At 68.8% G+C, this 44,724-nt stretch carries 36 protein-coding genes; 16 read left to right on the top strand and 20 right to left on the bottom strand.

Annotated elements, in window-relative coordinates:
• From ATO4_RS24150 to ATO4_RS24130, 5 genes are all read right to left on the bottom strand, one after another.
• Positions 1-817 (bottom strand): ABC transporter ATP-binding protein (locus tag ATO4_RS24150; protein WP_083594336.1); only part of this gene is annotated, 817 nt, incomplete at its 3' end.
• On the bottom strand, positions 811-1,101 hold the full coding sequence (locus tag ATO4_RS24145) for a GIY-YIG nuclease family protein (protein WP_083594335.1): 291 nt from the start codon (positions 1,099-1,101) through the stop codon (positions 811-813). The genes ATO4_RS24145 and ATO4_RS24150, both read right to left, overlap by 7 nt.
• Positions 1,102-1,723: 622 nt before the next feature.
• Positions 1,724-2,647, bottom strand: a complete 924-nt coding sequence (locus tag ATO4_RS24140; RefSeq protein WP_083594334.1) for an ABC transporter permease subunit — start codon at positions 2,645-2,647, stop codon at positions 1,724-1,726.
• Complete coding sequence (locus tag ATO4_RS24135; protein ID WP_083594333.1) at positions 2,644-3,567, bottom strand: ABC transporter permease subunit; 924 nt, start codon at positions 3,565-3,567, stop codon at positions 2,644-2,646. Before ATO4_RS24135 ends, ATO4_RS24140 begins: the two co-directional genes overlap by 4 nt.
• Before the next feature lie 187 nt (positions 3,568-3,754).
• Positions 3,755-5,344, bottom strand: coding sequence for a peptide ABC transporter substrate-binding protein (locus ATO4_RS24130; protein WP_083594332.1), 1,590 nt, complete (start codon positions 5,342-5,344; stop codon positions 3,755-3,757).
• Between the two features lie 464 nt (positions 5,345-5,808).
• Between ATO4_RS24130 and ATO4_RS24125 the strand changes: the two genes are divergently transcribed.
• A complete protein-coding gene (locus tag ATO4_RS24125) occupies positions 5,809-7,686 on the top strand; it encodes an ABC transporter ATP-binding protein (protein ID WP_083594331.1) in 1,878 nt (625 codons plus the stop codon).
• A complete protein-coding gene (locus ATO4_RS24120) occupies positions 7,683-9,593 on the top strand; it encodes an ABC transporter ATP-binding protein (protein WP_083594330.1) in 1,911 nt (636 codons plus the stop codon). Before ATO4_RS24125 ends, ATO4_RS24120 begins: the two co-directional genes overlap by 4 nt.
• Before the next feature lie 75 nt (positions 9,594-9,668).
• On the opposite strand, the gene ATO4_RS24115 is transcribed toward ATO4_RS24120, so the two are convergent.
• Positions 9,669-10,094, bottom strand: coding sequence for a cytochrome c (locus tag ATO4_RS24115; protein ID WP_348626479.1), 426 nt, complete (start codon positions 10,092-10,094; stop codon positions 9,669-9,671).
• 440 nt (positions 10,095-10,534) lie between these two features.
• Here ATO4_RS24115 and ATO4_RS24110 point away from each other — a divergent pair, with 440 nt between their 5' ends.
• The 4 genes from ATO4_RS24110 (at position 10,535) to ATO4_RS24095 (ending at position 12,737) form a co-directional block, all read left to right on the top strand.
• A complete protein-coding gene (locus tag ATO4_RS24110) occupies positions 10,535-11,005 on the top strand; it encodes a hypothetical protein (RefSeq protein WP_083594328.1) in 471 nt (156 codons plus the stop codon).
• Between the two features lie 111 nt (positions 11,006-11,116).
• A complete protein-coding gene (locus tag ATO4_RS24105) occupies positions 11,117-11,530 on the top strand; it encodes a ketosteroid isomerase-related protein (RefSeq protein WP_083594327.1) in 414 nt (137 codons plus the stop codon).
• Between the two features lie 12 nt (positions 11,531-11,542).
• On the top strand, positions 11,543-12,157 hold the full coding sequence (locus ATO4_RS24100) for a GNAT family N-acetyltransferase (protein WP_176223146.1): 615 nt from the start codon (positions 11,543-11,545) through the stop codon (positions 12,155-12,157).
• 244 nt (positions 12,158-12,401) lie between these two features.
• Positions 12,402-12,737, top strand: coding sequence for a hypothetical protein (locus ATO4_RS24095; RefSeq protein ID WP_083594326.1), 336 nt, complete (start codon positions 12,402-12,404; stop codon positions 12,735-12,737).
• Between the two features lie 137 nt (positions 12,738-12,874).
• On the opposite strand, the gene ATO4_RS24090 is transcribed toward ATO4_RS24095, so the two are convergent.
• A complete protein-coding gene (locus ATO4_RS24090) occupies positions 12,875-13,948 on the bottom strand; it encodes a histone deacetylase family protein (RefSeq protein WP_083594325.1) in 1,074 nt (357 codons plus the stop codon).
• A 95-nt stretch (positions 13,949-14,043) separates the two neighbouring features.
• Positions 14,044-14,604 (bottom strand): TetR/AcrR family transcriptional regulator, encoded by a 561-nt coding sequence (locus ATO4_RS24085; protein ID WP_083594324.1) that lies wholly within the window; start codon positions 14,602-14,604, stop codon positions 14,044-14,046.
• Positions 14,605-14,666: 62 nt separating this feature from the next.
• Between ATO4_RS24085 and ATO4_RS24080 the strand changes: the two genes are divergently transcribed.
• The 4 genes from ATO4_RS24080 to ATO4_RS24065 all read left to right on the top strand — a co-directional run bounded on the left by ATO4_RS24080 (position 14,667) and on the right by ATO4_RS24065 (position 19,483).
• On the top strand, positions 14,667-15,140 hold the full coding sequence (locus ATO4_RS24080; protein ID WP_083594323.1) for a DUF4188 domain-containing protein: 474 nt from the start codon (positions 14,667-14,669) through the stop codon (positions 15,138-15,140).
• A 135-nt stretch (positions 15,141-15,275) separates the two neighbouring features.
• Entirely contained in the window at positions 15,276-16,481 is a 1,206-nt protein-coding gene (locus tag ATO4_RS24075; protein WP_083594322.1) for a pyridoxal phosphate-dependent aminotransferase, read from the top strand.
• A 602-nt stretch (positions 16,482-17,083) separates the two neighbouring features.
• Positions 17,084-18,424: a hypothetical protein gene (locus ATO4_RS24070; protein ID WP_083594321.1), complete on the top strand. Its 1,341-nt coding sequence runs from the start codon at positions 17,084-17,086 to the stop codon at positions 18,422-18,424.
• A gap of 60 nt (positions 18,425-18,484) precedes the next feature.
• Complete coding sequence (locus tag ATO4_RS24065) at positions 18,485-19,483, top strand: hypothetical protein (RefSeq protein ID WP_083594320.1); 999 nt, start codon at positions 18,485-18,487, stop codon at positions 19,481-19,483.
• Between the two features lie 21 nt (positions 19,484-19,504).
• On the opposite strand, the gene ATO4_RS24060 is transcribed toward ATO4_RS24065, so the two are convergent.
• Together ATO4_RS24060 and ATO4_RS24055 are read right to left on the bottom strand one after the other, a co-directional pair.
• Positions 19,505-19,966 (bottom strand): MgtC/SapB family protein, encoded by a 462-nt coding sequence (locus ATO4_RS24060; protein WP_083594319.1) that lies wholly within the window; start codon positions 19,964-19,966, stop codon positions 19,505-19,507.
• Positions 19,967-20,066: 100 nt separating this feature from the next.
• Complete coding sequence (locus ATO4_RS24055) at positions 20,067-21,002, bottom strand: alpha/beta hydrolase (RefSeq protein WP_083594318.1); 936 nt, start codon at positions 21,000-21,002, stop codon at positions 20,067-20,069.
• Between the two features lie 170 nt (positions 21,003-21,172).
• Between ATO4_RS24055 and ATO4_RS24050 the strand changes: the two genes are divergently transcribed.
• On the top strand, positions 21,173-22,303 hold the full coding sequence (locus ATO4_RS24050) for a ribonuclease T2 (protein WP_083594317.1): 1,131 nt from the start codon (positions 21,173-21,175) through the stop codon (positions 22,301-22,303).
• 53 nt (positions 22,304-22,356) lie between these two features.
• Here ATO4_RS24050 and ATO4_RS24045 read toward each other — a convergent pair whose 3' ends face one another.
• From ATO4_RS24045 to ATO4_RS24035, 3 genes are all read right to left on the bottom strand, one after another.
• Positions 22,357-23,397, bottom strand: a complete 1,041-nt coding sequence (locus tag ATO4_RS24045; RefSeq protein ID WP_083594316.1) for a sodium:calcium antiporter — start codon at positions 23,395-23,397, stop codon at positions 22,357-22,359.
• Between the two features lie 184 nt (positions 23,398-23,581).
• Complete coding sequence (locus tag ATO4_RS24040; RefSeq protein ID WP_083594315.1) at positions 23,582-25,405, bottom strand: extracellular solute-binding protein; 1,824 nt, start codon at positions 25,403-25,405, stop codon at positions 23,582-23,584.
• A gap of 275 nt (positions 25,406-25,680) precedes the next feature.
• The gene (locus ATO4_RS24035) at positions 25,681-34,698 is read right to left on the bottom strand and encodes a hypothetical protein (protein ID WP_083594314.1); all 9,018 of its coding nucleotides are present in this window, start codon (positions 34,696-34,698) and stop codon (positions 25,681-25,683) included.
• Positions 34,699-35,131: 433 nt separating this feature from the next.
• Here ATO4_RS24035 and ATO4_RS24030 point away from each other — a divergent pair, with 433 nt between their 5' ends.
• Entirely contained in the window at positions 35,132-35,518 is a 387-nt protein-coding gene (locus tag ATO4_RS24030) for an Hpt domain-containing protein (RefSeq protein WP_083594313.1), read from the top strand.
• A 217-nt stretch (positions 35,519-35,735) separates the two neighbouring features.
• On the top strand, positions 35,736-36,056 hold the full coding sequence (locus ATO4_RS24025; protein WP_083594338.1) for a 2Fe-2S iron-sulfur cluster-binding protein: 321 nt from the start codon (positions 35,736-35,738) through the stop codon (positions 36,054-36,056).
• A gap of 157 nt (positions 36,057-36,213) precedes the next feature.
• Here the strand turns inward: ATO4_RS24025 and ATO4_RS24020 are convergent, their stop codons facing one another.
• Complete coding sequence (locus ATO4_RS24020; RefSeq protein WP_176223145.1) at positions 36,214-36,837, bottom strand: DUF922 domain-containing protein; 624 nt, start codon at positions 36,835-36,837, stop codon at positions 36,214-36,216.
• Between the two features lie 166 nt (positions 36,838-37,003).
• Here ATO4_RS24020 and folP point away from each other — a divergent pair, with 166 nt between their 5' ends.
• Positions 37,004-37,864, top strand: coding sequence for a dihydropteroate synthase (gene folP, locus ATO4_RS24015; protein ID WP_083594312.1), 861 nt, complete (start codon positions 37,004-37,006; stop codon positions 37,862-37,864).
• Positions 37,861-38,373 carry a 2-amino-4-hydroxy-6-hydroxymethyldihydropteridine diphosphokinase gene (gene folK / locus ATO4_RS24010; protein WP_083594311.1) on the top strand — a complete coding sequence of 171 codons (513 nt, stop codon included), beginning with the start codon at positions 37,861-37,863 and terminating at the stop codon, positions 38,371-38,373. The genes folP and folK overlap by 4 nt, the downstream gene beginning before the upstream one ends.
• Before the next feature lie 93 nt (positions 38,374-38,466).
• On the opposite strand, the gene ATO4_RS24005 is transcribed toward folK, so the two are convergent.
• The 4 genes from ATO4_RS24005 to ATO4_RS23990 form a co-directional block, all read right to left on the bottom strand.
• A complete protein-coding gene (locus tag ATO4_RS24005; protein ID WP_083594310.1) occupies positions 38,467-39,000 on the bottom strand; it encodes a hypothetical protein in 534 nt (177 codons plus the stop codon).
• Between the two features lie 98 nt (positions 39,001-39,098).
• Entirely contained in the window at positions 39,099-40,181 is a 1,083-nt protein-coding gene (locus ATO4_RS24000) for a TIGR01620 family protein (RefSeq protein WP_083594309.1), read from the bottom strand.
• Entirely contained in the window at positions 40,178-41,629 is a 1,452-nt protein-coding gene (locus ATO4_RS23995; protein WP_083594308.1) for a YcjX family protein, read from the bottom strand. The genes ATO4_RS24000 and ATO4_RS23995 overlap by 4 nt, the downstream gene beginning before the upstream one ends.
• A gap of 108 nt (positions 41,630-41,737) precedes the next feature.
• Positions 41,738-42,250: a histidine phosphatase family protein gene (locus ATO4_RS23990; RefSeq protein WP_083594307.1), complete on the bottom strand. Its 513-nt coding sequence runs from the start codon at positions 42,248-42,250 to the stop codon at positions 41,738-41,740.
• Positions 42,251-42,540: 290 nt separating this feature from the next.
• On the opposite strand from ATO4_RS23990, the gene dksA reads away from it, so the two are divergent.
• On the top strand, positions 42,541-42,957 hold the full coding sequence (dksA, locus tag ATO4_RS23985) for an RNA polymerase-binding protein DksA (protein ID WP_083594306.1): 417 nt from the start codon (positions 42,541-42,543) through the stop codon (positions 42,955-42,957).
• A 259-nt stretch (positions 42,958-43,216) separates the two neighbouring features.
• Here dksA and ATO4_RS23980 read toward each other — a convergent pair whose 3' ends face one another.
• Together ATO4_RS23980 and ATO4_RS23975 are read right to left on the bottom strand one after the other, a co-directional pair.
• A complete protein-coding gene (locus tag ATO4_RS23980; RefSeq protein ID WP_083594305.1) occupies positions 43,217-43,657 on the bottom strand; it encodes a DUF805 domain-containing protein in 441 nt (146 codons plus the stop codon).
• A gap of 304 nt (positions 43,658-43,961) precedes the next feature.
• Positions 43,962-44,354 carry a hypothetical protein gene (locus tag ATO4_RS23975; RefSeq protein WP_083594304.1) on the bottom strand — a complete coding sequence of 131 codons (393 nt, stop codon included), beginning with the start codon at positions 44,352-44,354 and terminating at the stop codon, positions 43,962-43,964.
• Positions 44,355-44,724: the final 370 nt, after the last annotated feature.

The following is a 44,724-nucleotide window of genomic DNA, read 5'->3' as shown; positions in this document are numbered from 1 at the left end:
CGACCGCCTCGACGTCCCGGTCGACCCGCGGGATCGAGCGGATGAGGGCGGCGGTATAAGGCATCGCCGGCCGGGCGAAGAGGGCGTCGACGCCGGCCTCCTCGACGATGCGGCCGGCATACATCACCACCACCTTGTCGGCGATGCCGGCGACGACGCCGAGATCGTGGGTGATCAGCACGAGGGCGGTGCCGGCATCGGTGGTCAGGTCGCGGAAGAGATCGAGGATCTGCGCCTGGATGGTGACGTCGAGGGCGGTCGTCGGCTCGTCGGCGACGATCAGTTTCGGCCGGCACAGGAGCGCCATGGCGATGACGACGCGCTGGCGCATGCCGCCGGAGAGCTCGTGCGGATACTGCCCGATCCGTCGCTCGGCCTCGGGGATGCCGACCTTCTTCAGCATCGCCAGCGCCTGTGCCTCGGCTTCCCGGCGCTTCAGCCCCTTGTGGACCTTCAGCGTCTCCGACAGCTGGTGCCTGATCTTCATCGCCGGGTTCAGCGCCGTCATCGGGTCCTGGAAGACCATTGCCATGTCGGCGCCGCGCACCTTGTCGAGCTCCCGCGCCGAAAGCTTCAAAAGGTCGCGGCCCTCGAACAGCGCCTCGCCGGAGGTCTGGGCATTGCCGGCCAGCAGCCCGAAGACGCCGTTGAAGGTCTGGCTCTTGCCGGACCCGGATTCCCCGACGACGGCGACCGTCTCGCCCGGCGCGACCGTCAGGTCGAGGCCGTTGACCGCCTGCACCGCCCCGTCGGGCGTGGTGAAGCGGATGGTGTAGTCGGCAAGGGCGAGGAGGGGGCTTGTGTCAGGTGTCACCATCCCATGCCCCGATACAGTTCGTTCCATTCCGGATTCATCGTCTCGATCAATTCGATCTTCCATTCGCGGCGCCACCGTTTGATCGACTTCTCGCGGGTGATCGCATCGCGGATGTCAAAATGCTCCTCGTACCAGACGAGGCGTGTGCAGTTGTGTTTGGCCGTGAAGCTGTTCGAAAAGGCGTGGGTCTTGTGCTCGTAGACCCGCTGCGACAGATCGCCGGTGACGCCGACATAGAGCGTCCCATGCTTCTTGTTGGCCATGATGTAGACGTGTCCGGCCACACCCGCCGCCCCCTACCTCGGTCGTCATCCCGGGCTCCGCTCCAAATCTCGACCGAAGAAGCGCCGTTGTCGAGGTGGACGGCGGTTTCCATGGTTTGGAATGGATCCCGGCTCGGGGGCCGGGATGACGAGGCTGGGGTGGTGCGGCCATTTTCGGACGCGTCGGTCCCAGGCGCGGGATGGGCGAGGGGTTCGCCACGACGTGTCGGGAAAGGGCGCCGGCCTTTCCCCAGGTCGTCATCCCGGGCTTGACCCGGGACCCATTCCAAACCGTCGAACGAGTGCGCAGCGTCTTCAATGCAGTCGGCGACTTTAGCGGTTTGGAATGGATCCCGGCTCGGGGGCCGGGATGACGAAGCGGGGGTGGTGCGGCCGAGGGCGGATGCGTTGGAGCCAATAGCGGCACCGACGGGCTGCAGTTCGCGACCTCTCAGGATAGAGCGCCGGCCCTCCCCACGGTCGTCATCCCGGGCTTGACCCGGGATCCACTCCAAATCGTCCGTCGGGCGTGCCGCGCCGTCACAGCGATGGGCGGCGTCGGCGGTTTGGAATGGATCCCGGCTCGGGGGCCGGGATGACGAGGCTGAGGCGTCCCGGCCAGTCGAAGAAGCGTCTGGCATCATCACCGGTCCTTCGGGTCGAAGGCGTCGCGCAGGCCGTCGCCGATGAAGGCGAGGGCGAGCAGCATGGTGACGAGGACGCCGCCGGGGAAGAGCAGCAGCCAGTCGGCGGCGCCCAGCGCGTCGGCGCCTTCGGAGATGAGGGTTCCGAGCGAGGTCAGCGGCTCCTGCACGCCGAAGCCGAGATAGGACAGGAAGCTCTCGGTGATGACGATCTCCGGAATGGTCAGCGAGGCGTAGATCACCACCGGGCCGACGAGGTTGGGCACGATGTGCCGCAGGATGATCGCGAAGCTGGAGACGCCGGCGGCCCTGGCCGCCTCGACGAATTCCCGCTCCTTCAGGGACAGCGTCTGGCCGCGCACGATGCGCGCCATGGTCAGCCATTCCAGAAGCCCGATGGCGGCAAACAGCAGGAAGACGTTGCGCCCGAACATCACCATGAGAAGGATGACGAAGAGGATGTAGGGAAGCGCGTACATGACATCGACGAAGCGCATCATCGCCGCGTCGATCCGCCCACCGGCAAAGCCCGAGACGGCGCCGTAGAGAACGCCGACGATCACCGAGACGGTGGTGGCGATCAGCGCGACGAGGAGCGAGATCCGCGTGCCGTAGAGCGTGCGGGCGAGGAGGTCGCGGCCGTTCTGGTCGGTGCCGAAATAGTGGCCGCTGGCGATCGAGGGTGGCGCGGTGAAGGCTTCCCAGTCCGGCGTCTCGTAGTCGTAGGGGACGAGATAAGGGCCGACGATCGCGGCGAGGACGATGAAGCCGAAGACGAAGAGCGCCGTCATCGCCGCCTTGTTGTGGCGAAACCGCCGAAGGGCGTCCCGCGTCACCGAGCGCGGCTTGCCGCGCGGCACCGCGTCGTCGCGGTCGATGAAGGCCTTCTCCAGCGCCTCGCGCCTGTCGACATAGAGGGTCATCGCTGGCGCACCTTCGGATCTAGCCAGGCATAGGCGAGGTCGACGAGAAGGTTCAGAAGAACGATCAGCGCCATGTAGAAGATCACCGTGCCGAGCACCATGCCGTAGTCCCGGTTGAGGGCCGCCTTGACGAAATAGCCGCCGATGCCGGGCAGGCCGAAGATCGTCTCGACGACGATCGAGCCGGTGAGGAGATAGCCGGCGGCGGGTCCGAGATAGGAGACGACGGGGGTCAGCGCCGGCCGCAGCGCGTGGTTGAGGACGACCCGGCGCCGGCCGATGCCCTTGGCCGTCGCGGTCTTGATGAAATTGGCGTTCATCGTCTCGATCAGGGAGCCGCGCATCAGCCGCGAGATGCGGGCGATGTGGGGCAAGGCGAGGACGACGACCGGCAGGAGCAGGAATCGCAGCGAGCCGTCGCCCCAGCCGCCGACGGGCAGCCAGGCGAGCCTGACCCCGAAGAACAGCTGCAGGATCGGCGCGACGAGGAAGTTCGGCACGACGAGGCCGGTCATGGCGATCGCGCCGATGAGATAGTCGGCCGAGCGGTTCTGGTAGAGCGCGCCGTAGATGCCGGCGGCGATGCCGCCGACGATGGCGAGCAGGAAGGCCGAGCCGCCGAGGATCAGCGTGTAGGGCAGGCCGATCGCCAGCTGCCGGGCGACGGTGAAGTCCTTGGTCACGAAGGACGGCCCGAGATCGAGCACGGCGAGGCGGCCGAGATAGCGCAGATACTGGACGATCAGTGGATCGTCGAGATGGTAGTAGGCGCGCAGGTTGGCGAGGACTTCGGGAGGAAGCGCCCGCTCCTGGTCGAATGGCCCGCCCGGCGCGAGGCGCAGGATGAAGAAGCAGGCGGTGATCGCGATCAGGAGGACCGGGATCGTCGAGGCCAGCCGCTTCAGGACGAAAGTCAGCATGTCAGGATCGTTTCTCGGCTGGTCGCCCGGGGCTCGTTGATCGGCCCCGGTGCGGTGCGAAATGCGTCAGGCGGCGTCTGGCGCCGGGCACTCGGACGTCGTGGTCACGGCGACGGCGACGGCGATGGCCGGGCGCTGGCCGAGAGGCCATTCCGCCCGGCGCCGCTGCAGCGCATGCTGGCGTGCGTCACTCCGAGAGCGTCAGGTAGCGTGTCCGGTGCTTGTCGAAGACGTTGTCCACGAAGCCCTCGATCTTCGGCGAGACGATGTTCTCCGACAGATAGAAGTAGATCGGCATCGCGGCGTCGTCGTCGAGCGCGATCTTCTCGGCCTTCTCCAGCATCTCGGCGCGCTTGCCGAGGTCGGCCTCCTTCGCCGCCTGGTCGAGCAGGGCGCTGTAGTCCTGGTTCGACCACTGGCCGTAATTCATCTCGATGCCGGACTTCAGGAGGTCGAGGAAGTTCACCGGATCGTTGAAGTCGGCGAGCCAGCCGGCGCGGGCCACCTCGAAGGCGCCCTCGCGCAGATTGGCGTAGTGGACCTTCACCTCGGCGTTCTCCAGGCTGACATTGACGCCGAGCGGCTTCCACATGGCGGCGATCGCCACGGCGACGCGCTTGTGGTTGTCGTTGGTGTTGTAGCTGAGCGTGACGTCGAGCGGCTTGTCGGGGCCGTAGCCGGCCTCCGCGAGCAGCGCCTTGGCCTTCTCGACGCGCTCGGCGTAGGGCTGGTCGGCCCAGTCGAGGCGGGCGCCTTCCTCCGGGTAGTTGGCCATGCCCGGCGGCACCCAGCCATAGGCCGCCGGCTCGCCGGAGCCCAGCACCTTCGGGCCGATGATCTCGCGATTGACCGCCATCGAGAGGGCCTCGCGGACCCGGGCGTCGTCGAAGGGCGGCTTGGCCGAGTTGAAGACGTAGTAGTAGAGGCCGGCGAAGGGGGCGAAATGGCCCTGGCCCGGCAGGTTCTCCTGGATGAACTTGAACTGGTCCTTGGGATAGTCCGTCATCAGGTCGATCTCGCCGGCCTGGTAGCGGCGGAAGCCGGCGGAGACGTCCTCCATGGACAGGAAGCGGACGCCGTCGATGTCCAGCTCGTCCTTGCCGCCGTGCCAGTGCTCGTTGCGGGCGGTGAGGACATGGCTGCCCGGCACCCACTCGACCGGCTTGTAGGGGCCGTCGCTGACGATGTTGGAGATCTGCACCCAGTCGTCGCCGACCCTGTCGATCAGGTGCTTGGGCAGCGGGTAGGCGGTGTAGTGGGTGAGGAGGCTCGGATAGTAGGGCACCGGGTGCTCGAGGGTGATCTCCAGCGTCTTGTCGTCCACCGCCTTGACGCCGAGCTGGTCGAGATCGGTCATCTCGCCCTTGTTGATCTTCTCGGCATTCTTGATCGGGTACTGGAGATAGGCGTATTGCGCCGCCGTCTTCGGGTCCATCAGGCGCTTGAAGGAGAACACGAAGTCCTGCGCCGTCACCGGCTCGCCGTCCGACCAGCTGGCGTCGTCCCGCAGCTTGAACGTCCAGGTGAGACCGTCCTCAGACGTTTCGTAGCTTTCGGCGACGCCGAGCACCGGCTTGGCTTCGGCATCCTCGGTGAAGAGACCCTCGTAGATGTCGCCGGCGACGCGGTCCTCCCAGTCGCCGGACATCTTCTGTGGATCGAGCGAGGTGACGTCGCCGCCATTGTACATGACCAGCTCCTTGGCATGGGCGGTGCCCAGCGCCAGCAGCGTCGACAGCGCCAGCGCGCCGGTGAAGGTCCTGAATGAGAAGCTCATGTCGTGCCCCGAGATTGGTGACGACGCATCCGCGGATGCGACCCAGAGTTCCAGTTGTTCCAATTTCGGCGGGCCTGTCCAGTGACTTGTGCTCAGCGATCCGCCACGCCCCGCATGGTGCCCATAAGGAAGGCATCGGGTCGCCCGGGCCTGCAAAAGCTGCAAATGAGGCGTTTTTCAACGCAGCATCGGCCTGCGGGGCCATTCGTGAATCGTGTGGAGAAATCCTTCCCCGGCATGTCCATGCACGGCGAGCGCGACGGCGAATCGTTGCGCTTGGGGCGAGGGGCGATTCGACCGGCACCGCCTTCGCCGCGGCGCGCCGCCACTCCCCCTGACTATCGGGACGCGCGCCCTTATATGATCGTCGTCGCCATGATCCCGGTCGATCCCGGCGCCCGGAGCGCCGCGCCCGCCGGAGCTTTGCCAGTTCCCGCAGCCGGACGGAAATGTCAGGAATATCAATGTTCTCGAAATTCGAGAGGATGGTCGACGCGTTCCCGCGCGACGAGCTCGACCGACCGGTCCCGAACACGCTTTTCGGCTTCATCTGGTTCTTCGCGCGGCCGGTATGGCCGCTGCTATTGGCGATGGCCGTCCTCACCACGATCATCTCGATGATCGAGGTCTCGCTGTTCGGCCTTCTCGGCAATGTCGTCGACTGGTTCGGCGACACGCCGCCGGACCAGTTCCTCGCCGAGCGCGGCTGGCAGCTCGCCTTGATCGGCCTCGTGGTGCTCGTCGTCCTGCCGGGGGTCCAGCTCGTCGACGGCCTCGTGAACTTCCAGTCGATCTTCGGGAATTTCCCGATGCGCTTCCGCTATACGATGCATCGCTGGCTGCTCGGCCATTCGCTCAGCTTCTTCCAGGACGAGTTCGCCGGCCGGGTCTCCCAGAAGCTGATGCAGACGGCGCTCGCCGTTCGCGAGACGGTGATCAAGTCGATCGACGTCTTCCTCTATGTCGGCGTCTACTTCACCGGCGTCCTGATCGTCGCGGCTTCGTCGGACTGGAAGCTGGCGCTGCCCTTCGTCGGCTGGCTCGCCCTCTACGCCGTGATGCTGCGCTGGTTCATCCCGCGGCTCGACCGCGTTGCCGAGCGCCAGGCCGACGCCCGGGCCGAGATGACCGGCCGGATCGTCGACGCCTATGCCAACGTCCAGACGGTGAAGCTGTTCGCCCATACCAGGCGCGAAGGCGACTATGCGCGCGCCTCCATGAGCGGCTTCCTCCAGACGGTCTACGGCCAGGGGCGGCTGATCACGCTGTTCGTGGTCTGCCTGCAGACGCTGAATTCGCTGCTGCTCTTCGCCGTCGGCGCGATGGGCATCCTGCTGTGGACGAACGGCCTCGCGACGGTCGGCGCGGTGGCCGCCTCGGTCGGCCTCGTCCTGCGCATCCACGGCATGTCGCAGTGGATCATGTGGGAGGTCTCGGCGCTGTTCGAGAACATCGGCACGATCCGCGACGGCATGGCGACGCTGCAGATCCCCCACGCCATCACCGACAAGCCGCAGGCAAAGCCGCTCGCCGTGCCGAAGGGCGAGATCCGCTTCGACAAGGTGTCGTTCCACTACGGCAAGGGCGACGGCGTCCTGCGGGACTTCGACCTGACGATCCGGCCGGGCGAGAAGGTCGGCCTCGTCGGCCGCTCGGGTGCCGGCAAGTCGACCATCCTCAACCTTCTCATGCGTTTCCACGACGTCGAGGGCGGCCGCATCCTGATCGACGGCACGGACCTTCGCGACGTGCCGCAGGAATCGCTGCGCGAGAAGATCGGCATGGTGACCCAGGACACCTCGCTGCTGCACCGCTCGATCCGCGAGAACGTGCTCTACGGGCGGCCTGACGCCGACGAGGCGGCGCTGATGCGGGCCATCGCCCGGGCGGAAGCCGGCGACTTCATCGAGGACCTGCGCGACCGCGACGGGCGCACCGGGCTCGACGCCGAGGTCGGCGAGCGCGGGGTGAAGCTCTCCGGCGGCCAGCGTCAGCGGATCGCGATTGCCCGCGTCATGCTGAAGGACGCGCCGATCCTGCTCCTCGACGAGGCGACGTCGGCGCTCGATTCCGAGGTCGAGGCGGCGATCGCCCAGAACCTCTACCGGCTGATGGAGGGCAAGACGGTGATCGCCGTCGCCCACCGGCTGTCGACCATCGCAGCCCTCGATCGGCTGGTGGTGCTCGACAAGGGCGCCATCGTCGAGGAGGGCAGCCATGCCGAACTCGTCGCCCGCGGCGGGCTCTACGCCTCGCTCTGGTCGCGGCAGGTCGGCGGCTTCCTGCCGTCCGCCGAGGACGACCAGGCGAGCCCGCCATCGGCCATGCGAGCCGCCGAATGATGGACCGCCTGCTCCAGCGCTTCGAGACCGTCCTCGACCCGTTCGAGGACGATGCCGGGCCCGATCCGGACGGGGTGTACCGCACCGGCCACCTGAAGCCGCTGCCCGCCGAGACCAACGCCTTTATCTGGCACTTCGCCAAGCAGGCGAAGGGGCCGCTGGTCGGCCTCCTGATCGTCGGCGGCCTGACCGGCGGCATCGAGGCGCTCTTGTTCACCGGCGTCGGCTGGCTGGTCGACGCGCTCGGCCGCTCGACGCCGGAGACGCTCCTGGCGGAGCATTTCTGGCTGATTGCCGGGCTGCTCTTCGTCACGCTGATCGGCCGCGCGGCACTGCTCTTCGTCTCTTCCGTGCTCGAGGAACAGGTGATCAGCCCGAGCTTCTACAACCGCATCCGCTGGCAGAGCTACCGCCGGCTGATGGAGCAGGCCTACACCTTCTTCCAGAACGACTTCGGCGGGCGCCTCGCCCAGAAGGTCCAGCAGGTGGGCGCGGCGACCGGCGACTTCATCACCACGATCCTGCAGACCTTCTGGTCCTTCGTCACCTTCATCTTCCTGACGGTGACGATCCTCGGCGCCATCGACTGGCGGATGGCCGTCGTCCTCGTCCTGTGGGCGGCGGGCTATGTCTGGATCGTCCGCAACCTGTTGCCGAAGATCCGCAAATACGGCCGCGCCTCGGCCGATGCCCGCTCCATCGTCTCCGGCCGGGTGGTCGACAGCTTCACCAACATCCTGTCGGTCAAGCTGTTCGATTCGTCCCGCAAGGAGGACGAATTCGTCAAGAACGGCTTCGTCCATCTGGTCGACATGACCCGGCGCTCGACCCGGGCGATCACCGAGGTGCGGACCGTCGTCGCCGTCCTCAACGGCTTCATGATGAGCGGCGTCGGCGTCATCGCCGTCGCCGGCTGGCAGGCCGGCTCGGTGACGGTCGGCGGCGTCGCGACGGCGCTCGGCCTGGTGCTGCGGCTCAACCAGATGTCCGGCTGGATGATGTTCAACATCAACGGCCTCGTCCGCAACTACGGCACCATCCAGGACGCCGTGGCAACGATCACCCGGCTGCCGACCCTCGTCGACGCGCCGAACGCCCAGCCGCTCGAGGCGGATCAGGGCGGCATCCGCTACGAGGACGTCACCTTCCACTATGGCAAGGGCGGCGGCGTCGTCTCGAACCTCTCCCTCGATATCCGGCCGGGGGAGAAGGTCGGGCTCGTCGGCCGTTCGGGGGCCGGCAAGACCACCCTCGTCAATCTCCTCCTGCGGCTCTACGACCTCGAGGACGGGCGCATCCTGATCGACGGCCAGGACATCTCGCAGGTCACCCAGCAGTCGCTGCGGGCGGCGATCGGCGTCGTCACCCAGGATACCTCGCTCCTTCACCGCTCGATCCGCGACAACATCGCCTTCGGCCGGCCCGACGCCGACGACGACGAGGTGGTGCTGGCCGCCGAGCGGGCGAATGCCGAGGACTTCATCCCGACACTCCGGGATCCGAAGGGTCGCACCGGCTACGACGCCCATGTCGGCGAGCGCGGCATCAAGCTGTCCGGCGGCCAGCGCCAGCGCATCGCCATTGCCCGGGTGCTCCTCAAGGACGCGCCGATCCTGGTGCTGGACGAGGCGACGTCGGCGCTGGATTCGGAAGTCGAGGCGGCGATCCAGGACAATCTCACCCGGATGATGGCGGGCAAGACCGTCATCGCCATCGCCCACCGCCTCTCCACCATCGCGGCGATGGACCGGCTGATCGTCCTCGACAAGGGAGCGATCGTCGAGGAGGGCAGCCACGCCGAACTCCTGGCGAGGAACGGTCTCTATGCCAGCCTTTGGCGGCGGCAGTCCGGCGGCTTCCTGTTCGGCGACGAGGCGCAGGAGGACGAGAGTGCCGCAGCCGAGTGACGTCACGGGCCGACTTCCAGCGCCGACCCCGGTCGTCGACCGGCGCCGGGAGGGCGCTCGAGCGCCTTGCGGGTATCAGTCGTCCTGAATGCTCGTCAGGTAAGCGATGATCGCTGCTGCCCTGTCCGGCGTGAAGATGAATTCCGGCATGTCGGGATGCCCCGTCGAGAAGCCTTCGACCAAGGCTTCTTGAAGATGAGCGACGGGATAACGCGCCGACAGGGTGCGAAACGGCGGAGCCTGAAGGTGCGGGCTATTTCCGCTGCGCGCGACGGCGTGGCACCGGGCGCAGTTCTGCTCGAGAAGTTGCTGGCCTGCCGCCAGCCGCGACAGGTCTTCGGCCGCAGCCGTCCCGGCTGCGGCGACGAGGAGCGCAACGCTCGTCCCCGTCACCATCCTCGTCACGAGGGTCGAAAGCCGTACCGCCATCTTGCAGCCTCCACCGATTTCATTGCCAACGAGATGGCAGAGACGTGCGGCGACTGCCTTGATCCCTGTCAAGGCGCCCGATCGGATGCCGGCGAGGCGGGAGTAGAAGGTTCGACGCAAGGCGAGCGGTGCAAGGACCGACGAAAGCCGGGCCCGGCGGCGACGGGACCGTGACTTTCTCGCTGGCAACCCTGCAGGGCCCGAGCCCATCACCGCCCGTATCTGGAGGCCGTGTCGGGAACGCCGATGCATCGCGGATCACCGGGGTCGCGTCCCGGCCGGGTTGGCGGCAACGACGCTCTCCCGCGTCGGAGCTTCGCCAAGAGCCGCCAATGGCCGCCAAGTCTGCCGGCATCGGACGAAAAATCCCGTGGATGACCGCAGGCGAGACGCTGGGGCATGGACTTTTTGCTGCAGCTGCCCGAATCGCCAGTTCCGGTGGCCTTGCAACGGGCGAGGCTCAGGGAGACGGAACCCGCTCGATGAAATCGACCCTATTATCGACCATAGCGATGAGCTTGATCGCCATCGGCCTCGCCGGCTGCACGACGACCGAGGAAGCCAACCAGGCGATCCAGGGACGCTGGCTCGGCCAGCCGAGCGACGCCTTCTTCTCGCAATACGGCCCGCCCGTCAGCGCCTTCCCGTTGAATGCCGGCGGCACCGTCTACACCTGGCGGGGCGGCGAGACCGTGCGCAACGTGCCGGCCCAGTACCGTCCGATGACCCAGCAGGAGAAGGAGTTCGCCGAGAAGCAGCGGGCGCCGCGGACCGTCATCAACATCGGCGGCAACATGGCCGTGGATTCGGCGCCTCCGGGACAGGTGCTGATGGCGCCGGCCCGTTCCGAGGAGCTCGGCTGCGAGGCGCAGATCACCACCAATTCCGGCGGCATCATCACCAACATCCGCGCCAGCCGCGACACCGACGGCGAGGGCTTCAGCTTCTCGCGCTGCGCCGAGGTCTTCGGCGTCACCAGCTGAGGCGGCGAGCCTGGCGGGAGCTGCGGACCGCAGCTGCGGGCTGGCGCCGGGCGGCGTTGACGGGTAGGGCGGAGCGAGCCACATTCGCTCCCCCGATCCAGAGGATGCCCAATGCCCCGCTCCGAGACCGAAGCCCTGATCCGCCGCTATCTCGACGCCTTCAACGCCGGCGACGTCGATACCATGCTGGCCCTCCTCGACGAGGACGTCGCCCATGACGTCAACGAGAGCGGCCGGGAGATCGGCCGCGACAGCTTCCGTACCTTCATGGCGACGATGCACCGCCACTATGACGAGACGCTCGCCGACATCGTCGTCTTCGCCAGCGAGGACGGCACGCGGGCGGCGGCCGAGTTCACCGTGCGCGGCCGCTACCGGGAGACCGCGGCCGGCCTGCCGGAAGCTTCGAACCAGGCCTACTCGATCCCCGCCGGCCAGTTCTTCTCGCTGGAGGACGGCCGGATCACCCGCGTCACCACCTACTACAATCTGAAGGCCTGGATCGCGGCCGTCTCGAAGGCGTGAGATCGGACAGGCATGGCGAAACCGACCGATGAGCTGAGCTTCGAGGTGCTGCCCGGTGCGGCGATCACCAAGGTGCTCGGCGATCTGGCCCGGCTTCGGATCGCGGTGTTCCGGGCCTATCCCTATCTCTATGACGGGGACGAGGCCTATGAGCGGAGCTATCTGGCAGCCTACGCCGGTTCGCCCGGCGCGATGGCGGTGATCGCGAGAGCCGGCGATGAGGCGATCGTCGGGGCGGCGACGGCGGCTCCCCTCGGCGACCACCAGCCGCAGCTGGGCGAGGCCTTCGCAAATCGGGGCATCGACCCGGCCAGCGTCTTCTATCTCGGCGAATCGGTGCTGCTTCCCGCCTATCGCGGCCGGGGCGCCGGCCACCGCTTCTTCGATGAACGCGAGGCGGCGGGCCGGGCCGGCGGCTTTGCCATCGCCGCCTTCTGCGGCGTCGTGCGGCCCGGCGATTACCCCGCCCGGCCGGACGGCTACCTGCCGCTCGACGGCTTCTGGCAGAAGCGCGGTTACGAACGGATCGACGGCCTCGTCTCGACCATGCGCTGGCGCGACGTGGGCGAGGGTGAGGGCGAGGAAAGCGACAAGCCGATGCAGTTCTGGATGCGCCGGCTGGACTGAAGCGGCCTGTCCGGCCCCTGCTCGGACCCTGTCCGAAAAGCTGGACCGGCGCGCATCGCACCCCGCGCGGCCAGGGGGCGGACTGCAAGCCCGACATCCCGGAGGGGACCTTCGGACTTCGGATGAGAGGCTGAACGCCTCATGAACGCCGCTTTCCGGCATCGTTCAGCGCCACTTTGGCATGGTCTCCTCATCGGCGGACGACAGGCGCCGACGAGAGCCCAAGTCAAAGGAGACACCGATCATGTTCCGCAAACTCGCCAAGACCCTCTGCGTCGTCGCCGCCCTCGGTGCCGCTGGTGCCGCCGTGCCGACCGCAGCGTCCGCCGGTAGCTACGGCGCCACGATCTCGATCGGCAGCGGCGGCGTCGAATTCGTCGGCCATCGCGGCCACTATCGCCGCCATGCCGGCTGCTCGCCGCGCCGCGCCCTCGACAAGGCGCGCCATTTCGGTCTCCGCCACGCACGCATCCGCAATGTCGGCCGCCGCGCGATCACCGTCGTCGGCCGCAAGTACCATGGCCGCGCCGTCATCCGCTTTGCCCGCGTGCGCGGCTGCCCGGTCATCTCGTACCGCTGAGCGGGGCCGTCCCCCCGCGACCGCGTGCCGGCTTTCGTCCCAGCGTATGGTTCGGGACGGAGCCGGCAACCCTTCGTTTCGCGACACCGCATGCCAGCAGTGCTCCCGCCGCGCGCCGGCGACGCCTTGCGCCCGCCTCAGGCCCGCGCCCGGATGAACGCCTCGACGAAGGCGGGCGCCGCCTCGGAGACCGCGGCCAGCGAATAGCCGCCCTCCTGGACGATGACGCTCGGCAGGCCCAGACGGCCCAGCATCTCGCCCACCCGCGGATAGGCCTCGCCGGTCACCGCGAGTTTCGACAGCGGGTCGGCTTGATGGGCGTCCCAGCCGGCCGAGATGACCAGCGCCTCTGCCCCGAAGCCGAGGGCACGCTCGGAGAGCGTCTCTACGGCGGCGAGGAATGCGCCGTCGCCGGCACCGAAGGCCAGCGGCAGGTTGAGATTGCAGCCTTCGCCGGCGCCGTGTCCGGTTTCCTCGGCATAGCCCAGAAAGTGCGGGTAATAGGCCGACGGGTCGGTGTGGACCGAGCCGAAGAACACGTCGTCGCGGGCATAGAAGATCGTCTGGGTGCCGTCGCCATGATGGGTGTCGAAGTCGAGAATCGCGACTTTCCCGTATGTCTCGCGCAGGAGTTCGGCGGCGATCGCCGCATTGTTGAGGAAGCAGAAGCCGGAGGCACGGTCGGCATAGGCATGGTGGCCCGGCGGGCGGCAGAGCGCAAAGGCCGCGCCGTCGCCGGAGAGCACCGTGCGGGCCGCCGCGATGGCGCTCGCCGCCGAGGCGAAGGCGGCCCTGGTGGTGCCTTGCGTCATCGCGCAGGAGAGATCGCCCACATACCAGCCGGACTGGCCGAGGATGCCGGTGGTGCGCGGCGCCGGTCGCGCACCGTTGGACAGCGGCGAGGCGCCATAGGGGCGGGCGGCGGCAAAATAGGGATGAACGTTCGGCAGAACCTCCGGCCCGGCGTTCGGCAGGGCCTGAAACCGCTCGAAGGCGGTTTCGAGAAAGGCGAGATAATGCGCCGGATGGACCCTCTCGATCGCCCCGCGGTCGAGATCCTCGGGCGCCTCGACGGCCAGTCCCAGGCGACCGAGGCTCTCGATCAGCGTCGCGGCACGATCGGGATTCTCCAGCGGCTGCACCAGCCGGCCATGGACGCCGTATTGCGTCGGCCGGTGATCCATCTGGGTCTGCGAGAAGAAGACTTTCATTGCCACGCCTTTCGCCAGTTGGCTCGCCTGCAATCGCCGGCCCTCGGGCCTGCAGGCCAAGATAGCTCCGTTGCGGGCTTTGTCGCGCCGCCCGCCTAAGACGGCTTCTGGCCGTTGCGGCCGATGGCGCCGACGAGCAGCGCCAGCGCTTCCCGCTCGTGCTGCGGATCGGAAGCATTGAGCCGCCCGTCGAGCGACAGTGTCGCAAGGCCGTGCACCATCGACCAGCAGGCGAGTCTTGCCGCCGCGATGTCGCCCGGAGCCAGGCTGGCGACGCGGCGAGCCAAAACGTCGAAGCCGGCGGGACCATCCGGCTTCGCAACAGCCCGGGCAACTTCGCCGGCAAACATCAGGCGAAACAGCGCCGGGTGAGCGCGGGCGAAGGCGAGATAGGCAAGCCCCTGCTCGAGCAGCGCCTCGCTTGGATCGTCCCGCTCGTCCGCCGCCGTCAGCTTCGCATGCAGCAGGGCGAATCCGCGCTCGGCGACGGCGGACAGGAGGGCGGTCTTGTCGGGAAAATGCCGGTAGGGCGCCATCGCCGAGACCCCCGCCGCGCGCGCCACGGCCCGCAGCGACAGATCCGCGCCGTCGCTCTCCAGGAGCTGCAGCGCTGCCGAGACGAGGGATTCGCGCAAACCGCCGCCGGGGCTCGTCATGGACGTTTACACTGTATACAAGAGCGTCTATGTTTACACGATAAACATCGTGGAGATCCGGCATGCAAGAGCGTTCCACCCGCAGATCCGTCGATCTCTCCGGCTTTCCCGACCTCGTGGTCGTCATTCTCGGCATCCGCGTTCGCAGGCTGCGCGGCGTCATGTCGATCATCGGCATCGGCAAGGGCCTGACGCAGATAGCGGATACGCCGCCGACCGGCCTGCTTTGCCAAGAGCAGATGTTCTTCGGTCTGACCCATCTCGGCATTCGCCAGTACTGGCGCGACTTCGAAAGCCTGGAGGCCTTCACCCGCAGCGAACCGCATGCGACGTGGTGGCGGGAGTTTCTGCGCGACAGCGGCGGCACCGGCTTCTGGCACGAGACCTATTCGGCGAGCCGCGGCATCGAGGCGGTCTATGTCGACATGCCGGGGCCGGTCGGGCTCGGCCGTTTCGCCCCGGAGCGCCCGCCGATCGGCCCGTTCCTGTCGGCGCGTGGGCGTCTCGAGGGCAGGCTCGAGCCACCACCCGCCTGACGCGGCCGACCGGCGACCGGCATGGCCATTGCGGCTTGCGCCATCGCCTGATCGGGACTAGGGTCCGGCCGTTTGTCAAGGGGCGGCGAGGCCGCTTCCTGCTGCATCCCGTCCAAACCATCGGAGTTGAAAGACATGGCGTTTCTTGCCGCCGCCCTCGATCGCGTGAAGCCTTCGGCCACCATCGCCGTCTCGCAGAAGGCCCGCGACCTCAAGGCGAAAGGCCGCGACGTCATCGGTCTCGGCGCCGGCGAGCCGGACTTCGATACGCCGGACAACATCAAGGAAGCCGCGATCGACGCGATCCGCCGCGGCGAGACCAAGTACACGCCGGTCTCCGGCATCCCGGAGCTGCGCCAGGCGATCGCGGCGAAGTTCAAGCGCGAGAACGGCCTCGACTACAAGCCGGAGCAGACGATCGTCGGCACCGGCGGCAAGCAGATCCTGTTCAACGCCTTCATGGCGACGCTCAATCCCGGCGACGAGGTGATCATCCCGGCGCCCTACTGGGTGTCCTATCCGGAGATGGTGGCGATCTGCGGCGGCACGCCGGTCTTCGTGACGACCCGGATCGAGGACAATTTCAAGCTCACCCCCGAGGCCCTGGAAGCGGCGATCACGCCGAAGACCAAGTGGTTCCTGTTCAACTCGCCCTCCAACCCGTCGGGCGCCGCCTATAGCGAGGCGGAGCTGAGGGCGCTCGCCGACGTCCTGATGCGCCACGACCACGTCTGGGTGCTGACCGACGACATGTACGAGCATCTGGTCTATGGCGAGTTCGTCTTCACGACGCCGGCGCAGGTCGAGCCCGGCCTCTACGAGCGCACGCTGACGATGAACGGCGTCTCCAAGGCCTATGCGATGACCGGCTGGCGCATCGGCTACGGCGCCGGCCCGCTGGCGCTGATGAAGGCGATGGACATGATCCAGGGCCAGCAGACCTCCGGCGCCTGCTCGATCGCCCAATGGGCGGCGGTCGAGGCGCTGAACGGCCCGCAGGACTTCATCCCGCGCAATCGCGAGATCTTCCAGGGGCGCCGCGATCTCGTCGTCGGCATGCTCAACCAGGCGCGCGGCATCGATTGCCCGTCGCCCGAGGGCGCCTTCTACGTCTATCCCTCCTGCAAGGGCCTGATCGGCAAGAAGACGGCGTCGGGCAAGGTCATCGAGACCGACCAGGACTTCGTCACCGAGCTGCTCGAGGCCGAGGGCGTCGCGGTGGTGCACGGTTCGGCCTTCGGCCTCGGCCCCAATTTCCGGATTTCCTACGCGACCTCCGAGGCTCTGCTGGAGGAAGCCTGCTCGCGCATCCAGCGCTTCTGCGGCAGCCTCGACGACTGAGCCGGCAGGCGCCGCATCGGGCGGCGCCTGATACCGCGAACGATCCTGCGAGCCCGCTGCCGGCGCCATCCGGCGGCGGGTTTCGCGTTCGAGGGGACCGGCTCCCGGCGCGCAACCGCAAGGCAGGATTCCGCGCAAAAAAAAGCCGGGTCCCAAAGAACCCGGCCAAGCGTGGTCTCGAAAGACCGTATGGGAGGAAACAGCCGGACCCGACGACTGGGAGGAGATGCCGAAGCATCCGACTGGCGAGGAGAATAGTAGATCAGGATCTCAGAGCAATCGCGGCTGAGGCATGTCAGCCATGCATCTATGCGATAGCTAATTTTTATCACGGGCAGGTCTTATAATGGGTTTATCCGAATACGTAATAGATAATGTCTATCAAAACGTCTGCAGGCATGCAAATCTTGCAGGTCTTGCGGGCCATCGATGCGCAATTTGTGGGATTTCGTTAACCATGACGGCGCTTCACGCGATCGGCATCATTTGCAGACGGGCAGGCACCCTACCGCTCACCGAGGGAAAGCCTTAATCTCTCGTTAAGCACGCTGCTTCGCAGGGCGGGCCGTCCCGAGTCCGGTCGATGAGAGGATCCCGCCTTCATGGGTGCATCGCAATCCTACGCGTTGAGGGGGCAGGTCACCCGCCTCGACGCCACCACCCGCATCACTCTCTCGGTGCTGGCGCTGGCCAGCGGCGTCTACACCTATCTCGGCGTGCGCGAACTGCTCGACGGCGACGAGACCACGGTGTTTCTGGGCGCGATCGTCTATTCCTCGGCGGTCTCCGTCGCGATCTACGCCTTCTGGTCCTATCTGATGCGGTTCATGCCGCATGTCCGCCAGCCGGGCGGCCGCCGCATGCTCTATCTCGCCATGGCGATCGGCTCGGCGATGATCATCGCCATGTCGTCCTGGCTGAACGCCTCGGCGCTCGCCGGCTCCGCGGCGCTGGAACAGCATCTGGCGGTCACCACCGAGGAATATCAGCAGAAGCTCAACGAGGCGCATGAGAACGCGCTCGCCGCCCAGAGCCTGTTGCCGGACATCCAGCTCGCCTCCCAGCGCTTCGCCGGCCTGTCGGAGCAGGAGGCACGGTCCGGCGTCCTCACCGGCACGTCCGGTTCGGGGACGGTGGTCCAGCTCCTGCGCCAGATGTCGAGCCAGCTCTCCGGCCTGCAGGGCGAGATCGAAGGCTCGCGCGCCCAGGTGAAGGCGCTGTTCGAACAGGGCGGCCAGCATCTCGCGGCGATGCGAAAGCTCGTCTCCTCGCAAGGGCCGGTCGCCGAACGCGCCAACGCCTATGGCGACGAAGCCGTGGCGTTGTCGGGGCTCCTGACCTCGCTGGAACAGACCTCGGTCGCGCCCGCCGTGCGCCGCGCGGCGGAAGATCTCGGCCGCAGCTTCATCGCCCCCATTGCCGACGCGGGCGACGCGGATCTGCGCGAGCGCCAGAGCCGCGTCGTCGGCACCATCGAGGCGGCGGTGCAGGCCCAGAGCCTCGCGCTGGCGACGGCGGCTGACGAGATCCTCGCCCGACCGAAGGTCGAGCCTCTGCGCTTCACCCCGCTGTCGGCGCCGGAGGCGGTGATCCGCTATGCGCGGGATTTCCTGCCCTCCTGGGCCGGGGCGATCTCCATCGATCTTCTGCCGGCGGTGCTGATCTTCGTCCTCTGCATCGTCCAGGACGTGATCCGCCGCGAGGAGGGCGAGGAGCTCGAACTCGGCGACATGAGCGCCGGCGAGATGATGCGCGCGCTGCGCATCCAGAAGAAGCTGCAGGCGGCCGAGCGCGGCGACGTCGATGCCGGCGAGTGGGCGGGTGAACGGGAGGCGGCAGTCCATCACGGTGAGATCGTCGGCCCGCCCCGCGAGGCGGACGACATCATCCAGCGCAACCGTCCGGCAGGCGCAACGCCCTTCGCCAAGACGGCCGCGCGGTGAGGCGGAGGCGACGCACCCCGTGCCGCGCCGCGCCGGTCCGTCCGGTCAGGTAGCCCCCAGATGATCGGCGACGAGACACCGCCGGGGCGGCTGGAGCGCGTCCTTCTGGCGCTGCCGGAGGGATCGGTGCTGCGCCTCGTCTTCGTGGCGCTGCTCAGCGTGTCGCTGGCCATCGTCGTCATCGATTACCGCAGCATGGCGGAGCGCTCCGCCGAGGAGGAGCGGACCAGCCGCATCGAGTCGATGCCGCTTCGCCCGCCCCGGCCCGGCGACCAGATCCGCCCCTATCTGCCGCGGGCGATGCCGGTCGGTCCCGACCGGGGCGAGCCGGTGCTGCCGGGCTATGACGGTCCGGTGGAGGGCGAAGCGCTGGCGGCGCCGATGCGCTTCTTTCGAGGGCCGGGCGGCGAGGCCAGCGCCATCGGCCGGATCGAATTCGGCACGGCAGAAGCGTTGCGCGCGTTCCTGGCGACGCCGGAGGCGGCGGGCGTCGACACCCTCGTGATGCACTCGCCCGGCGGTTCCGTCGCCGATGCGATCGCCATGGCCCGCGACCTGCGCAGCCAGGGGATTTCCACCCGCGTGCCCGACGACGGCTACTGCGCCTCCGCCTGTCCGCTGCTGCTGTCCGGCGGGTCGACGCGGCGAGCCGGCGAGGGCGCCTGGGTGGGGGTCCATCAGGTCTTCGCGGTGTCGGGGTCGGAGCCGGGGCTGCCCTCCACGGTCGATCGCTCGATCGCCGAGATCCAGGCGACGACGGCCGAATGCCAGAGCCTGCTCGCGGAGATGGGCGTCGATCCGGCGCTGTGGATCAAGGCGATGCAGACGCCGGCGGCCAGCCTCTACGTGCTGACGCCGGAAGAACTGGTGGCCTACCGCCTGGTGCGGCCGCTGCCCGACGGGCCCGCTTTCGTCGGGCCGCCGGCGCCGACCTATCCGACTTTTCCACCAGTGCCGCCTGCCCTTGAAGCCGGCGAGCCCGCCCCGCCCGCCGGTGAAGCTGGCGAACCCGCGGCCTCCGAGGCGGCGAGGCGGACCGGCGCGCCGTCGGCGATCTGAGGCCGGCCCGGCATGGCCGCGTCAGGGCTCGAACAGCCGCACGAGCGCCAAAACGGCGAGGGTGGCACCGACAGCCATGAGCGCCAGGAGGTATTGCCCGAGACCGCAGGCGAGACCGACGGACCCGGCCATCCAGAGCGAGGCGCCCGTGGTCAGGCCGCGCACCTCGCCCTTGGCCTGGATGATCGCGCCGGCGGCGAGGAAAGCCACGCCCGACGTGATCGCGCCGATGATGCGGATCGGGTCGGATCGGACGTGGTCGCCGTCATGGAGCCCGATCAGCACCGTCACCAGTAGCGTGAAGACGCAGGCGCCGACGCCCACCAGCATGTGGGTGCGCAGCCCGGCCGGGCGGTCCCGCTGCTCCCGTTCGAAGCCGATCGCGCCGCACAGGACGAGTGCCGCCGCGATGCGCACGAATTGCGCGCCGGCGGTCTCAAGGTCGATGTCATTGCCGAATTCGATCATGAGCAGAAGACGCATTTCGCCCCTGCTTGGTTGCACGCGGAGCCCGACGATCGGCATCGGAGCGGCTACCGGAGCGGCCACCGAAAGGCAGGTGGTGCGGATCGTCCGGTGACCGTCAGTCGGTGACCCGGTCGAGGAACGCCAGGAGGCTGGCCATGGCGGGCTTGCGGTAATCCTCGGCTTCCATCAGCGTCTCGTGCCGGGCGCCGGGGATGACGTGGCTCTCGACGTCATGGCAGTCGAGCGCCTGCATCGCTTCGGCAAGCTCGGTGATCGCCGCGCCGTTCCGCGTCGCGGGATCCTGCGAGCCGCCGAGGAGATGGATCGGCAGTTCGGGCGGCAGCAGCGAGAGACCCGGCTTGGAACCGGCTTCGAAGACCAGCCGGGCGATGTCCTCCATCATCGAGACCGTCGGCGTGAACCCGCAGAGCGGGTCGCGCATATAGGCGTCGATTTCCCGTTCGTCGTGGCTCAGCCAGTCGAAGGCGGTGCGGCGCGGCGAGACCGATTTTTCCCAGGCGCCGAAGGTGAAGCGCCGCGCCAGCTCGCTGGCGACGTCGGAGCCCTTCAGCGCCTTCTCCGCCTTCAGCGCCCATCGCCCGAGGCGCCGGTCGAACCCGTGGGCGAAGTCGGCGTTCCAGACGCAGAGGCCGGCGAGATCGCGGCCGAAGCGCTCGCCGTAGTTCAGCGCGATGTGGCCGCCGAGCGAGTGCCCGAACACCACCACGGGAAGCTCGCCCACGAGTTCCAGCGCGTGGAGATGCACGGCCCGGCAGTCGCGCAGCAGCTTCTCCGACCCGCCAGACCCGGCGAAGCGGCGCAGCGGCGCGTCGGGGGCCACCGTCGATCCGTGGCCGCGATGGTCATGGGCGAAGACGTGGAAGCCTTGCCGCGCCAGCTCGCGGGCGAAACGGCCATAGCGTCCGGCGTGCTCGGCAAGGCCATGGAAGACGAGGACGATGCCGCGCGCTTCGCCCTCGGCCTTCGTCCGGTAGAGATGCAGCGTCGCGCCGGACCGGCTGTCGAGGGATTTTTCGTCGTCGAAACGCAAGATTGATCGGGCTCCGGCCGGATTGTCATCCACGCTACATAGCGCGGGACCAGCCTTGCCGCACGCGCCGATACGCGATTGCGCCGACCATCCCGTTTACGGCCTGGTTGCCGGAGCGTAAACTGCAACCGAAGCGGCCTCTTGGCCGGCGCTTGGGGAGGATCGGGCAGATGCGGGTCACACTGGCAGTCGTCGCCGCGACGATGATCGCGTCCGGATCGGCGGGCTTCGCCCAGGAGCCTCTCGACGGCTATGTCATCGCGCGCAAGGCCTGCGCGGCCACCGTCTCGATCCGCAATGCCGCGACCGAGACCGGCCCGGCCCTTGCGCTCGACCGCGCCTACCGGCTGATCGGCGAGAACCGGGTCAACGGCTCGCACTACTACGTCGTCGTCCCGCAGGCCGAGCCCGCGCGCCGCTGGATCGAGAAAAGCTGCGGCGACTGGGTCAAGGTCGTTGCCCGCGCCGAGGCCTTCGACCGGCCGGGCGGCAGTGTGTCCGATGACGGGGCGGGCGAACCGCAGCCCGGCGGGACCGACATGGGCGGCGATCCCGACGGTGGCGGGACGGATGGGCCGGGACCGGTGGTCGCGGGTGGCGGCGCGTCACCGGGCAACGCCGGGGGCGGAGGCGGAAGCGGGGACGCCCATCGCAATCTCCTCCTCGCCATCAGCTGGCAGCCGGCCTTCTGCGACACCCACCAGAGCAAGACCGAATGCCGCTCGCAGACGAGCGATCGCTTCGATGCCGATCATTTCAGCCTGCACGGCCTGTGGCCGCAGCCGCGCGGCGTCGAATATTGCGGCGTCCCGGCCAAACAGAAGAGCGACGACAAGGCCGGCGACTGGAACAAGCTGCCGCCGGTGGAGGTCGATGCCGAGACGCGGGCAGAGCTGGAAAAGGTCATGCCCGGCACCCAGTCGATGCTCGACCGGCACGAATGGACCAAGCATGGAACCTGCTACAAGACCTCGGCCGACGAGTATTACGACGATTCGCTGGCGGTGATCGGCGCGATCAACGCTTCGAAGGTGCGCGATCTCTTTGCCGGCGCCATCGGCGGCTCGGTGACCCGGGAACAGATCCGCGCCGCCTTCGACGAGAGTTTCGGCGCCGGCGCCGGCGAAAGGGTCCGGGTCTCTTGCTCGCGGGACGGCGACCGCCTCCTGATCGGCGAGCTGACCATCGGCCTCGTGGGCGAGATTGCGGACGATCCCGACGTTGCGGCCCTGATCGCGGCGGCAAGGCCGACGGACGGGGGCTGCGCCGAAGGCATCGTCGACCCGGCCGGATTCCAGTAGGCGCTGGACGGTGCTGGTCCGGCTGCCTGGCCGGTACGACGGCGTTCCACGGCTCACGCCTGCCTCAGCAGCCCCGACAGGAGGCTCGTCACCCCGACGCTCTCGAGCGTCACCCAGGTGAGCATGACCGCATAGAGGGCGAGCAGCAGGACGCTTTCCCGCCGGGTGAGCAGCATGCTGGTACGCATCGCCAGGAACAGCGCCACCGTCGCGACGGTCAGGAGCCCCATCATCGGCGCGGCGACGGAAAAGTTGATGACCGTCGCGCCGGCGATCAGGACGCCGGCGGGGATTGCCACCAGGAGGTCGAAGATGTTCGAGCCGAGGACGTTGGCGAGGGCGGTGATCCCTTCGTTCTTCCTCGCCGCGCGGACGGAGATGAAGGCGTCCGGGATGGAAGTGCCGGCCGCGACGACGGTGAACCCCCACAGGAAGCTCGGCGTGTCGAAGATCTCGCCGAGATTGATCGCGGCGCGCACCAGACCCTCGACACCGAGGACGATGACGAGGAGCGCGAGGCCGAAGCGCAGCCACTCCCGCCCCGGCCGGATCGCTTCGGCCGGCTCGTCGCCGGGATTGTCGCGGGTCTCGAGATACTGGATGGCGACATAGAGGACATAGAAGGCGATCGGGATCAGCGCCAGGAGCCGCGTCATCTCGCCGGTGATCACGCCGCTCCGGGACTGCTCGACCGGATTGTAGATCACGGCGAAGGAGAAGGTGATCAGCAGCACGGCCACGGAGACCATGTAGAACTGCGATTCCTTGTAGACGAGCTCGCGGTTCGCCTCGAGCCGCTGCGGGCTGAACAGGCCGCACAACGCCGGAATGACGAGGATGTTGAAGATCGCCGAGCCGACGATGGCGGCGACGCCGAGCTCGAAGGCGCCGTGGATCAGGGCAGACAGGACGGTCGTCGAGAGCTCGGGAAAGCTCGAGCCGACCGCGACCACGATCGAACCGTGGACCACCGGCGGCAGCCGGTAGTGGGTGGAGAGCCGCGTGCTCGACGTCTCGAGGAGCCCGCTGCCCTTCCAGACGATGCCGGTCGCGACGACGACGACGGCGACCCAAAGTCCGACTTCACCCAGCACCCTGCCTCCTTCCGGCTCCGATCTTCGATGCGGGAGCTAGGGCAGTGCGGGAGAAAGTGGGCGACGACGGGCGGAAAACTTCGGCTCGAAGGCATCCCCGCCTGTCCGCCGCCCGCTGGTATCGAGCCCGCGCGGTGCTGAGTGGTAACCCCCTGGCGCCGATCGAAGGCCGGGGCCGACGGTCTCAGTCCGGCGCGCGCCAGAAGGTGGGCAGCTGATAGCCGTAGAGCGGCGTCGTCTCGGGATGCTTGATGAAGGCCCAGCGGGCGAGCCGCTGCTCGGGCATGTGGAACAGCGGCACGACGTAGTAGCCCGAGATCAGCACCCGGTCGTAAGCCCTGACGGCGTCGACGAAATCCTCTCTCGAACGGGTGGTGACGATTTTCTGGATCAGCGCGTCGATCGCCGGATCCGAGGCGCCGGCATAGTTGAACGAGCCGTTGATGTCCTTCGCGCGCGAGCCCCAGCGATAGTCCTGCTCGGCGCCCGGCGACAGCGAGGCGGAGTAGGCGCCGATGATCATGTCGAAGTCGAACGCATCCTTGCGGGCCTGGTACTGGCTGTCGTCGACCATCCGGATGGTCATCGCGATGCCGAGCCGCGAGAGCGTGCCATTGTAGGCTTCCGCCATCTTCGCCTGCTCGGGCGACTGGACCAGGATTTCGAAAGCCAGCGGCTTCCCGTCCGGGCCGACGAGCCGGCGACCGGCAAAGCTGTAGCCGGCGGCCTCCAGCTCCTGCATCGCCTCGCGCAGCACCTTGCGGTCGGAGCCGGAGCCGTCGCTCACCGTCGGTTGGTAGGTGCCGTCCATGACGTCGGGATCGACGTCGCCGGGATAGGGCGCGAGGAGCGCCTTCTCCGCCTCGCTCGCCGGGCGGCCGAGCGCCGACAGCTCGGAGTTCTGGAAGAACGAGCCGGTGCGCTGATAGGCGCCGTAATAGAGGTTCTTGTTGGCCCATTCGAAATCGAAAAGCATCGACAGCGCCTTGCGCACGCGCCGGTCGGCAAAGACCGGGCGGCGGGTGTTGAAGACGAAGCCGAGCATGTTCGCCGGGGCACCGGTCTGGAAGGTCTCCTTGATCACCCGGCCGTCCGTCACGGCGGGAAAATCATAGGCCGTGCGCCAGTGGTTCGGGTCGCCCTCCAGATAGATGTGGCAGTTGCCCTTCTTGAAGCCCTCGAACTGGGCGTTGCTGTCGCGGTAGTAGTCGATGACGATCGTATCGTAGTTGAAGACGCCCTTGCGGATCGGCAGGTCCTTCGCCCAGTAGTCGGGGTTCTTCTTGTAGACGATCTCCTGGCCGGGCCTCACCTCGGCGATCACATAGGGACCGGAGCCGATGACGGGCTCGAGCGTCGTCTGCTCGAAGGTCTTCTCGTCGAAGGCGTGCTCGGGCAAAACCGGCAGCCCGGCGATCAGCAGCGGCGTCTCGCGGTCGGCGGTGTCGTCGAAAGTGAAGCGCACGCCGTCCTCGCCGACCTTCTCGATCTTCACCGCCGGGCGCAGCCAGTTGGCGTAGATCGGTCGGCCATGTTCGCGCAGCATCCGCACGGTGAAGAGCACGTCCTCCGGGCGGATCTGCTGGCCGTCGGAGAATTTCGCCTTCGGGTCGAGGCGGAACTCCACATAGCTGCGCTCATCGTCGGTCTCGATGCTCTCGGCGATCAGCCCGTACATGGTGAAGGGCTCGTCGGGCGAGCGCTGCATCAGCGGCTCGAAGACGAGATTGCCGAATTCCTTGTCGAACCAGATGCCGCGCGCCGTGGTCAACGCGCCGCGCACGATGACCGGGTTGAGGTTGTCGAAATTGCCGAAGACGCAGTAGCGCATGGTGCCGCCCTGCGGCGCGTCGGGATTGGCGTAGGGGACGCTCGGAAAGCCGGCCGCAAGGGCCGGTTCGCCCTGCATCGCGATCGCGTGGGCCGGTTCCGCGCGAGCCGTCTGCGCCATGCCGGACGACAGGGCCGCGAGGCTGATGACGCAGAAGCCGAAGACGTGATGTCGCATGCAGGATTCCCGGTTTGTCGCGGTCGAGGTGGCGGCGGTCGGATCGACAGGCGGCCGTCTTCTAGCGGCCAGGATGCCGGTCCTCCTCCACCAGTAGTCGCGCTGCCTGACCAGAGGCATGCGCGAGCGACCCGGAACATGCAAACCGGGCGATTTTTGGGGCCGACACCCTATTGGGAGCCAATCACCTTCAAGGTCATCTCAAAACGCCGAAGCCCCGGATCCTCGTCGGATCCGGGGCTTCGGCTGGAGGCTGGCGACGGCCGGCGCGCGGGTCAGCTGTCGAAGCGGCCCGATGCGTGGGCGAGCATCGTGTAGACCTTGCCGGTGTCGGAGGAGAGATAGCTCCGCGACACCCGGTTCTCCGGATCGTTGCGGGAGATGTCCTGCAACAGCGCCTCGAAGTCGGCGATGTAGCGATCCACCGCGCCCTGGAACTCGGCATCGCGCTGATACTTGCGGCGGATGTCGTCGAAGGTCTGCTGGCCCTGCATGGTGTAGAGCCGGCGGGTGAAGACGTTGCGCTCCCCGCGCCGGTAGCGGTCCCAGAGTTCGATCGAGGCGTTGTGGTCGATCGCCCGGGCGATGTCCATCGACAGCGAGTTGAGCGATTCGACCACGTGGTCGGGCGAGCGCTCCGGCGTCGCCGGGGTGCGCCCGGCGCTCGGCTGGGCGGTGGCGGGCTGCTGGACCGGCGCCTTCTTGCCGAGACCGGCATCGCCGTCGTCCTCTTCCTCCGACGCGCGGCGCAGGAGGTTCGACACCCAGCCGGCGCCGCGATCGCTATCCGGCCGCTCGCGCTGGCGCTCCGTCGGACGAGGCGCGTTCTGCTCGGGACGGGCAGGCCGGGCCGGCTGCGGCGCGGCGGCCGCGGGACCGACGAGCGGATTGCTGCCCGAGCCGGAGCGCGCTGCCGGCGCTGCGGCCCCGGTGGCGGAGCCGGTCGGCAGGGCCGGCCGCTGTCCGCCCGCCGGCTGGTCGAACCGGGCCGGCGACTGCTGGGCCGGGGCCTGCGGCCGGACTTCACCCTGCGCCGGCTTGGCCGGTTCGGCGCGCGGTGTCTCGAAGTTCGAGCCCCTCAGGTCGTGGGCGAGATTGCCGTCGGTCATGAAGGACGCGGCGATCTCCTGCTCGACGTCGAAGGCGTCGTCGTCGCTGAAGTCGTATTCGGGCTTCGCCGGCTCGGACTTTGCCGCCGGGGCGGCCTGGACGGGGCGGGCGGGAGCCTGCGGGGCCGTGTCGCGCTGCGGCCGGGCCGGAGCCGGCCGCGAACGGTCGGCGACGTCGAAGGCACGGCCGGACTGGGAGACGATGTCGGAAAGTTCGCGCAGCGCCCGGATCTGGTCGGACACCGCCCGGCGCATCGCCTCGGTGCTCGACCGGGTTTCCTCGGGAAGCTCGAACACGCCGCGCTTGATCTCCGTGCGGGCCGAGTCGAGTTCGGCGCGGATCGTCGAGGCCGCCTGGCGGATCTCTTCGGTCGAGCGCTCGAAGCGCGAGCCGGCGTCTTCCAGCGCCGACTGGATCGATTCGCGCAGCACCGCCGCGGTCTGGAGCGAGCGGCTCTCGGCGCCCTCCAGCTGCCGCTCGACGTCGCCGAGCGAGGCGCCGACATCGCCGGCGAGCCGCTCGGAGATCAGCCGCGAGCGCTGCTCGGTGCGATCGAAGAGGCCGTTCACCACCTCCTCGAAGGACCGCATCAGGCCGCCGATCTCCTCGGAGCGGGCGACGAGGTTCGTCGACAATTCGTCGAGGCCGGCATGGCCGCCGTCGAGCACCGAGCGAAGGCCCTCCTCGCGGGCTTCGAGGAGGCCCACGGTCTCGGACAGCACGGCGCCGTGCTCCTGGAACCGGTCTGCCATCGAGGCGATCTTCGAGAAGGCCGCGAGCGACAGCTTGTCCAGCCGGTCGACATTGGAATCGAGCATGCGGGCGCTGAGGGAGATCGAGTTCGTCGCCTCCTCGGCGTCCTGCACGAAGCGGGCGCCGCTCTCCTTGAGGATGCCGTCGATGGCGCCGAGATTGCTGGCGGTCTCCTCCACGAGGCCCCGCAGCGAGCTGGAGGTCTGGGCGAGCCGGCCGATCAGCGAGCCGACGTCGCGCTGCAGCTGCTCGCGCATCTCGCCGACCATGCCCACCGTGGCGGCCGCCCGCTCGTCGAGAGCGCCGAGGATGGCGTCGGACGACTGGGTGAGGGAGGCGATCGTCTCCTGTGCCCGGCGGCCGAGGGCCGCGGCGAGGGAGGCGTTCTCGGCCCGCAGCCTGTCGGCGGCGTCGCGGGTGGTGACCTGCAGGAGCCGGGCGAGCTCGGTGCCGCCGTCGCCGATCTGCGAGATCAGCGGCCGCGCGTCCTCGTCCAGCATGCGGCCGATCTCGGCGTTGCGGGCCGACAGCATCTCCGCAAGGTTCCGGGTCTTCTCCTCCAGCTCCTCGCTCATCATCCGCGAGCGCGTCGCCAGCGACCGCTCGGTCTCGCTCATGCGGCCCGCGAGTTCGTCGCCGACCGATCCGGCGCTTTCCATGAGCGTGGAACGGGCCCGCTCGGTCTCGAGCCGGATGATCTCGGAGATCGCCGCGATCTGGTTCGACAGGTCGCCGCCGCGGCTGGCGATCTCGTCGCGCACGCTTTCGGCGTCCTGGAGAAGCCGTCCGGACACCGTCGCCACCTCGCCGCGGAGCTGGGCGACGACACCGTCGACCTCGCCGCGCAGGGCCTTCGACGAGGACCAGAGTTCCTCGCGGAGCCGCGCCGTGGATGCATCGATCTCGCCGGTGACCGGGCTGTCGGCCAAGAGCTCGCCGAGCCGCCGGGTGACCGCCTCGAGCTCCGCCGAGAATGCCCCGGCTCTCGCTTCCAGCGCCTCGGCGATGTCGCCGGTGGCGTCGCGCATGGCGCCGGTGGCGGTGGTGACCCGGGACGAGAAGTCCTCGCCGGTGGTCTGGAGAGCACCTTCCGCACTGGCGGCGAGTTCGCTCATCCGGGCGATGGCCGCCTCGAACTCGCGTGCCATCCTGGCGCTGTCGCCGGCAAAGCGCGAGCGGTTCTCGTCGGCGATCCGGCGCAGCTCCTCGCCGGCCGCAGCGATCTTCTCGGCGAAGCTCTCGGTGTTGCGGTCGAACTCGCCGGCGACGACGCCGGAAATGCCCGACAGGGTGTCGACGAGGGTCATGCGCTGCTCGCCGAGCTGGACGCGGACGTCGTCGGCCTCGCGGCGGATCTCGCCGGTGAGCTGCGCGATCTGGGTCGCCAGTGCCTCGGCCTCGGTGGCAAAGCGCGAGCGCGATTCCTCCGACAGCGAGCGGATGACCTCGGTCGACCCGCTGATCGTCTCGGCGATCCGACCGCCTTCGCTGACCAGCCGGGTGCCGGCGCTTTCGGTGCGGGCCGACATGTCGTCGGCGAGGGCGCCGAGGCGCTCGGTGAGGCGCTCGGCCTCCGCGGCGATACGCTGGCGCGCTTCTTCGCTCGCGGTGTCGAACAGCCGCGAGATGTCGTCGACACTGGCCGAGACCTTGGCGGTCTCTGCCATGAGGTTCTCGCGGGCGCGGCCGGCCTCTGCGGCCATCGCGCCGGTCGCCTCGGTGACCGTGCCGCGGATCGCCTCGGCCAGGGCGCCGGCCCGGGCATTGAGGGTGCGCTCGACATTGCCGAGACCCCGCTCGAGGGCCGAGGAGATCGCCTCCGTGCGCTGGTCGATGGCACCGACCAGATTGGCCGAGCCGCCTTCGAGGGCCGCGAGCAGATCCTCGCGGCGGGTCTCGAGGGTCTGCGAGATGTCGCCGACCGACTGCTCGATCGTGCGGCGCACGTCGTCCGCACGGTCCTCGAAGGTCGCGGCGGCCGAGCTGACCGCACCGTCGATGAGGGCAGCGAAGTTGTCGCGGCGTTCGTCGAAGGCCGTGGCGAGCTTGAGGTCGACCTCGAACAGCGCGTCGGAGAGGGCTGCGACCCGCTCGTCCAGCGTCTGACCGAGGGAGGCACGGCCGCTTTCGATCTGCTGCTCGAAGGCGTCGCGGCGCTGGTCGAGGGCGGAGATCAGCGTGCCTTCCGAGCCGTCGACCACCTTCTGGATGGCGCCGAGGCGCTCGTCGAGGCCGTCGACGAGAATGGACCGGGCCTCCTCGATGATGGCGCGCAGCGAGGCCGTGCGGGAATCGAGGTTCTCGCCGAGCAGGTTGATGCGATCGGAGATTTCCCCGGAAATCGCGCCGAGACCCTGATCGAGCACGCCCGATACGTCGGTGTGGCTGCCCGACAAGAGATCCTGGAGCGTTGCGACGCGCTGGTCGAGGCTGTCGCGCATGCCGGCTTCGGCGCTCTGCGAAACCTCGCGCAGGTCGGCGATGCGGCTCTCGATGGCGGCGACGAGGGACTGGCTGCCGCCCTGGAGTTCGCCCGACAGGCCGCTGATCCCCGCTTCGAGGGCACCGGAGACTTCCGTCCGGATCGACGAGAGCAGGCCCTGGAGCTGGTCGACGCGCTGGTCGAGGCTGTCGCGCATGCCGGCTTCGGCGCTCTGCGAGACCTCGTGCAGGTCGGCGATGCGGCTCTCGATGGCGGCGACGAGGGACTGGCTGCCGCCCTGGAGTTTGCCCGACAGGGCGCTGATCCCCGCTTCGAGGGCACCGGAGACTTCCGTCCGGATCGACGAGAGCAGGCCCTGGAGCTGGTCGATGCGCTGGTCGAGACTGTCGCGCATGCCGGCTTCGGTGCCCTGCGAGACCTCGCGCAGTTCGGCGATGCGGCTCTCGACCGCGGCGACGAGGGACTGGCTGCCGCCCTGGAGTTCGCCCGACAGGCCGCTGATCCCCGCTTCGAGGGCACCGGAGACTTCCGTCCGGATCGACGCGAGCAGGCCCTGGAGCTGGTCGATGCGCTGGTCGAGGCTCTCGCGCACGCCGGCTTCGGCGCTCTGCGAGACCTCGCGCAGGTCGCCGATGCGGCTCTCGATGGCGGCGGCGAGGGACTGGCTGCCGCCCTGGAGTTCGCCCGACAGGCCTTCGATGCCGGACTGGATGGCGAGGCGGATCTGGGCGATCTCGGCGTCGAGTCCGCTCGAGATGTCGGCCTTGGCGCTGGCCGCGGCGGCGTTCAGCTGGCCGAGGCGATCGTCGAGCCCCTCGATCAGCATGGACAGGGCGCTCTCGATGGCGACGAGCTGGCTGCCGGCCGCGACGGAGAGATGGTCCTCGAAGCCCTGGGTGCGTTCGTCGAGTTCCGAACGGAAGCGGCCGGTCTCGGCTTCGACGGTGCCGACGAGGGCGGTGCGGGTGTCCTCCAGCGACTGGCCGAGGGAACCGACCCGCTCCGACAGATCGTCGACGATCGAGCCGACGACCTGGTCGAAGCCGGTTGCGACGTTGCGCAGGCGCTCGTCGATGGCGGCGGCGACACGGGCCGGCATTTCGTCGCTGATCGCCTTGAGCGTCGTGGCGCGCAGGTCGAGCACCTCGGTGAGCTCGTCCTTGCGGGCGTCGAAGCTGGAGACGAGGGCCTGCTGCGCGTCGGCCATGAGCCGCTCATTGGCGCTGAGGCGGTCGGCAAGGCCGGTATTGAGGTCGCTCGCCCGGCGATCGAGGCCTTCGAAGAGAACTTGAGACTTTTCGTCGATCCCATTGATGAAGCGCGAGCTTTCGCCGTCCAGCGCGCGCTGCAGCCCGGTGCCGCGCTCGGCCAGGGTGGCGGCGATGGTATTGATGCGCTGGTCCAGCGAATTGACGATGGAGTCCTCCGACGTCGCCAGCAAGTCCTCGATGGCGCCGCGGCGCTCGTCGAAGAGCGCGGCGAAGGTCGCGGCCTTCTCGTCGAGGCCGCGGGCAAGCAGGCCCTCGGTCGTCCCGACGGCCGCATGGATCTCGCCGAGAACGGCCTCGATCCGCTCGGCGACCCGGTCGGTCCCGACGCCCATGTTCTCCGCGAGGAGGCGCTGCGCCTCGTCGAGTGCCTGGGCGAACCGGCCGGTCTGGGCCGAGACGGTGTTCTCGAGCGACTGGATGCGGTGCGCGAAGCTCGCGTCGAAGCCTTCTGCGACGCGGCCCATGACGACCTCGATCTCGTCGCGGCGCTGGGTGAGGACGTCGTGAATGCGCGCGGCGGCGCCTTCGAGCCTGGTGCCGACCTCGCCGGCGCGCTCGTTGATCGCGTCGATGCGCGCGTCGGCGGTGAGATCGAAGGACAGAAGCCGCTGGTCCAGGGCTTCCGACAGTCCGGTGGTGCGCTCGGCCAGCAGCGCGTCGAGTCCCGACTGGCCGTTGTCGAGCAGCGACCGCAGCTCCGCCGTGCGGGCCTCGAGGGTCTGGTCCGTCGAGGCGACGGCGGTGGTCGCCAGCTCGGAGAGATCCGCATGACCCTTCTCGAAGGCCCCGAGGATCTCGCGGGTCCGCTCGGCAAGGGCCTGGGCGAAGGAGGTCGAGCGGTCGGACAGCGCCGCGGAGACCCGGTCGGTCGAGACCTCGATGGCGTTGGCACGGCTCTCGATCGCCGCGATCAGCGCCGGGCCGCGTTCGCCGAGCGCCTTCTCGATCACCTCGATGCGCTGGTCGAGCCCGCCGAGGGTCTGGGTGTTGCCTTCGGCCAGGAGCTGCTCGATCCGCGTCGCGCGTTCGCCGAGTTCGGTCTCCGCCGTCCTGAGGAAGCGGTCGGCGCTGGATTCCAGCTGCTCGCGGCGCCCGTCGATGTGCTCGCCGATCCCGGCCTGGAATTTGGAGCCCTGGTTCTCGAGCGCGGCCAGGCGCTCGTCGAACAGCGTCTCCAGCCCGTCGAGGAAGGTCTCGCCCTGCAGGCGCATGGTGAGGGTGCGGTCGTCCAGCGCCTCGGCGAGGCCCTGCACGAACTTCTCCCCGTATTCCGACAGCATCTCGGTGCGCGAACGGACGAGGCCGGTCGCCGCATCGGCGGAGGCGATCATCCGGCCGACGAATTCCGTGCCGATGGAGGTCAGTTCGCCGGTGATGGCGTCGGCTCGCGACAACAGGCTGCCGGTGGTCGCCTCGAGGCTGCGGTTGGCCTCGTCGGCGGAAGCAGTGAGCTGGCGGGTCGCCCGGTCGGAGGACGCGCCGATCTCCTCGACGAGGATCCGCGTGGTCTCGGTGAGCGACGCCGACAGCGTCGAGCCGCGCTCGGAAAGCTCGGTGACGGCCTGACCGACCTTGGCGTCGAAGGCGCCGGACAGGCTGGCGAGGCGCTCGTCGAGCGTGCGCTCGGCGGTCTCGCTGGCGCCGATGATGCTGGCAGCCGCGGTCTCGGCTCCGAGCGTGATGCCGGCGACCAGCTGTTCGCTGGTCTCGCGTGCGCCGGCCTGGAGCGTCGCGGTGCGCTCGCCGAGCTCCTCCAGCAACGAACGGCTGCGTGCGGCGAATTCCTCGGTGACCGCCTCGTGGCGCTCGGTGAGGGCGCGAACGACGACCTGGCCGCTTTCGTCGAGGCGGCCGACGGCGGTCTCGCTGGTCGAGGTGATGAGGCCGAGCAGGTGCTCGCTGGCGCCGCTCGCCCGATCGACGATCGTCGCCGTCCGGTCGTCGAACAGCGACAGGAGTTCCTGGCTGCGCCCCGCGAACTCGCCGGTGAGGCGGGTCGTGTGTTCGTCGAGGCTGCGGCCGACTTCGTCGCCGGCGGTGGTGATCTGGCTGGTCGCGCTTTCTGCGGTGAAGGAGATGTCGGCGACGAGGCGGTCGCCGAGCTCGGACATCCTGGCATCGAGGGCGGCGCTCTTCTCGTCGAAGAGGCCGACCAGCTTCTGGCTCCGGCTCTCGACCTCGTCGGCAAGGGCGCGGCTGCGCTCTTCGCTGGCACGGGCGAGGCTGTCGTTGACCTCCGCCAGGCGCCGCGACGATGCCTCGGCGCTGGTCGTGATCCGGTCGGCAAGAGCCTCGCTGTCGGAGACGATGGCGTTCTTGATCTCGCTCGCCCGCTCGTCGAACAGGGCGACGATGGCGGCGCTGCGCTCCTCGATGTCGCCGCCGATCCGGCCCGAGCGCTCGTCGAGGTCGCTGGCGATCGTCTCGCTGATGCCGATCAGCTTCTGCCCCGAGGTCGAGGCGACGTCGTCGAGGCGGGAGACGAGGGCGTCACCCTCGGCCGTGAGCTGCTCGCGCAGCTGGCGGCCGCTGGATTCCAGAAGCTCGGACAGCTGGCGGCTCTGGGTCTCGTATTCCCTGGCGATGTTCGCGCTGCGATCCTCGATCAGCGCGGTGAAGCGCTGCGAGGCCTCCTCGATGCGGGCGAGCACCGTGTCCGACGTCGTCTCGACGTCGCCGACGAGGCGCTGGTGCGAACCGAGGACAGCCGAGCGCAGCCGCTCGGCGTGGGAGAGCATGGCGTCCCGCTCGGTGCCGAGGTCCTGGACGAGCGCGCGGATCTTCACCTCGTTGTCGGCATAGGCGCGTTCGAGGGCGCTGACCTCGTTGCGCACGACGCTTTCGAGATCCGAGGTCCTCGACAGGGCGCGCTCGACGCCTTCGGCGAGGCCGGAAATCTCCCGGCGCACGGCCTGGCCGACGCTCATGACGCGCTCGGTGGCGACGCTCTCGGGTTCGGCGAGGCGCATCGCCACCTCGGCGAGCGACCGGCTCATCAGGCGCAGGTCGGCGGACCGGCGCACCATCAGCCCGATCGCGAGGAACAGGATCGGCGGCAGGAAGGTGAGGGCGGCGAGGATGAGGAGTTCGGCCTGCCGCAGCGGATCGTTCACGCCGGCGGCGAGGGTCTCGACGTCGGTGCCGTAGATCGCCGAGGCACCGAAGGCGACGCCGGCGATCCACAGGACGGAGGCGGCGCCGGCGATCCACAGAGCGGTCCGCGGCGCCCGGCGCTGCAGGAGGGCCTCGGCCCAGACGGTGTTGCGCCGGGCCTCGTCATTGGCGGCGGCCTGGGTGTAGGCGCGCGGCGGCTCGCCGGCGGTGGCGCGGCTGTCCGGCTGCTCGCGGCGCGGCGAGGGCTCCTTGCCCGCATCGGCTCCGCCGGCATCGCCGCGGCCCGCGGCGGCAAGGCCCGCCACGCCGGCCGCAGCACCCGCGGCGCTCGCGGCCGCGACATCGGCGGCGTTCGCGGCGCCCGGCGTCGCCGGCTCGGCGCTCCGCAGCTGCCCGGCCGTCTCGCTGATCTGACGCTCGAAATCCTCGAGCGAGAACTCGACGTCGACGGTCTCTTCGCCGGACGGCTCGTCCAGGTGGCCGGTGGCGGCAGCCTCGCTCTCGCCGGTCGCGACGCCCTCCATGTCCAGATCGGCCAGGGCCTCTTCCAGCTCGTGGACCGCATCTTCGGAAAGCTGTTCGAAGGGTTTCGTCTTGGACATGGCCGTCGCGCCCCGATACTCTCTACATCCGCCACACTCGCCGGCGAAACGGCCGATGCCGCCCCACCGCGCTTCCGGCATCTCGCCCCGTCTCGGACCCATGGGTCCGGACGACGGTGCAATGCCCGCGGAATTTCACCTTAGAATGTTAGTGGGCCGCGGTTCTGAAAGAAACCGTAAAGCCCGCCAATCCCTACAAGTTTAAACATAAGGTTAACGCCGACGGGCGCATTGGAGTTTTTTTCACCGCAAGCCCTGCCAGGGAGGGGATGCAGGCGGTGCCCGCAAGGCCGGCCCATCGGTATTTCGGCGCAAATCTTTCCCTCGACCTTAACCAATTGCTCACCCAACCGCGAGACGATTCTCGTTTCGCGGCGACGAAGGCGAACGGTCCGGGCCGAACGTCCCGCCGGCATCAGCGACGGAGAGCAGCATGGCACAGCCGATCGAACGAGACCGCTCCGGTAGCGAGCGGCCTTCGCCCGAGAGCCCGGGCTCCCATCCATCGCGCCGTTCGCCGATCGACCTCGTGCATCTCGCCCGCCAGACCGCCGGGGACTCCCAGCTCGAAACCGAGGTGCTCGGCCTTCTGGTGATCCAGATCGAGCGGGTCCGGCCGGTGATCGAGGCCGCGACCGAAGCCGAGCGCAGCCGTCTCGCCCATGCCCTGAAGGGGGCATGCCGCAATCTCGGCGCGTTCCGGCTCGCCGACGCCGCCGAGGGGCTGGAAGAGGCGCCCTGCGAGCCGGCGGCGATGGCGGAGCTTCTGGCCGAGCTGGATCGGACCGGCCGCTTCGCCAGGGGGCTGATCGCACGTTGAGCGTCGCGGCAACCCGGCTGGGACGGTTGCGCGGCAGCAGGTTACCGGCTGAATGGTCGGGCGAAATCGCCCAAGCGCCGATTGACTCGGTCGGCGCAGGCTCTCTAACACCCAAGGTCAGAGCGTCGGTTTCTCGCCTGCCGATCCGCCAGCGGCGGCGGACGGCGCGAGACTTGCGTGACGCGCCACCATTGCAATCAGCCAGGGCTTGCCGGCGATGACCAAGATCACATTCCAGACCATGGACGGGACTCGCTACGAACTCGAGGCGAGCGACGGGACGACCGCGATGGAGAACGCGGTGCGCAACGACGTGCCGGGCATCGAGGCGGAGTGCGGCGGCGCCTGCGCCTGCGCCACGTGCCATGTCTATGTCGATGAGGCGTGGCGCGAAAAGGTCGGCGAGCCGGAGGCGATGGAAGAGGACATGCTCGACTTCGCCTACGAGCCGCAGCCGAATTCGCGTCTCTCCTGCCAGATCAAGGTGCGTCCGAACCTCGACGGCCTGCTGCTCCACGTTCCCGAGCGCCAGGGCTGAGACGCGCCACAGCCCGCCGATGGCAGGGCACCGGTGTTGGCAGGGCGAGCTGATCGCCGGATTGCGGCTCGTCGCGCGGATGTTGCGCGAAGACATCGAGCTCGCTCGCCGGCCAACCGGCGCACGGGCCCGACCTTCGGGCGGCCGGGGTGCCTGCTCAGCGGTCGGCCTGATCGGACACGGCTCGGGCGAGGGCTCGGCGCAGGCGCATGTTCACCTCACGGCCCTCGATCGTGTCGAACTCGATCTGCGCCCGCTCGTGGCCGGCGAGATAGCGCTGGGTCACGGTGGTGACCATCGCCTCCATGCCCTGACACGTCGCCTCGGGACGCAGGTTGCGGATCGCCATTTCCATCCGCTTCAGCCACTGCTTGGCGATCGCGGCATGACGGCTCTCATGGCGGTGGATGTCCTTCTCGAGCGTGTCCCAGATCAGCTTCGTGCGTGCCGGCACGCGCTTCGGCGGGATCCATCGCGGCAGCGTCATCTCGAGGTCGAGGCTGAGATTGGTCTTGTCGACGGCACATCCCCCGGGCGTGCCCTTGTAGGTGACCTGGCCATCGAACTTCACCTCGGTTGCGCCCGGATGTCGGATGCCGGTGCCGGAAACGAAGGGACCGCGGCGGCTGAGGTCCTGGTCGAGCTCGGGCAGCGTCGATCCGCGCACCGCGAAATAGGTGGTCTTCTCGCGGATGCTCGCCGCATCGGCGACGGGGGGCGCGATCAAGCCCGGCATGACGACGACGGCGAGCGCCACGAACAGTCCCAGCTTCGGTGTCATGCTCGCCGCCCCTTCGAAGAAGTCGAATGACATTTCCAGCACGCTAGACGATCGCGGCGGCGACGCAAGCTGGCCACCCGCACAATTGCGCAATCTTTGCGGTGGGGTTAGCGAAAGACCATGACATGGCCCGAGAGGCCGGCCGGTCTTTCGAGAGAGGTTCGGGATGGACGTGATCACGCCGCGCGGCGGCATCTGGAAGCTGGCGCATGGGCGCAGCCTCGAACTCGGCGCCACCGCCACCATCATGGGCATCCTCAACGCGACGCCCGACAGCTTTTCCGACGGCGGTCGCTACGCCTCGGTCGAGGCCGCGGTCGCCGAGTCGCTGCGGATGGTGGGCGAGGGCGCCGCGATCATCGACATCGGCGGCGAATCGACGCGGCCGGGCGCGACGCCCGTCGATGCCGCCGAGGAACAGCGCCGGATCATGCCGGTGATCGAGGAACTCGTCCGGCGGTCGGACTGCCTGATCTCCGTCGACACCTACCGGTCCGAGACGGCACGCATGGCCGTCGAGGCCGGCGCCCACATCGTCAACGACGTGTTCGGCGCGCAGAAGGATCCGGCGATCGCCAGGGTCGCCGCCGAGACCGGCGCCGGGCTCTGCCTCATGCATACCGGCCGGGAGCGCGAGAAGCTGCCCGATCTCCTCGAGGACCAGTTCCACTTCCTGCGGCGCTCCCTCGAGATCGCCGCCGAAGCGGGGGTCGCGCGGGGGGCGATCGTGCTCGATCCGGGCTTCGGCTTCGAAAAGAACGGGCCGGAGAACCTCATCCTCCTCGCCCGGCTGACCGAGATGATGGCGCTCGACTTTCCGCTGCTGGTCGGCACCTCGCGCAAGCGCTTCGTGCGCGGCGCGATCGGCCGGGAGGATCCCGAGCCGGACATCGCCTCGGCGGCAACGAGCGTTCTCCTGCGCGAGCGGGGGGCGGACATCATCCGCGTCCACAACGTCGCCGCCAACCGGGACGCGCTCGCCATCGCCGACGCCATGCGCCGGGCCTTGATGGGCGAGCGCTGGTGAGCGCGCGCGCCTATCTCGGGCTCGGCGGCAATCTGGGCGATCCACAGGCCGCCATGGCGGCGGCCCTCCAGTCGATCGACGCGCGGGAAGACTGCCGCGTCGCCGCCGTCTCGCGGCTCTTCCGCACCCCGCCCTGGGGCAAGACCGATCAGCCGGACTTCCTCAACGCCTGCGCCGCGATCGAGACCGAGCTGGCGCCACGCGCCCTTCTGGCGCTCTGCCTCGAGACGGAGCAGCGCTTCAAGCGGGTGCGGCAGGAGCGCTGGGGACCGCGGACCCTCGACATCGACGTCCTCGACCATGGCGGGAAGTCCTACGCGGACGACCATCTCTTGCTGCCGCATCCGCGCATCGCCGAGCGGGCCTTCGTGCTGATTCCCCTTTGCGACATCGCGCCGGAGCTGATGATCGGGGGCGAGAGCGCCGCAAACCTTGCCGAACGCTTCGCCGCCGAGCCGATCGTGCCGGCCTCGCCCGACGGCGGGTGGTGGCGGGCGAACGACGGCTGACGACGTCGGTAGTCGGCGGCAGATCTCGGACAGCTGGCATGTCTGTGCCTCGATGCCCTCGGCGGCGTCGATGACTGGGTCCGGGAAACAGGCTCAGTCGGTGAGGGCGCTCTGGCGCGTGCCGCCTTCGCGCTTCAGGTTCATGCCGATCACCGGGACGAGTTGCGAGGCGACGGTGACCGAGATCGTCACGGCGAGGGAATCATCGTCCTTCAGCCGGGCGATCATCGCACCCTTCAGCTGCTTGCGGTCGAGGCCGACGACGATCTTGTCTCCGGACACCTCGCCCGAGACGATGTCGAGCCCCTTGCCGGCGGCCCCGTCCTGGAAGGCACCGCGATAGGACCTTCCTGCGCGCACCACTTCGGCCCGCATCGGCTGGGAGAACAGGCCGACCCGGCAGGAACCCTCGAGCGCGACGCCGACGGTTTTCCCGCTCTGGCTGCCGGCGAAGTTGCAGACGAACTTCGTGCCCTTGAACTTGCCGGCGACGATTTCGCCGGGCCCGGTCCACTGGCCGGCGACGCGGCGGAAGAAGGCTTCGTCATTGTCCGCCAGGGCAGGCGTGACGTTCGCAGCCGACAAAGCGAGGGTGAGAGCGAGACCGGCTGTCAACAGACGCGACATGGAAGACCCTTCCTGGGTGGAGATCGTTTACCATCTCCATTGTGTCTTCAAAGGGTTAATCAAGCCTTTCGAAAGCGGTCGATCTTCTGGAGCGGCGGTCACGACCGGCGCGGGCCGGCCTCCTCGACACCGGAATGGGCGGTGAGCTCCGACAGGATCGCGCCGATCCGCGGCCGCCTGGCGCGCAGGAACGGCAGCGGACGGCAGAGATCCATCGCCGCCAGCCCGACCCGCGCGGTGAGCAGGCCGTTGACGACACCCTCGCCGAGCCGCGACGACAGCCGGGCGGCAAGGCCATGCCCGATCACCTGCTGGACGAGGCTGTCGCCCATGGCGATCGAGCCGGTGACGGCGAGATGGCCGAGCACGTCGCGGATCAGCTTGAACAGGCCGAGCGTGCCGGGCCGGGCGCCGTAGAGCTCGGACATCTTGCGGATCAGCTTGATGTTCTCGAAGACGACATAGCCGACGTCGACGATCGCCTTGGGGCTGACGGCGGTGACCACCGACACCCGCTTGGCCGATGCCAGCACCAGCGCGCGGGCCTTCTTGTCCAGCGGCCCGAGCATGTGCTCCTCGGCCAGCGCGACGAGATCGGCGCCGTCGATCACCTCGTCCTTCAGCGCCGCCATCGCCGCCCGGCCGCGGGCGGTCTCGGGCCGCGACGACAGCAGCGTCTCGAGCGTCGCGACGGCGAGCTTCGCCTCGGAAAGGGAATCGGCGCGATAGGCGGCGAGCGCGCGTTTGCGCTCCCGGTCGACCGCGGCGAGGCGCATCATCCCCACGCTCTCGCGGATGACGATGGCGACAAAGGCGAAGAACGCCAGGACGGCAAGGGCGAGGGCGGTCCAGCCGAGCCAGTCGGAGCGCGCGAAGACGTCGCGCACCATGGCGTCGATGGCGAGGCCCACGGCGATCGAGAAGAGCAGCCCGAGCGAGGCGGCGAGGAGCTTGCCGAAGGAGAAGCGCCGGCCTGTGGCGATCTCGGGCTCGCCATCGCCCGCGATGTCCGCGTCGACGGCGTCTTCTGGATCGAATTCGATCGTCTCGACCGCCGCGATGGAACGAGGCATGCGCGGCTGCGCCATCGTCTCCGGCGCCGCCTCGTCGGTGCGTTGCGTCGTGCCCGGCAGGTCGAAGGCGCCGGGCGCCCGCCGGCGGCCATTGCGCTCGTCGCTCATTGCAGCCTGTCTCCCAGTAGAAATTCCAGTGCCCGGTCGAGCCGGATATGCGGCAGGGACAGGGTCAGCCCCTCGGCGCTCTGCTGCAGCACCGGCGGGCGGAAGCGCACGAAACGCAGCGAACCCGGCTCGCCCCCGCCGGCCGGATCGAACAGCCGGCGCGGATCCTCCGGCAGGTCGCCGGGAAATACCGCCGTCTCGCTCCTGCCGTCGAACATCCGTTCGCCGATCGTCTCGCCGGACGCCGGCGTCCCGACGATCACCGGCAGGTCCTCGCCGCCATCGGAAACCGTCGCCTCGCGGGTGGCGCGCACCGCGGCCATCGCCAGGACGTCGGTCCGGGCGCCGGAGAACTTCGCCCGCGCGACCGCGTCGTCGACGATCCGTCGCACGATCGCCTCCAGCCGGCGGTGGCTCTCGCGGTGCAGGTGGTCGGCCTTGGTGGCGCAGACGAGGATGCGGTCGATCCGCCGCGTCAGGAAGGAGCCCAGCCAGGTCGAGCGGCCGGGCCGGAAGCAGGCGAGGATGTCGGTCAGCGCGGTCTCGAGGTCGGCGACGGCCTCCGGCCCGGCGTTGATCGCCTGCAGCACGTCGACCAGCAGGATCTGCCGGTCGAGCCGGGCGAAATGATTGCGGAAGAAGGGTTTGACGACGACGGTCTTGTAGGCCTCGTAGCGACGGGCGAGATGCGCCGCCATCGAACCCTTCGGATAGGATTTGCCCTTTTCCACCGGCAGCGGCGCGAAGGTCAGCGCCGGCGAGCCGTCGAGGTCGCCGGGCATCAGGAAGCGTCCGGGCGGCAGGGTGGAGAGTGCCGCGGCGTCGGCCCGGCAGGCCTTCAGGTAATCGGCGAAGAGGACGCTGAGATCGCGGGCCGTCACTTCGTCCGCCGGCGCTTCCAGATCGACCGTCTCAAGCTTTGCCAGGAACGGCCCGGCTTCCCTCTGCCGCGATGGCAGCCGTGCCCGTTCCAGGGCTTCTGCCGAGAAGGTGGCGAAATCCTTGTCGATCAGCGGCAGGTCGAGCAGCCACTCGCCCGGATAGTCGACGATGTCGATGGTCAGCCGCCCGCCCGGCATCATGCGGCGGAAGGCCGAGGCCGATTCGAAGGCGATGGTCAGGCGCAGCTCGGAGATGGCGCGGGTGGATTCCGGCCAGACCCGCTCCTCGACGATGCGGCGGATGTGATCCTCGTACTGGAAGCGCGGGACCGCGTCGTCCGGCTGTTCGCCCAGGTCGGCGCCGAGGATGCGACCGTTCGCCTGCGCCTTGAACAGCGGCAGCCGCCCGCCGGCGAGGAGATTGTGGACGAGGGCGGTGATGAACACGGTCTTGCCCGCCCGCGAAAGCCCCGTGACGCCGAGGCGCAGGGTGGGCTGGAAGATCGATGTCGTCCGATCGGCGAAATTGTCGAGGACGAGGCGGGCCTCGTCGGCAAGCGATGTCATGGGATGGCGCTGGTCTTCGAGGCGGGCAATCGGAGGGGTTCGAACCGCCATATAGGGATCGACGCTGGAGCTTCTAAGGGGCGCCGCGCCACGACCGCCCCGCCGAGGTCAGGGCCGGATCACCCGGCAGAGATGCCCCGAGCCGGGCGCGATCTCGCCGAACGGCCGTTCGAGGCCGAGGATGGCGAGCGCCGCGGTCGGAAAACCCGCGGCGATGGCGGCGAGCGCCTCCTCCTCGCCACTTGCGGCCAGCGACCGGGTGAAATCCTCGATCGTCGGGTTGTGGCCGACGATGAGCAGCGCAGCAGCGTCGCCGCCGGTCTTCGCCGCGGCGTAATAGGCTTCGGTGCCGAGGGCGTAGAGTTCGTCGGAATAGGAGACGGGCGGCGTCTCGCCGAGCATCGGCAGGAGGGCCGCGAGGGTATCGACGGCGCGCGTCGCGGTGGAGCAGACCACCGCGTCGATGGGCAGGCGCTCGCGCGCGACGATCTGCGCGAGTCGCGCGGCATCCTCCTCGCCGCGAGCATCGAGCGGGCGCTGATGATCGCGCTGGCCCGGGCGGGCCCAGGAGGAGTGCGCGTGGCGCAGGATCAGGAGGTGGCGGCCGAAGGCGACGGTCATCGGTTCTGGATAGGCCGAAACGGCCGCGCGGGCAATCGCCGCGGCGACGGCGCCGTTCCCTCCCCGATGCCGCCGGACCGGCCGGTCACGGGCTGCTGTGGCGCATGCAACCCTGCGTGACGCTGGATCATCGGGTTGGGCGAAGCGACGCCCGCGGCAAGGCTTTTTCCGAAAGGTCAACCAAATCGGGAGGTTAGAATCGCAACTCGATAACCCGCCGTGTTCCAAAGGGAACTTGTTCGTCTGCCAAACCGCCGCTATAAGCGCGCCAGCGGGAATGGAGGTGCGTGATGAGCGAGACACTCAATGCCGATCTGAAGCTGTCCGAGGACGGTCCCTTCATGAACGATCGCCAGAAGGAGTATTTCCGGCGCAAGCTGCTCACCTGGAAGGCCGAGATCCTGCGCGAGGCGCGCGAGACCCTCGAGACCCTCGCCAACGACAATTCCAACCTGGCCGACATCGCCGACCGCGCATCCTCCGAGACCGACCGGGCGATCGAGCTGCGCGCCCGCGACCGCCAGCGCAAGCTGATCTCGAAGATCGATTCGGCGCTGGAGCGGATCGAGGACGGCACCTACGGCTATTGCGAGGAAACCGGCGAGCCGATCAGCCTGAAGCGCCTCGACGCGCGGCCGATCGCGACGCTGTCCCTCGAAGCCCAGGAGCGGCACGAGCGCCGCGAGAAGGTCTATCGCGACGAGTAGGGGCGGCTCCGCCGCTCGCTAGCGGCACGGGGCAGCGCCTCGACGACCGCCTGGACCGCATAAGGCTCTGCCCCCCGGGCAATCCTCGACACGCAGCCGATGATAACGAGACCACGGCCCGGCCAGCCCGGGTCCGTGGTCTTCGCATGTCTGCCGCCGGGTGGCCTCCGTCTCCCGGCTTCCGTCTTTCGTCTGACGGGGCCAGCCGGGGCGGGCCAGCCGGGACGCGGCCGGGCGCGATGGCCCGGCCGGCCTTCGCCTATTCGAACACCGCTTCGGCGGCGCGGCCGAGCCGGTCCTTGGGGTCCGGGCCGAAGCGGTTGCGCCCGCTCGTCCCGTCGAGGCACATCAGGACGATCAGCCAGATCGTACCGATCAGCGGAATGAGGCTGATCAGCACCCACCAGCCCGAGCGGTCGGTGTCGTGCAGGCGGCGGATGGCGCAGGCGAGCAGCGGGATGATGTTGGCGATCGCCCAGATGCCGGTGAGGATGCCGCCTTCGGCGCTGGCGCTGGCGGAAAAGCCGTCGGTGGTGTCGAGCGCCGTCTGGCTGCTGCCGCCGAGGCCGAGGGCGGCGTCGACGAAGGCGAGGACGAACATCACCACGTAGAAGACAAGGATGTACAGCCAGTACTCCTTGCGGCGCGAGCGGCCGGAAAAATCGAAGAAACGCTGGTAGGGCTGGAGCAGGATCGACACGTCGGACCTCCGTCGCACGCAAGGCCTCGCCCGAAGCCTGAGCTACGGGCGCGAGGGGCGTGGCGCTTTTTTCATGATTGGCGGCGCCGCCCGTCGAAACGGACGGATCGGCGCCTTGTCGCGGCGCCGATCTTACCTTGCGGAAGAAGGCTTGCCAAGCGCCGTGGTCGCGTCGTGACCCGATCCCGATCCGCCCCGCGGCGCCAGAGCGGGATGAGAGCAGATTCGCTCGACATCCCGCGCCATCTTATTGTTGCCGCATGATCTTTCCCGAAAACCGGTTCCCACGTTCCGGGATCATGCGCTAGCGCAGCGGCCGGACGAAGGCGACCCGGTAGGTGTGCTCGGCCCCGCCATGGACGACCGAGACGTATTCCCCCGGCACGAAGCGTTCGAACTCGAAGCGGAAGCCGATCTCGTCGTCGCCGTCGAGGTCGCGGTCGTAGTCGAAGACCCAGTGGCCGGCCGCGTCGCGGGCGAGGAGGCCGACCGCATCGGTGAGGTCGTCGTCGAAGCGGCGCACCCGGCACTTGCCCTGCGCCTTGCGCCATTCGTCCGGGTCGAGCCGGCCGTCTTCGGCGAGCGGCACGACGAGATCGTAGCCGTCGTGATGGCTGCCCTCCGGATGGTCCCTTTCGCGGGCGAGCTCCAGGCGGATGTGGCGGAAGGTCTCGGGGTAGTCGGCGAGCGTCGGCATGGCATCCTCCTTTGATCTCACGATGCAACGATCCTGGCAGGGGATGGCGGCCGGGGCCTTGACCTCGGTCAACTGGGCGGCACGCCGCGACGTTCAGGCTGCGGGCATGCGAAGACGGCCCCGCCGGCGAATGCGCCGCGAAGGTCTGGCGGTGGTTGCGGCCGCCGGTCGGGGACGGGCGACGGGATGCCGGAGGCAGACCCTCCGAACTTTTTATATTGTACGGTCCGCCTCCGGCATCCCGCGCGGTGCTTGACGGTCTCGATGCATCGCTCCGGCCCGCTGCCTTTTCGGCGACCCCGACGCTGCCGCGTCAGGGACGGGTCGTCGCGATGGCGGCTGGCGCTTCCCGGGTGCCCCCGGTCAAGCG

The organism is Aurantimonas sp. 22II-16-19i, assembly GCF_002088275.1.
Taxonomy (GTDB): domain Bacteria; phylum Pseudomonadota; class Alphaproteobacteria; order Rhizobiales; family Rhizobiaceae; genus Jiella.
The sequence above is the reverse complement of the archived record's forward strand: the minus strand, read 5'-3'. Positions and strand labels throughout refer to the sequence as shown.

Coding starts and splice junctions, on each gene's coding strand:
- ATO4_RS24140 (WP_083594334.1), bottom strand. CDS start 2,647: ATGACCCTCTATGTCGACAGGCGCGAGGCGCTGGAGAAGGCCTTCATC.
- ATO4_RS24135 (WP_083594333.1), bottom strand. CDS start 3,567: ATGCTGACTTTCGTCCTGAAGCGGCTGGCCTCGACGATCCCGGTCCTC.
- ATO4_RS24130 (WP_083594332.1), bottom strand. CDS start 5,344: ATGAGCTTCTCATTCAGGACCTTCACCGGCGCGCTGGCGCTGTCGACG.
- ATO4_RS24125 (WP_083594331.1), top strand. CDS start 5,809: ATGTTCTCGAAATTCGAGAGGATGGTCGACGCGTTCCCGCGCGACGAG.
- ATO4_RS24120 (WP_083594330.1), top strand. CDS start 7,683: ATGATGGACCGCCTGCTCCAGCGCTTCGAGACCGTCCTCGACCCGTTC.
- ATO4_RS24110 (WP_083594328.1), top strand. CDS start 10,535: ATGAGCTTGATCGCCATCGGCCTCGCCGGCTGCACGACGACCGAGGAA.
- ATO4_RS24105 (WP_083594327.1), top strand. CDS start 11,117: ATGCCCCGCTCCGAGACCGAAGCCCTGATCCGCCGCTATCTCGACGCC.
- ATO4_RS24100 (WP_176223146.1), top strand. CDS start 11,543: ATGGCGAAACCGACCGATGAGCTGAGCTTCGAGGTGCTGCCCGGTGCG.
- ATO4_RS24095 (WP_083594326.1), top strand. CDS start 12,402: ATGTTCCGCAAACTCGCCAAGACCCTCTGCGTCGTCGCCGCCCTCGGT.
- ATO4_RS24090 (WP_083594325.1), bottom strand. CDS start 13,948: ATGAAAGTCTTCTTCTCGCAGACCCAGATGGATCACCGGCCGACGCAA.
- ATO4_RS24085 (WP_083594324.1), bottom strand. CDS start 14,604: ATGACGAGCCCCGGCGGCGGTTTGCGCGAATCCCTCGTCTCGGCAGCG.
- ATO4_RS24080 (WP_083594323.1), top strand. CDS start 14,667: ATGCAAGAGCGTTCCACCCGCAGATCCGTCGATCTCTCCGGCTTTCCC.
- ATO4_RS24075 (WP_083594322.1), top strand. CDS start 15,276: ATGGCGTTTCTTGCCGCCGCCCTCGATCGCGTGAAGCCTTCGGCCACC.
- ATO4_RS24070 (WP_083594321.1), top strand. CDS start 17,084: ATGGGTGCATCGCAATCCTACGCGTTGAGGGGGCAGGTCACCCGCCTC.
- ATO4_RS24065 (WP_083594320.1), top strand. CDS start 18,485: ATGATCGGCGACGAGACACCGCCGGGGCGGCTGGAGCGCGTCCTTCTG.
- ATO4_RS24060 (WP_083594319.1), bottom strand. CDS start 19,966: ATGCGTCTTCTGCTCATGATCGAATTCGGCAATGACATCGACCTTGAG.
- ATO4_RS24050 (WP_083594317.1), top strand. CDS start 21,173: ATGCGGGTCACACTGGCAGTCGTCGCCGCGACGATGATCGCGTCCGGA.
- ATO4_RS24040 (WP_083594315.1), bottom strand. CDS start 25,405: ATGCGACATCACGTCTTCGGCTTCTGCGTCATCAGCCTCGCGGCCCTG.
- ATO4_RS24035 (WP_083594314.1), bottom strand. CDS start 34,698: ATGTCCAAGACGAAACCCTTCGAACAGCTTTCCGAAGATGCGGTCCAC.
- ATO4_RS24030 (WP_083594313.1), top strand. CDS start 35,132: ATGGCACAGCCGATCGAACGAGACCGCTCCGGTAGCGAGCGGCCTTCG.
- ATO4_RS24025 (WP_083594338.1), top strand. CDS start 35,736: ATGACCAAGATCACATTCCAGACCATGGACGGGACTCGCTACGAACTC.
- ATO4_RS24020 (WP_176223145.1), bottom strand. CDS start 36,837: ATGACACCGAAGCTGGGACTGTTCGTGGCGCTCGCCGTCGTCGTCATG.
- folP (WP_083594312.1), top strand. CDS start 37,004: ATGGACGTGATCACGCCGCGCGGCGGCATCTGGAAGCTGGCGCATGGG.
- ATO4_RS24005 (WP_083594310.1), bottom strand. CDS start 39,000: ATGTCGCGTCTGTTGACAGCCGGTCTCGCTCTCACCCTCGCTTTGTCG.
- ATO4_RS24000 (WP_083594309.1), bottom strand. CDS start 40,181: ATGAGCGACGAGCGCAATGGCCGCCGGCGGGCGCCCGGCGCCTTCGAC.
- ATO4_RS23995 (WP_083594308.1), bottom strand. CDS start 41,629: ATGACATCGCTTGCCGACGAGGCCCGCCTCGTCCTCGACAATTTCGCC.
- ATO4_RS23990 (WP_083594307.1), bottom strand. CDS start 42,250: ATGACCGTCGCCTTCGGCCGCCACCTCCTGATCCTGCGCCACGCGCAC.
- dksA (WP_083594306.1), top strand. CDS start 42,541: ATGAGCGAGACACTCAATGCCGATCTGAAGCTGTCCGAGGACGGTCCC.
- ATO4_RS23975 (WP_083594304.1), bottom strand. CDS start 44,354: ATGCCGACGCTCGCCGACTACCCCGAGACCTTCCGCCACATCCGCCTG.